A 57671-nucleotide genomic window follows, 5' to 3' on the forward strand; every position below is an offset into this window, starting at 1 on the left:
AAAATCGAGACGACTTTCTCGTTCGAGATATACGGCTGATCCTCGAGGACGGCACAGTGATTAGAGATCCAGATTACTCTGATCCGTTAGAAAATATCGCCGTAGGCGACAGCAGTTCTGCTCTACAATCTGTCGACCTATCATTCAACATTCCGAAAGAAAAGCTAGTAGCCAAAGCTTATTTATGGGACACAACGGCTTTTACAGATGGTGCACACACACTCACTGTGTCTTATGAAGGCCAGGAAAAAGAGCATACAGTATATGTCGATAACACCGCGCCTTTCATCACATCAAGCCTCCGGTCCACCCCTTACAAAGGATCGTTCACAATCGACGCCGAGGTCATCGACGATGGCGCTGGGGTAAAAACAACAACCGTTATGTTGGACGAAGAGCTCATTGACTTGCCTTATGAAACTTCATCAGCCAGACTCTCTCCTGGAGAGCACACACTTACTATTGAAGCAACGGATGACGTCGGTAACCAGCGTCAAGAAACGTTTACCTTTACGACCGTAGATGAGCACCCCAACCAGCCAGACATGATTATGCCAGCGGACGGAGCGACAGATGTTTCTCTAGGAACGCCTCTGCAAGCAAAAGTGACCGATCCGACAAATGATGCACTACAGGTGCGTTTTTTCGAAGGCCGAAAGCACTTTACCGATTCCGGGACGATCACCTTTTCCAAAGGTGCAACCGATACCGAACCACCAATCGTTCTTCATCCAGACGCAGAGGAAATGATGAATGATGCAGAAAAGCAATTAATGGCTGCCATTGATAATGAGATGGTTACGACCACTACGTCAAACGGCACATTCCCTTACCATCGATTTGACATTAATTTAAAGCAGCCGCTCAAACAGCACGAAACAGCTGAAGCCGTTTGGCATGGAAAGACACTACCCGGCCGGAAGGTTACGATGTACGCATGGAACCCTTCCGCAGACCGTTGGGTGTCACTTGTGGAACATATTGGTGAAGACGAGGAATCCTTTGAACTTAAAGCAACGATCGATCGATCTTTTATAGAAAACAAGAAGATTCAGTTACTGGTTCAAGATGAAATTCCTTCTTCCCCAGACGACTACGACTATACGTTTGTCTGGATGACAGATACGCAGTATTATGCCCAATCTTACCCACACATTTTTAAGAGCCAGGTCGAGTGGATTCGTGACCAACAAGAAGAGATGGACATCAAATATGTGTTTCATACAGGCGATATCGTCAACGTCTATAACAATCTCAGACAATGGGAGGTTGCTGACAAACACATGAGTATCCTCGAAGATGCGAATATTCCGTATGGGGTTTTGGCAGGTAATCATGATGTGGAACAACAGACGATTGACTACAATATGTATGAACAGTATTTTGGCGAATACCGTTTTGCAGAACAACATTATTACGGAGAGTCGTATAAAAATAATCGCGGACATTATGACCTCATTTCAGCAGAAGGCAATGATTTCATCATGCTCTATATGGGCTGGGGAGTTAACGAAGAAGGAATTGCATGGATGAACGATGTGCTCGCTCGCTATCCAAATCGCATGGCAATTTTAAACTTTCATGAGTATTTGCTGACATCAGCAAATCGAAGCGACGTCGGCGTCCGTGTCTATGAAAACGTCGTTAAGCCTAATCCTAATGTCATTGCTGTTTTGTCCGGTCACTATTTTGACAGCGAAACACTCATTGACCCTATTGATGACGATGGTGACGGCGAACCAGATCGCCATGTATATCAAATGCTTGCCGACTATCAAGGTGGACCAGAAGGCGGACAAGGATATATGCGCCTCTTTCACGTAGACAAAGACAGCCATCAAATCTATGTCAACACGTACTCTCCTTATATGGATGATTACAACTTTTTTGATACCGATGAATACGGGGAAAAGGATGAATTTATTATCCCGCTTTCTTTAGAACCCCTTGAAAAGCAAATAGCCACCGATGCTTTTGCATTAAACATTTATACAGATAAACCTATTGGTCAAACGCAATCCATTGAAAGTGGTGAAACTGCAACCGTCGAGTGGGCTACAAAGAAAGACAAGATGTACAGCTGGTATATTATAGCCACCGATACCTTCGGAGGGACGACCCGCTCTGACCTTTACACTTTTACGACTCACTCAAGTACTAGAAAAGCCAAAGAGTCATTTTTCCGATAAAAAAACCATTTGCGGTTAGATGTATCGTGTTACAAAATCCTATTGATGCTCATAACTAACAGTTCTAAAGATAAAGCTGCCTTTTGTCACAGAATGACAAAAGACAGCTTTTTTAATGTCCACCTAAATATTTAAAATCGACTTTACGAACAACAAGCAAACGTGGCTTAAAAGCACTGCCTCACTAAATTTGCACACCACGACTAGTACTTCTACTTTTTACGAAAGGTACGAATCAACATCCCATTTAGTGAGCTATTTATAGCCACGATGGCGATAAGTCGCCTTGATATTCTTCGACATTTGCTTCCACTTCTGCTTTTCATCGATTTGCGCTTTTTGATCTTGCTTTCGTTTTTCAAATGCGATTTCCCGCTGGAGCTTTAAATAGCTCTCGTATCTTTCCTCCGTTAACTCACCAGATGCGAGCGCCTCCTTCACACGACAGTCAGGCTCCGTATCGTGCTGACAATCCAGAAAACGGCACTCACGAGTGAACTGCTCCACATCATTAAAGGCGGTATCCATCGCTTGTTCGCCGTCCCACAGCTGGAGCTCACGCATTCCCGGCGTATCAATTAACAACGCACCGCTCGGTAGCTGAAACATTTCCCGATGCGTCGTCGTATGACGCCCTTTATGATCATCAGCTCGGATGTCCTTCGTTTGCTGAACATGTTCACCGAGAAGTGCATTGACTAAAGTCGATTTACCGACACCTGAGGAACCTAATAAGGTCGCTGTGTTTCTCGGCGGCAAATGTGTCATCAGTACCGGAATCCCTTCCCCAGTCACACTGCTGACAGTCACGATGGGCACACCGAACGCCACATCTTCCACTTGCTGAATATAGCTGGCGATGGTCGCTTCGCCACACTCGTCTTTTTTCGTTAACACAATGACCGGTACAGCCCCACTCTCATACGCAAAAATCATATAACGCTCAATGCGGCGCGCGTTAAAATCTGCATTCAGCGAGCTGACGATGAGAATCGTATCTACATTTGCCGCAATCAGCTGTGCTTCTGTTTTCTCCCCCGGCGCCTGCCGCATACATTGACTTTTTCTTGGGAGAATTTCTTGAATCACTGCTTTCTGTTCGTCCATTCGTTTATCAGCAACGACCCAATCTCCGACTGCTGGGAAATCAAGGGATGAAGCAATTTGATGATAAAACTTGCCGCTGACTTGGGCGAGGTACACACACTCTCCATCCGAAATTCGGTAATGATTGCGTTGGACACTAATGACTCTTGCCATTTGCGCTATATCCGCAGACGACGAAATCGAATCGTCCCAACCTAGTTTGTCTAAATGATGCACTTGTTGTATTCCTCCTTAAATTTCGGAGGAAAAGCCCCACAACACCGTTATGCCGACCATTCCTCCATTTTATATGTGATAGACATTTTTACCATGACACTCATCAACATCACTCCTTTAATAAAATGGAAAAACCTTTTGAACCTCTTAGTTATAACTTAATTGTGGATAAGAGTAAAGGGATTGTGAGCCGCCAACTATTCCCGTTGATTCACTTTAGACTGTTGGGACAGCACTTTTACGTAACCTCTGCCGCCATCGATCTGGATCCACTGCCCATCTTGTATGATTTCCGTCGCTTTCGTCACACCGACGACCGCAGGCAAACCATACTCTCTTGCAACAACAGCGCCGTGTGTCATCACCCCACCAACTTCAGTAACTAAACCTGCGATGGAAACAAACAACGGCGTCCAGCTGGGGTCGGTAAAAGTGGTAATGAGAATATCGCCCTCTTGAATATTCGCCTCCTCCATCGAATGAACGACACGGGCTCGCCCTTGCACAACTCCTGCGGAAACCGGAACTCCAGCAATGGCTCCTTCTGGCAGGTCTTTGGAATGTCTCTCTCCATAAAATACTTCTCCTTCTGACGTGAGCACTCGCGGTGGCGTAAGTGTTTGATGATGTGCAAAAGCTTCTTTCCGTTCCCTTAGTGTATCTGTTGAAATTGGCGACTGAGACAAATATCTAAATTCATCAAACGTCAGAAAAAAAGCATCTGCCGACTCTTCTAAAAATCCTTGCTTAACTAGGCGGCTCGCCTCCTTCAGCAATGCCTGTTTATAGACAAAGTATCGTTGGATGAGCATATATTTTGGGTATTCCCGAAATCCAATGCAACTGCGTAACCGCTGAATCATTTTCTTCGTTTTTTTTACCTTTCTTTTTCCCCCAGGTAAACGAGCGAGACGATCGTAAAGTTCCTGCGCCTTTTCGTCCGCTTCTCTCACACCTTCCTCCCATTTTTGCTGATGGGCACCATTCTTAAAGTTTTGGATATGACTGTAGATCAACTTTGCGAGCGCAGCAGGTTGTTCCGACCAGCGAGGCTTTGTTATATCAATCTCACCAGCACAGCGCATACCATATTTCTGTAAATAATCATCTAAATGCTTGCCCACCTTTTCTCCTCCTGGGAGTTGTGCCAAGGTATCCATAAACTCCGGCTCGTTTGCATGACGCAAATAGTCTCTAACTTCAGGATAAGGACGTGCCGTATCCGCAACGTCTAAAAGAGCCATCCCCATATTTGATGTTACATTATTTGGTACTGAACGGGAAAGGATGTCCGACACATTCTCTTCTCCAAGCCACTTTTTCATTTTTCGATTGAGCCAGTTCGCTGCATAAAGACCGACTATGATGACCCCAAGTCCACGAGGATCAAAGACACGCCGCTTCAACTCCGTAAAATCCTTCAAGATAAAGGAAAATAACGCGTCATCAGATCGTAGGGCAATCGATGTTTTTAATGCTTGGAGAGACATGTCATGATTTTTAATGAGCTCTTGAACGGTCGTCCCATCATTTTTCACATACGCACGCAGCCCATGAAGGAGCAAACGCCAAGAGACCTTCTCATTTCCAAAAGCGAGAACGCGTTTTCCACGCGGCAACTGACGTATGAAAGCCTTTCTCTGAAACAAAGCGCTAAGCGCCGCTAACATTAAAGGGTCATTTCTCCCCACTGTCTGCATCGTTAACCACCGTCCGAACGACGTCGCCAAATCATGCGATAAATCTAAGAACAAGCGGCTGCCAGCTTCATGCAGAGGCATTTCAGTAAGATAACGAAAAAAGGAGACGCCAAGTGGCTTCATCGCATCGGTCATCATTTGCTGATGGCCTACACACATATACACGTGAGCTTTTTCATCTTGCCCTTCCGGCAATGGATAAAGTGTCGTAATTGGGCGGCTTTGCAAAAGATAAAGCGTACCGTCAGCGATTCCCCACTCAATATCCTGAGGCTCTTGAAAATAATGCTCCACCCGCCGACCAAGCCGTTCCAGTTGCAACAGCTCTTCATCACGCAGCACAGATTGGTGGTGACGATCGTGCACAACCGTTTGCTTACGCGTTCCACCTTCCGTGCCAAACATAATCGCTTCAGGTTTCTTGGAAATATTTTGCTCCACAACACGAGCATTCTGTATTTTGTAGTGATCTGCGTGAACACGCCCTGAAACGAGTCCTTCACCCAACCCGTAACACGCAGCAATTGCCGTCGTTTGACGATGAAAGGTCACGGGATCCGCCGTAAACAACACACCTGATGACTCTGGTTGAATCATCCGCTGCACAATGACAGCCATTTGCACTTCATCATGGGCATACTGTCTTTTTTGCCGATACGACACCGCGCGGTCGGTAAAAAGTGACGCCCAGCACAGCCGAATGGCTTCTAAAATGTCTTCAACACCAGACACATTCAAATATGTCTCCTGTTGGCCGGCAAACGACGCCCCACGTAAATCCTCTGCCGTCGCACTAGAACGGACAGCAAATGACGCCTCGGCATCGTACCTAGAAAGATGATACTTCATTTCTGACACAACGTCTGCCGCCATCTCATGAGCAGCAATCGTGTGACGAATCTCCTCATTTATCAGAGCCATACGCTTCGTCTCACTTAAAGGCAACGAAGAAAGTTCAGCAAAAAGTGGCTGCAGTATTTCCGCCATTCCTTGAATCGCTTTTTCATATCCGTGCGTCGTCACACAAAATCCACTAGGGATTGCAATGCCGTCTACTCGTGACAGTATCCCGAGATTGACTGCTTTTCCGCCGACTAGACGACGATGAGACTTGTCAATGTCCTGTAATGGTAAGGCGTAGGGCGTCACCTTTTCAGCCTCCTTCTTTGGTAAAAACTGATTATAGATGGCGAACAAAGTTTTCACTACTTTTCTTTATCTTATGATAACGCATCAAAACTCGTATTTTAATCAATTTTTCTAAATTTCCGAATCGTAGATAATGTGGTACATTTATAGTATTTACATGTGAAAGATTCCTAAAAAGGGGGAGAGTGAAGGATGACATACGAAGCAGACGCTATGCGGTATGAAAAAATGAAATATCAGAGAGTCGGCGTGTCTGGGTTACGTTTGCCTGCGATCTCACTTGGTCTATGGCACAATTTCGGCGAAGAAGATTCGTTTGAGAACGGCCGCGCCATTTTGCGAAGAGCCTTTGATATGGGGATTACGCATTTTGATTTAGCAAATAATTATGGACCGCCGCCAGGATCAGCAGAGGAACTCTTCGGTAAGATGATCGTGAACGACTTTGCACCTTATCGTGATGAGATAATTGTTTCAAGCAAAGCAGGTTATTTCATGTGGGACGGGCCTTACGGAGAGTGGGGTTCTAAAAAACACCTTGTGGCAAGTATCAACCAAAGCTTACGAAGAATGCATCTCGATTACGTCGATATCTTCTATTCTCACCGACCAGATCCTCATACACCAATCGAAGAAACGATCCACGCACTTGATTTCATCGTCAAACAAGGCAAAGCGCTATATGTCGGTCTGTCAAATTACACAGCAGAGCAAACCGAAGAGGCGATCAACATTGCCAACAGCATCGGCACACCGCTGATCATCCATCAACCTTCCTACAGCATGGTCAATCGCTGGATTGAGGATGGATTGCAAGACGTGTTACAGCAGCATGGTCTTGGAACAATCGTTTATAGCCCATTGGCACAGGGACTATTGTCTAACAAATATTTACACGGAATTCCTGATCATTCCCGCGCAGCCAATCCGACTGGTTCTTTACAAAAATCAGCAGTGACACCTGAGCTTATAGAGAAGCTGCAAAACTTCATACAATCGCTGCCGAACGCAATCAATCCCTCGCGCAAATGGCGATTGCGTGGGTACTTCGAGGCGAACGTGTCACATCTGCGTTGGTTGGGGCAAGCAGTGTCAGTCAGTTAGAAAATAGCGTCGCCGCCTTAGAGCACCTCAATTTTTCTTCTGAGGAACTGAGCCAAATCGAGCACATTTTACAAAATTAAGGCTATACTGTGAACTACTCACCACTTAGCTTGAAGTGGGAGCTTCTCACTTCCACGACGAAAGCAACCTTTCGTCTCCATGAGCGTTACTTCGGGAAGTTCCTGCCCTAGATGTCCGACGATTCGGAGTTTCTTTTCGTACCTTGGATATTTTACGCATGGAAGGATACGCTTGGTTTTCGCATGATTAGTTTCTCCATGCAACCTCATATGTCCAGTTTTCAAAGAACACTTCATACTTTTATGACAACATACGTTCGGTCAAGTACGTCTTTAGACGTACTTGACCGAAAGCCAATTCATCTGCATCTTATCACTGGGATGTCACCCTTCACATGCTTGAAGATTGAGACTTCTTGGCAAAAAACGTTAAAAAGCACTCCTTAACCTGTTGCAGAGGTTAGTGGAGTGCTTTTATTTCACGCGCCCCAAACACCGATCGCAATAATTCCAGCCGTAATTAACGCTGAATAAGCAACTCTTCGTAAACCTTCTGCTTCCTTCAGCAACCAAACACCGAGAATCGAGCCAACAACCGTACTGATTTCCCGAATGGGCGCTAATTGTGAAACTGGACCAAGCTTCATAGCGAACAAAAACAACAAATACGAGCCTGGCGTAAGCACAGTTCCTAAAATGATTTTCCGCCAGTTTTCCTTCCATTCGCTCTTTGCGTCTTTTAAAACGGACACGTTGCGCCCTAACATGATGATAAAACCGATGTTTGCCAGCTCAAGTAACGATAACGGCGAGATGTAATTGAGTAGCATTTTATCAGTCAACGTATAGCCTGTAATGGATAGGCCAACACCTAAAAGTGGCCAATACGTCACGATACGGCCTTTTGGCATATTCCATATACCGCCGATCGCAAATAAACCGACCACTACAGCAGATACACCTAACCAGCCAATGAAACTCAAATGTTCACCGAACAATGCCACCCCGAGAACGGGAACAAACAAAGCGGCTAACCCCCGCATGACCGGATATGCCTGTGACATATCTGCGCGCTGATACGCCCGGGGGAGGAAGAAAGCATACCCCATTTGAAAAAGACAGCTTAACATCATCAAACCATAGCCAGCAAGTGGAATACCTTCTTGAATGTCATGTATAAAAAATGGCAGAAAGATAAAAAAGCCAAAAAAATGCGTCAGCAATAGAAACATATTTTTGTTACGGCTTGATTTTGTATACATATTCCACACGGCATGCATAATGCCCGAAACAAGAACAAGCGACACAGCCATCGACATCGTAAGCTCCCCCTTGTTTTTCACTGAAAAACAAATAAAACCAATTTTTTGTGTTTTTATATGCTTTTGATTTGTTTATACACTTTACTCCTCATCACTGCGGATGTCAATTGTCATACATCGGTGGATATAAAAAAATCCGAAACATAGACATTGGCTGTCTATATTCCGGATCTATATGACGAGATGCACTTCATGTTGTTCTCACGGGAGCGGCATTAAATTTAAATGGATACAGCGGTTAAGAAGCCTTCTTCTGTAGCATCTATAATCCTTCTCGGTAAGTTCACATCACCAACTGTAGACACATCTGGAAAAGCTTTCTTCATCTCTTCAAGTAATTCATTGTTTGCTTGATAACCTGCAGCAATGACGACATTGTCTACAACAATTTCTTCGTTTTCAAGCAGCACGCGATCTTCTTTGATTTCCAACACTTTAGCATTCGTCTTTTGTGCGACGTTATGCTCTGCTAGGAACTCAAACATATGCCCTACAAATGTCGGTCCTACGTCTTTTCCGATGGCATCAGCCATTTCAATTATCGTGACTTTTTTTCCAGCCTCAGCAAGAAATTTTGCTGTCTCTGTCCCTACAAGACCGCCGCCTACGATGGCTACATTCTCTCCGACTTGTGCGCCGTCTAGAACATCCTCAGCTAAAACGACGTGTCCCATGTTCACCCCAACGATAGGTGGAACTGTTTGGCTTGCACCTGTGGCTATAATCACTTTATCTGGACGATATTTTTCAAGATCTGCTGCACTTGAAATCGTTTCTTCTACAATATCAACGCCTAATTGAGCCATTTGCGTACTCAAATAGTCTTTATAAAGGAGAAAAGAATCTTTTTCCGGCGGTGCAGCAAGGATATCAAACTTGCCTCTTTGGTCTTTTGATTTCTCGATCACCGTGACATCATGACCACTCAATTTAGCGACCCTCGCTGCCTCTAACCCTGCTGGTCCTGCGCCGACAACAACAACCCTTTTCTTTTCCTCTGCTTCTGTAATGTTCCGCTCTGCTTCAAAACCAGCTCTTGCGTTGACTAAACAGGTGATCCCTTTTCCTTGAAAGACATTATCAATACAGCCTTGGTTACAGGCAACACAATAACGAATTTGATCATAATCTTTATGTTTCATTTTAACGACCAATTCTTCATCAGAAATGAGGCCACGTCCGATCGCCAGCATGTCAGCTTCTTCTGTTTCTATAATTCTCTCCATTAAATCAGCGTCGTTCAGACGACCTGCTACGATGACAGGTACATCTAAGATTTCCTTGATTTTTTTGCTATAAGGAACTAAAAATCCTTGCTCAATGAACATTGGTTGAATCGTATAGGCAACAGAATCATAACTGCCTGCCGTTAAACTGATTGCTTGCGCGCCAGCGTTGACAGCTTCTTGGCAAATTTTAAGGACTTCCTCAAATTTCAATCCATCCTCAAGGTATTCGTCAGCACTAATCCGGATCGTGAACGCTACATCTGCATTTGCACACATTTTTGCCAATTCTTTTAACACTTCCATTGGGAAGCGCATTCTGTTTTCCAACGGGCCACCATATTCATCTTCTCTTTTATTACTATGAGGAGACAGGAAGCTGTGTAGTAAATAACCATGAGCTAAATGGAGCTCAATCATATCAAAACCTGCGTCAATAATTCTTCTCGTACCTTGATAAATTTATCCTTTATGTCTACAATATCGTCCTTTGTCATTTCTCGAGGATTGTTTCCTAAAATGGAGCAAGGGATTGCACTTGGGGCAATGGGCTGAATTCCTGTAACTGCTTCGTTCGCTTGTCTACCTGCATGATAGATTTGCGCACCGATGAGTGAACCTTGACGGTGAACAGCATCAGCTAGTGATTTTAAACCAGGAACATACTTATCATCATATACACATAGCTGCGTAGGGAGCCCACACCCTTCTGGAGAAATAGATACAGATCCCGTTAATATAATCCCAACTTCTTGTTTTGCTCTTTCTTCAAAAAAGCGCGTAATGCGCTCATTGACGAGACCGCCTTTTTCTGCCAAGCCATTTTCCATTGGCGCCATCATAAATCGGTTTTTAATCGTTACTGGGCCTATTGTAAGAGGTTTAAAAAGTTTTTGCATTGTTAAAACCCTCCTGATGTCAATGTCATCTTTCTGATATATTTCATTATACTACACCTTGCTCAATATTTCACATACTTCTTTGCTCGTCTATCGACAAATATGTGTCACCTTTGGAACATGACTGGCTTTGGCGAGAATCATTCATTTTATCGATAAAGTTACGTTTGAATCATGAAAAATACGTGCTACACCAGTCCCACGAGAATGCGCGCCAGCTTCTGGAATGATTTTGTATAACGAAGTTGGATATGCTCCACTCTCAAACAACCTCTACCTAATCAAAAAACGTCTCCTTTCATCATTTGTCACAACGGACAAATCACTGAAAAAAGACGCTGATTACACATATTTTCGCTTCAAACCGTTTTAACGGAGTGAACGCTAGTCTAACGATCGCAGACGGCCCCGAGAGGAATCGAACCTCCGACCTGCGGTTTAGGAAACCGTTGCTCTATCCCCTGAGCTACGGGGCCACAAAAATTCACATATCCTTTATTATACAAAATGCGCGTACATCTGCCAACCTGCTACCGTACAAACACACCGGAAGTCGATGCCTCCGGTGTGTGTATGTCGTTACACATGCTCTTTATAGCGTTCTTTCATCAATGCCAAAACGTCGTCTCCTGGCTGGTCCCAAATCGCCTGGTTGATGATCTCAACTTCAATCGGACCTTGATACCCAGCGGCTTCCACTGCGTTTCGCAGCTTGCGAAGCTCGATTACCCCGTCGCCCATCATGCCGCGGCCTTTGAATAAATCAGGCACAGGGACAATCCAATCTGAGACGTGAAATCCGAGGATATGCCCGCTCGCCCGTTGAATCTCTTGGTAAACGTATGGATCCCACCAAACGTGAAACACATCCACGACCACGCCCACTTGATGCGCCTCGTAAACTTCCGCCATATCATTCGCCTGCTGCAATGTGTTGATCACCGAACGGTCGGCGGCATACATTGGATGCAACGGTTCAATTCCAAGCTTCACCCCATGCGACTCTGCAAAAGGGATGAGCTGTTCGATGCCGTCAGCGACCATTTGGCGTGCACCGGCAATGTCTCTGTCAGGGGCTGGACCACAGACGAGGACGAGGACATCCGTGCCAAGTTCCGCCGCTTCCTCGATCGCACGGCGATTGTCGTCTATCCGCTCTTCACGTTCACTCGCCGTCGCCGCAGGAAACATTCCCCCTCGGCAAATGCTCGATACGTGAAGACCCGAATCCGCGATAATCCTCTTACTTTCCTTAAGTCCGACCTCAGCAATTTTATGACGCCAGACCGAAATCCACGGGATCTCTGCGCGCACGCACCCGTCCACCGCTTCTTGCAGACTCCAGCGGTCGGTCGTAATTTGGTTTAAACTCAATCGGTCGAGCGATGGTGCTTGTGTCATCCGCTTCCCCCTTACTCGACGCCTGCTAAGGCCATCGTCTGTTTCATCCGCTGCGCGGCTAGATCAGGATCAATAAACAACCCTGCCTCATCAGCCATCACAAACAAGTCGGACAAATGCTGCGCCGAACGGGCGCCTTCCATGCCGCCAACCATTCGGAAATGGGACTGGTGACCGTTTAAAAATGCTAAGAAAACAACGCCGGTCTTATAGGAAAAAGTCGGCTTTTGGAAAATATGCCTCGATAACGGCACGGTTTTTTCTAACAATGCGTCATAGGTTTGCAAATCACCTTGATCGAGCGCGTGCATGGCAGCCGCGGCGGCAGGAGCAATGGCGTCAAATATGCCTAACAGTGCGTGGCTGTATCCTTCTTCGTCGCCTTTAATCAAATCCGGGTAATTAAAATCGTCTCCTGTATACATCTTCACCCGTCCAGGTAAACGACGGCGCATATCAATTTCGCGCTGATCGTCGAGCAATGATATTTTAATGCCATCGACCTTGGCTTCGTTCTCTTTTATAATTTGCAGGCATGTCGTCATCGCCTCATCAATCAATTCGCTTCCCCAATAGCCTTGTAAAGCAGGATCAAACATCTCCCCAAGCCAATGAAGGATGACCGGCTGCGACACGTGTTGCAAAATGGTGCCATACACATCCGCATAGTCCTCTGGCCCTTTCGCACAGGCCGCCAGCGCACGGCTCGCCATGATAATGACGCGACCGCCCTCACCTTCAACAAATTCAATTTGTTCGCGATACGCATGAACGACGTCTTCAATCGTCACATCCGGCCCCGGTGTCAATTGATCGGTACCGACACCGCTCGCAACCTGACCGCCGACGGTTTTCGCTTCCGCAATGGAACGGCGAATGAGCTCCTTTGCCGTCGACCAATTTAATCCCATGCCGCGCTGTGCGGTATCCATTGCCTCAGCAACAGATAGTCCAAGGGACCATAAATAACGACGATAGGCCATCGTTTGCTCCCAATCAATTTGCGCATCCGACAGCGGGTCATTGCTCGCTAATGGATCACAAACGACATGCGCGGCGGAGTACGCAATGCGCGAATGAAACGGTCCTTCTGGCACGACAATCGCCTGCTGACGTTCAGGCGTATAGCTATACAAACGGCCATCTTGATGAATCAGCTTTACGGTATTTGCCACTTTTTCTCCTCCCTTCTTTACGCTTGAATATCCGGTACATCGACCCAGCGCCGCTCCGCCCATGACTGTAAGCCGAGCTCTGACAATTGGGTTCCTTTCGCGCCTTCAAACAAATCCCACGGAAATGCTGCGTCTTCCACGACGTGCTTCAAAAACAACTCCCACTGTACTTTAAATCCGTTATCAAACACTTGGTTGCCAGGTACGTCATCCCATTGCGCTAAGAAATCGTGGGGATTTTCAATATCCGGATTCCAGACCGCTTTTGGCGTATTGACCCTATGCTGTGCTTTACAATCACGCAAGCCAGCCACCGCGCTTCCTTCCGTCCCATCCACTTGAATCGTCAGCAAATCATCACGGTTCACGCGCACAGCCCAAGAAGAATTTGCTTGCACGATAACGCCATTATCAAGCTCAAACGTCGCATAAGCAGCGTCATCCGCTGTCGCTTGATAGGCATGGCCTTGCTCATCAAACCGCTCATCAATATGCGTGACACCTAAACAAGAGACAGAGCGGACTTCGCCAAACAGGTTGTCAATGACGTAACGCCAATGGGCAAACATATCGACGATAATACCGCCACCGTCTTCTTTCCGGTAATTCCACGACGGTCGCTGTCCTTCTTGCCAATCACCTTCAAACACCCAGTAACCGAACTCCATGCGCACAGACAAAAGCTTGCCGAAGAAGCCAGCATCGACAAGACGCTTCAATTTTAATAGCCCAGGTAAAAACAACTTATCCTGCACGACCCCGTTCTTCACCCCTGCTTCCTGCGCCAACTTTGCCAATTCAACCGATTCTTCAAAACTTGTCGCCGTCGGCTTCTCACAGTAAATATCCTTGCCAGCTGCGATCGCTTGTTTAATACTTTCCGCACGCCGCACCGTCGTTTGCGAATCAAAATAAATTTGGTTGTACTCATCCTGAAGACAAGCATCTAGATCAGTGGACCACCGTTCAATGCCGTGCGCCTCTGCAAGCGCTCTCAATTTATGCTCATTTCGACCAACCAAAATTGGATCGGGCAGGAGCTTTTCCCCATTGGCCAAATTCACGCCACCTTCATTGCGAATCGCAACAATCGAACGGATTAAGTGCTGATTCGTTCCCATACGTCCTGTCACGCCGTTCATAATGATCCCGATATTTTTCGTCATCATTTTCCCCTCTTCTCTGTGTGATATATTAACAGTACCAACAACTTATATTTACGTCTTACTAATGAAAGAAGAAAATTCTCAATTTCAGAAATTATTTACGTTAAGTGATTTTTATGTACGAAAAACGAGACTAAACACGCAAGGGGAACGATACATTTGTAAAACAAACCTCTTGAATCAAAGAAACACTTGAAATAACATGTATACTACATTAAGTTCCTAATAGTTGTGAATTTTCAAACCAAACTAGGAACGACGGAGGCGAACCATTTATGAAGCAGAAAATATCGGTCGTTTTAATCGGGATAAGCGGGTATGGAAATAAGTATGTCAATCTTCTTCTCGACCAATATGAAAACGCATTCATCAAAGGTGTGGTTGACATTCATCCGGAAAGAAGTGAAGCGTTTGACCGCATTCAGGCAGAAGGCATTCCCGTATTTCAGAGCCTTGAAGCTTTTTATAACAAACACACAGCTGATTTAGCCGTCATCTCAACACCAATTCACCTCCATGCCAAACAAGCATGCGAGGCGATGGAGCACGGGAGTCACGTCCTCTGTGAAAAGCCCGCTACAGGTGATATCAATGACCTTGACCACATGAAAAAAGTGCAACATGCGACAGGTAAACGAATTGCCATCGGCTTTAACCTTTCCTATACCGACACCGTCCAAGAACTTAAAAGTGATATCCGGCAAGGTGCATTCGGAAAACCGCTCTGTTTTAAAAATATCGTCCTCTGGCCCCGAACACCGGCGTATTATACCCGTTCTGCTTGGGCTGGGAAGGCTTTCGGCCCAAACGGAGAAAAGATTATGGATAGCGTCGCCAACAATGCTACCTCGCACTTTTTACACCATATGTATTATTTACTAGGACCGGAAGCAGAGGAGAGTGCACGGTTAAAAGATGTCACCGCAGAGCTCTATAAAGCCAATGACATCGAGACGTTCGACACATGCGCCATGCGCGCGCATACGTTAGATGGCGTTGAAATTCTATACTTCGCTTCACACGCCGTTCAACAAGTTGTTCAACCCATCTTTCACTTTAAATTTGAACATGCCACCGTCATCCATGACATGAATCAAGGCGATGGCGCACGCATTGAAGCTCGCTTCGCTGATGGCACGATGAAATCGTACTCGACCCCAAATGAGCATTCTTTTGCCAAGCTTCAAGTATGTTTTGAGGCCATACGCGGAGAGCGAGAGCGTATTTTATGCGGTCTCGATGCAGCGACCCCTCACGTCCAAACGATTGACGCGATGCATCGCTCTGTCCCTGATATTCCTGCCTTTCCACCAGAAATGATTCACGTGGAACAACACGATAAGCTCGTCTGGGTCCCAGAGCTTCAAGAAACGCTTGTACGCTGTTTTAACGAGGAAAAACTCCCAAGCGAATTAAACGTGCCGTGGAGCAAGGCAGGAAAAACAATGACCTTATAAACTTATCATTCCGTCGGAAATACCTCTGAGAGTAACATTACATTAAGGTTAAAAGCCCCTCCATCAGGGGCTTTTCTTCTACTTGACAAGAAGTAGTCAATTACGATACTGCGCTCTTGTCTTCCTTCAATGCCGTCGTCTTCGTTTCTAAAAATACCATTAAACCGAAAAGGCATAACCCCACAAACGTCACACCGCTCAACAAAAGAAATCCCGTCGTTAACTGACTACCTGCCAACGCAGACCCCATCAAACTATTGCTAAGAATACTTGCCAGCGATATCGCACTAAAGTACATCGACGAAGAAAATGCGAGGCGATGACGGAACAGCTGCTGGATAAACAACATTAAGCTCGTAAACAAACAAGCCGTATACACCGCGCCTAAGATTTGATTTAAAAAGAGGACAGGCAACGAGGTGAAGAAGAAAAAAATGCTGAAATAAACAATCCCGACAATCGTTCCATACAATAGCGTTATCCGCAAGCCAAACCGATCTGAAGCCCAGCCAGCAAGGGGAAATGCCAATAATTCAAACAATGGTGAAACAGCAAACACAGCGGCAAGCACCCACGGCGCATAAGACCGATCAATGTGAACAGACAGCAGTGTATCGACAGCAATATTGCCGGAAAACAACAAAATGACGAGCGAAAAGCCCAGTACGACAAACATCCATTGACCTTTCGCAGTCTTCGTCTTCTCCGTGTGTTCAGGCTGTTTTTTAGCGGGTTCTGTCAGCATGACCCTAGACAGGAAAAATAGGATGACGTATAAGAAAGCACTGATAAAGAAAAACATTTGGAAAGAAAACGCCGAAGCGAGAAACACGCCAATGGCCGGACCAATAATGTAGCCTACGGACACGGACATACGCACCGTAGACGTAAGGAGTCCTTCCATATGCCCGTGTTGATGCTTTTGAATACGCTCTTTTAAAATGGCGAAAGTGATGCCGCCATTTGAAATTTGCGTCAAGCTGCTCACGATCAAGAGAACCCATACATTTGGAAAGAAAGCAAAAAGAACGGTACGTAGCACGCCTAATAAAACCGTCAGTTCGACGAGGGCTTTTCGTTGACCTAACCGGTCTGCGAAGTGACCTACAGCCATGTTTAATAACGCCGTCCCAACGCCAATGATCGATAGAAGAAAAAAGACGGTCGTGACAGACGTGTTCATTTCCTCCATGATCCATAATGGATAGATCGGGACGAGCATCGCTGTTTGTAACGCTAAAACCCCATTGATGATAAATAACGACCGATAATCTGATTGCCGAAAGGTAAGGAGCATTGCTTGTAATTTGCTAATCTCTTTTGTCGGCAGGACAATCCCCCCTCGCTTTATATTTACTCAATGGCTTATACCTTCAGCAACGTCGTCACATGCTCATACGCACCTGCCACATCCTCCTGAAAGGCATAAAGATGGGATTGTGCGCGAGTGAGGGGCGTCAGATACAGCAAATAAGGGTTTAAATCGACCGCCTGTAACACCGCATCCAACGCTTTTTCCCTGTGATCAGCCTTTTGATAAGCGATACTTACGTTCATCCACAAATGGGCAAAATGCGCCTCTTCCTCAAGCGCCGTTTCTAGATGGTGAATGGCTTCGTCCACACGATTCAGCTTCATGTAGATCATACCGAGAACGTTATAAAGGGTCGGGTTCCAAAAAGGCTGGGTGGACAGGTTCAAGCCTTTTGTTAACGTCTCAAGCGCTTCTGTATATTGACCAGACCCAAGCTGAAACCGTGCTTTAAACGTCAGAGGAATTTTATTGTCCGGATCGAGGGAAATGGCATGATCGATCGCTTGAAAGGCTTTGGCTCGCTCCCCCGCCACCATATAAGCGAGCGCTGTATACCACCACGTTGCCGCATCATCCGGGGAGCTGCGCAACTCGTCTTGCAGCCGCTGGAAATACGCCTCATTTTTCGTGCGCAAATGCGTTTCTTGTTCCAAATAGCCAAAATGATGAACATAAATATAGGAGATCACTGGCATCATGCCTACGCGGCTTAATGAATAATTGACGGTTTCATGAATGTCCTTCTCATAACGGATATCGTTACGATTTGGGAACAGGCGCGTCACTGGAAAGGACGACCACCGACCATTGGGATAATAATTTTGAATTAAAAAAGCATAGCTTTGCTGACGATTTTTGAGTAAATTCGGCAGGCGTGCCCTACTCTCGTGTGATAGCGCTTCATCTGAATCGAGAAAAAGGATCCAATCCTCCGTCGCATAGTCAATGGCTAAATTCCGCGCTTTCCGAAAACTAAATGCTTCATGAGGATAGTGATACACCTTCGCGCCAAAACGATCAGCTATCCGCTTCGTTGCAAACGAAGACCCGCTGTCAATGAGGATGATTTCATCCGCGACATCAACAACACTGTGTAGGCACCGCACGAGCGACAAACCATCATTTTTCGTCAAAATGCATACACTGACTCCCATAAACAATCTCCTTTCCCCTACTAAATGTAAGCTATCATACCACCTTTTTTATCGTCTATCAATTCCGAAATTTTTAAACATAACATTATTTATGAACCTAGTCACTAAACTCTTATGATACTCGACCTTTCCAAGCCAAAAGGTCTTCCGATTAATATGAAAACCGAATCTGGATCACCTGCACGTCATGCATCCTATTCGTTCCCTTGTTGTTCAATGCGTTTAATCATGGACAAGATTTCTTAAACGATTCATCTCTTAATAAAAACATTGATGACACAAAGAAGGCCCCCTGCATTGAGAGGACCTCACGTTTATGCCTGTACAGCCGCTTTCGCTTCCGTCTGTTTATCACGAAAGCCGACAGTGAAAAACAACAGCGACAGAAGGGCAATCCCGGCTGGAATGAGCCAAAACACTGGCCACTGTCCAAGCGTCATGACGCCGTCAGCACCAGCGAAGACACGGTACAATTGGCCTCCGCTCGTCGCGCCTAAAAATACCCCGAGCCCTTGCGTCGCAAAGACGAGAAGCGTCTGAGCTTGCGCTTTGGCGTGCTTTGGCGATTTTTCCTGCGCGTACATAAAGCCGGTCACAAAACAAAAGTTAAAACAAATCCCGTGCAAGGCAATACCACCGATCAACAGCCATTCCCACCCCATACCGGCACCAACAGCAAAAATAACGTACCGAAGAGACCAGGCAAGAATGCCGATGATAAACATCCATTTAAAGCCTAAGCGTTTGAGAAAAAACGGCACCATGAGCATAAAGATAAATTCCGTCACTTGACCGATGCTCATGACACTGCTGATCGCCTTCATATCGGTCTCCCCTAGAAATGGCGACGTAAACGAATAGTAAAAGCCCATTGGAATGGAGATTAACACAGACGCAATGATAAAGACGAAAAAGTGGCGATCTTTCAGCAGCCCCCATGCGTCCTTAAACAATAAATCGTTCAGCGAAAACGGTTTTCCTTTTGCCGGCGGCGGCGTGTGCGGCAGTGTTAATGCGTAGGCGCTGTAAATGATCGACGCGACCCCTGCCAACACAAAAATACTCGTATCCGAAGACAAACCAGAAAAACCGACGACCATTCCGCCGACGACCCAGCCAAGCGTACCAAAGCTTCGCACAAATGGAAATTTTGCGTCATCGCTCATATTATGAAAGGAAATCGTATTCATCAACGCCTGTCCCGGCATATTTAACAGCATATAAACAAACAACACAACCGCAAACAGCTGGCCAGCCTGCGATTGAATTAAATAAGGAACGATTAATAATAAAACCCCTCCGAGCAAGTGCAACACCGATAGCACCTTTTGCGAAGGAAAAAAGCGATCGACGAGCATTCCTAAAAGGATCGGCGACAGCATCGCTGCCAAGGCACCAAAGGAATACATTGTACCTATCCATTCCCCTAAGCCGTGTGTGGCAAGGACAAGCCCTGCTGTCACATACCATGAGCTCCGGACAAACAGCTCTAAAAACATCATCGTACTCAAACGGAACGTCATCAAACGTGTTTGTAGCAAGGTTATGTCTCCTTTTTAATTTTAACGTGTTTAGCCAAGAAGTCTCCATCTTCAGCGATAAGGTAGAGATGAATTGGCTTTCGGTCAAGTACGTCTTTTTAGACGTACTAATTGACCGAACGTATGTTATCATAAGAGTATGAAGTGTTCTTTGAAAACTGGATATATGAGGTTGCATAGAGAAACTAATCATGCGAAAACCAAGCGAATCCTTCCATGCGTAAAATATCCAAGGTACGAAAGAAACTCCGAATCGTCGGACATCTAGGCAGGAACTTCCCAAAGTAACGCTCATGGAGACGAAAGGTTGCTTTCGTCGTGGAAGTGAGAAGCTCCCACTTCAAGCGAAGGCTAAGTGGTGAGTAGTTCACAATAGTACACCTATCGTACACCATTGCCTCAAAAACACAATAGAAAAAGCACCCTCAAATATGACTTTGAAGATGCTTGGGTTTGTTATGTATGGCGGAGGAAGAGGGATTCGAACCCCCGCGAGCCGTGAAGCCCCTGTCGGTTTTCAAGACCGATCCCTTCAGCCAGACTTGGGTATTCCTCCGTGCCGACAAAGAATAATATATCATTATCGGCCAAGCATGTCAAATACTCTTTAAGAATTTTTTTCGATTTTTTCACGCATGCCCATATACGGTCTGAGGGCCTCTGGGATCATGACGGAACCGTCGGCCTGCTGATAGTTTTCTAAGACCGCTGCCACTGTACGTCCAACCGCTAAACCAGATGCATTTAACGTATGCACATGTTCAGGCTTACCATTTTCTCGGCGCATCCGAATATTCGCCCGGCGTGCTTGGAAATCCTCCGTATTACTGCTAGAAGAAATCTCACGGTACGTATTGTAGCTAGGCAGCCACACTTCGATGTCATACGTTTTTGCAGCAGAGAACCCGAGATCGCCAGTACACAAATTTACGACGCGATAAGGCAATTTGAGCGCTTTTAAAATTTCTTCAGCGTGACCCGTCAGCTCTTCTAACGCTTCATAAGATTTCTCTGGCGGGACAAAACGGACCAATTCGACTTTATTAAATTGGTGCAGACGGATCAGCCCGCGTGTGTCACGTCCGGCAGCGCCAGCCTCAGAGCGGAAGTTCGTGCTGAAGGCGACGAAATCTTTCGGGACGTCTTCCTCTTTTAAAATTTCGTCACGGTACAAGTTTGTCACGGGCACTTCTGCCGTCGGGATCAGAAAGTAATCCTCGTCTTCAATCGCAAAGACGTCCTCAGCGAATTTCGGAAACTGCCCTGTACCTATCAGGCTGTCACGGTTCACTATTTGTGGCGGAATGACTTCCTCATAGCCGTGATGCTCTGCGTGATAATCCATCATGAAATTGAGCAATGCCCGCTCTAGACGGGCACCTAAGCCTTTATAAAAGACAAAGCGGCTTCCAGTCACTTTTGCTGCCCGCTCAAAGTCGAGCAAGTCTAAATCACTAGCGATATCCCAATGCGCCTGTGGCGTAAAGGAAAATTCGCGCGTCTCCCCCCACTGCCGGACTTCCACATTGTCGTCTTCAGTTTCGCCGGTCGGAACGCTTTCGTGCGGCACATTCGGTACGCGCAGCATAACAACCTCAATCTGTGCTTCGACTTCGCGCAGTTCGTCATCGAGCGTCTTAATCTGATCGCCAACTTTCCTCATTTCGACGATCAGCTCATCTGCATTTTCGCCTTTTTTCTTCAACTGAGGGATTTGCTTAGACACTTCATTTCGCCGGCCTTTTAACTCTTCAACAGATTGAATAAGCTCCCTTCGCTTTTCATCAAGCGCTACAGCTTTTTCAAGACCAAAGGTGTCTCCACGCTTTTGAAGCTGTTTAACAATATCATCAAACTCGCTGCGGACGACTTTCATATCTAACATGTGACCCTTCCTCCTTTATCAATGATTTGCTTGAATCGCCTTTAAAAACGAAAAAAAACACCCACCCCTATGAAAAGGGACGAGTGTTGACCCGCGTTGCCACCCCGCTTGAAAGCTGTCTGCTTTCCGCTCTCACCAGATAACGGCTGGCCGCCGGTCCTTCTTTCAAAGGCCGTTCAAGAAGTGGATTCCCCCTGGCTTTTTACCGGTTCACAGCAACCACCGGCTCTCTGGAAAAAAGACATAGGTACTAGCTTCTCTCAATACGTTTATAGCTCTAGTATAACGAGTTGTTTCATCAAAAGCAAACAGACTATGCCGAAAGCGCTGCTTTTGATTGTTGCACAAGCTTTAAAAAATGTTCAGTCATGCGGTGATCCCCGGTAAGCTCAGGGTGAAAAGCGGTCGCCAGCCAATGCTTCTGCTGCACCGCAACGATGCGTTCCCCAAGACGGGCGAGGACGTTCACTTCCGAGCCAACGGACACAATGGACGGCGCACGGATAAACACAGCTTCAAATGCGTCGGCAACCCCTTCGATGTGTAAGGTTTCTTCAAAGCTTTCCCGTTGCCTGCCGAAAGCATTCCTTTCGACGGTCATGTCGATCAGACCAAGATGCACGTGATCACTGTTTTGAATGCGCGCCGCCAGCATGATGAGCCCTGCACATGTGCCAAACACAGGCTTCTCCTCGGCAAAGGATTTCAGCGGCTCAATGAAGCCATATGCATCCATCAGCTTGCGAATTGCTGTGCTTTCCCCACCAGGAATAATTAAGCCGTCAATCGACGCTAATTGATCCGGTGTTTTAACGGTCAGCGCTCGCGCACCCAACGCTTCTACCGCCCGTACGTGCTCTCGAAATGCACCTTGTAAGCTTAATACGCCAATCGTGATGTCCATCGCACCGCACTCCTTTGTTTACTGACTCCGGTCTTGCATCCGGTCTTCTGCGCCCAAACGACCAATCTCTAGTCCTGGCATTGCTGCACCCAAGTCTTTTGACAGCTGAGCAATACGCTCATAATCTTGATAATGCGTCGTTGCTTCAACAATCGCACGCGCATATTTTTCCGGATTAGACGATTTAAAGATCCCTGAACCGACGAAGACACCGTCTGCACCAAGCTCCATCATTAACGCTGCATCGGCAGGCGTCGCAATGCCACCTGCGGCAAAGTTAACAACAGGAAGACGACCATTTTCACGGATCTCCAGCAACAACTCATAAGGTGCACCAAGATTCTTCGCTTCAGTCATCAGCTCGTCCGGTGACATCGACGAAATCTGACGGATTTGCGATTGCACTTTTCGCATATGACGAACCGCTTCGACGATGTTTCCAGTCCCAGGTTCACCCTTTGTCCGCAGCATCGACGAGCCTTCGCCAATTCGACGTGTTGCTTCACCGATGTCACGGCATCCACAAACGAAAGGCACGGTGAAGCCACGCTTATCAATGTGAAATTCCTCATCTGCAGGCGTGAGCACTTCACTCTCATCGATATAGTCGACGCCCATCGATTCCAATACACGTGCTTCTGTAATATGTCCAATACGCGCTTTCGCCATGACAGGCACACTCACCGCGTTTAATACCTCTTCTACAATGGTAGGATCAGCCATACGCGCAACCCCACCTGCAGCGCGAATATCCGAAGGGACACGCTCTAACGCCATGACAGCGACGGCCCCTGCCGCTTCGGCAATTTTCGCTTGTTCTGCATTGACGACGTCCATAATGACGCCACCCTTTTGCATTTCTGCCATTCCTCGTTTCACCCGATCCGTTCCTGTCCGACCCATAGTTGATCCCCTCCATGACTTTCGTAGTAAATGTTGTTTGATGCTTTATTTTAACGCAATGTCGCATGAAAAGCTAGGTCGTCCGGACTCGTTCCTTAAGAAAAGAGACCACTAATGCCTGATACAATCGTTTCCCAAAGGCCAGCAAAGAAGCTGCCAATTGCCCTGAATGTCAAGACAAACCAGTTTGCCTTTTCGACAGGTTCCTGCGTCACGACGTCGACAGAAGCAAACGATTGTTCAGGACCTTGGATAAATCCGTAATCGATGTCACCGCTATATTCAACAGTCATCTGACCAACGACAGCCCCTTCTTCAACAGGCGCAGCAACGTTGTCTTTAGACATTTGATATACAGGCTTAAAGACGTCCTCCACCTTTTCGTCTTTGCTCGTCACGACCGTTAATGGTGCATTGGTCGCGATGCCTACAGCTTCTTCCTTTCCTTGATGAACAGGAAGGCTTTGCTTCTCTTCAGACGTGTACCCTGCAGGATACAGCTCGGTTTTTTCAAACTGATTAAATCCATAATCTAACAATTTCGCTGTTTCTTCAAAACGTTTATCGTTGTCGCTCGTTTTCATGACGACGGAGATGAGACGGACACCATTTCGTTCTGCTGTTCCGGTAAAACAGGCTCCCGCAAGATCGGTATAACCTGTCTTCAGACCATCGACGCCCTCATATTCGTGATTTAGACCTGGAAGCATACGGTTCCAGTTGATCATATCAATCGCATCGCTCGTCCCTTCACGGAACGTCATTCTCGCGATACTTGACGTTTCCAGCACTTCTGGGTATTCCGTAATTAAATGATGTGCTAGAATCGCCGTACTGCGGGCAGATAACATATTGTCGGCATTCGCACTTGTTCCTTCCGGATGCTTTCCGTTTAAGCTGGCATTATTCAGTCCAGTGGTATTGACGAATTGATAGTCTGGCAAGCCGAGCTCGCCTGCCCGCTCATTCATCTTCTTAACAAACGCACCTTCTGTCCCTTCCAGTGCTTCAGCGAGGGCAATGGTCGCACCGTTCGCCGAATAGATTGCCATGGCTTCATAAAGCTCCTTGACGTTATACGTCCCTCCTTGGCGAAGAGGTACGTTGGAAAGACTCCGATTTTGGGAGATCTCATAGGCATAATCTGAAATCGTCGTTTCCTGATCCCACGCCATCCTTCCTTCTTCAATCGCCTCTAAGATCAAAAACTCGCTCATCATTTTTGTCATTGATGCTGGCGGAAGCGTCAAATCTATATTTTTTTCATATAAAATTCGCCCTGTCTCTGCCTCAAAGACAACTGCGGATTCCCCTTCAATCTCTGGACCTGCTGCATATGTACTTGGCATTTGAACGATTTGAATGAGAGAGGCAAAGCTCATGAGAAAAATAAGCTGTATCAGCCCCCAGCGTTTTATCCGTTTCATAGGTTTCCTCCATTTATTTACAAAATAATCATATGTTTTTTTAAGTAACTTTCCCTGTGTCCCCCCTAGGACATACCTATTTAGTGTATCACATCTCATTTTAATCGACGACGATTCTAAAGAATGATTTTTTTACCAAATAAAAAAGAGTGCAGACAAAGTCATATAGACCTTATCCACACTCTGAAATGTAATTGATCAAAGAGAATAATTCGGTGATTCTTTCGTAATTTGAATATCGTGTGGGTGACTCTCACGTAAGCCCGCACCTGTCATACGAATAAATCGAGCGTCTTCACGCAACGAATGAAGACTCGGCGTCCCACAATAGCCCATTCCTGAGCGTAAGCCACCAATCAACTGATGAATTGTGTCGGCTAGCGGACCTTTGTAAGGAACACGTCCTTCGATGCCTTCAGGGACAAGCTTTTGATTATTTTCCTGGAAATAACGATCTTTACTTCCTTGCTCCATGGCGCCAACTGAACCCATACCCCGATAGACTTTAAACTGTCTGCCTTGGAAAATTTCTGATTCTCCTGGGCTTTCAGCCGTTCCAGCAAATAGACTTCCAAGCATGACTGCATTACCGCCAGCAGCCAATGCTTTGACTACATCACCTGAGAATTTCACACCACCGTCAGCAATAATTGTGGCTCCGAGCTTTCTTGCTTCTGTAGCACAATCGTATACAGCTGTAATCTGTGGTACACCCACACCAGCAATAACACGGGTTGTACAAATAGAGCCTGGACCAATGCCGACTTTTACAATGTTGGCGCCTGCTTCAACGAGTGCGCGCGTACCTTCTGCAGTAGCAACATTTCCAGCAATAATATCCAAATCAGGATGAAGGCTACGAATTTCCTTTACTTTTTCCAATACTCCTTTGGAATGACCATGAGCAGTATCGATGACGACAACGTCAACGCCAGCTTTAACGAGCTTCTCAACACGCTGCACTGCATCCTTTGTCACACCGACGGCTGCTCCGACAAGCAATCGACCATATGGATCCTTAGCCGAAGAAGGAAATTCAATCACTTTTTCGATGTCTTTAATGGTAATTAACCCTTTAAGAATTTTGTTATCATCGACGAGCGGCAGTTTTTCAATTTTATGCTGTTGCAAAATACGCTCAGCTTCTTCAAGCGTCGTTCCCACTGACGCAGTGACTAAATTTTCTTTCGTCATCACATCATTAATGCGGATGGAATAGTCCTGGATAAAACGTAAATCACGATTCGTTAAAATCCCAACAAGCTGCTGCTCATTTTCATTGTTTACGATAGGTACACCAGAGATGCGGTATTTTCCCATAAGGTGCTCAGCGTCTGCCACTTGATGATCAGGAGTCAGAAAAAACGGATCAGTAATGACACCACTTTCAGAACGCTTTACCTTGTCCACTTCTTCAGCCTGCTGATCTTGGGACATATTTTTATGAATAATCCCAATACCTCCCTGTCTTGCCAGAGAGATGGCTAGGGCGGATTCGGTGACCGTATCCATGCCTGCACTCAAAATAGGGATGTTTAAACGAAGCCTCTCAGAAAGCGCCGTCGAAACATCCACCTGATTAGGCAAAACTTCCGATTTTGCGGGCATTAACAACACATCATCAAACGTGAGTCCTTCTTTTGTAAATTTTTCTTCCCACATGTCACTCCATCCTCCCTGCACTTTCGTCCTAAATATTATTAGTAGCTTAACAATTGGTTAAACTACTGTCAAGAAGCCGTCTCATGTTTAATTATTCTGTCAACCCTGCGCAATCAAGGAGTGATTTTTATCCGATTCTTTACAGCATTATGGCAGGATGCGGTAAGATATCAGTCCGCAGCCCATGCTCAAAAATACCTTTCCCACCAATACTCAAAGAAAGGCTTTGACAACCCTCAAGCGCAAAGCTATACAAATTGCTATCCATTCATGCACTACTTAGAGCTTGGTCGTACCTATTACGAACAAGCTGCACTTGCACCAATGGCGATCCAGCCCAATCTTTTGTTTTATGGCATGAGCCAGATTTTAAAAGCATGCCTACTCACCGTAGACCCTGCTTTTCCTGGTTCTACCTCGGTGATGGCGCACGGGTTATCTACACGCCGGCGCAAGAAACAGCATTATGAATTTATCGACGACGAAGTGAAAGTCCAAAAAAACGGCCTGTTCCCTCATTTTTGCTATCATTTATTTCAAATGAAACGGATGGAAGGCCATAAATTTTCAATGCTTTATCTTTTGCAACGAATCCCAGAGCTTCAACCTCTGTTTTCAACGATGAAGGGTGAAAGTGCGCAAATGGCGGTGGAAACTATAGACGAAGGGGCAGTGTTGCGGCACCACTCCTCCTTGCTGGATGAACTGCATATGACCTCTGGGCATTATGCTCGTTTTTTAAGCTCTTGCTTCAAACAGAATATTGTCGTTGAGGAGCATTCGCGAGACAGGGCGGTCGACATCAAAGGTTACACGATACAACACCCATATTACGCGGCACCTCTTCAGTTTGATATTCGCCATGAGCAATGGTATTTACCTAAGCTGCGCACTCATTTTACACAGCTACCTGAAGTCGCCGTCCATTACATGCTGCTGTACAACCTCAGTATGATTGCTCGCTATGAAACAAGCTGGTGGATGGACGTTTTACACACACATGCAGGCGAAGATTTTCCGTACATTAGTGAATTTCTGTACGTGACTTCTGTGAAAATGCCGATATACGTTTTATCGTTTCTAAAAGAAGGCGAGCCATCAGCTTAACGATTGAATCGTCAACCCGTCTTTCTGATTTAAAGGAAAAATTTTGTCAGTCTCCACCATTCGCACAAGCGGGGTTAGGAGCGTCTTTTCATCAACGTATATGATTTCTGCCAGTGATCCGTCTGATAAACGAACGCGCGTTCCGATTGAATAATCCATTAAGCTCTGCAAAAGAATTTGAATGGTTTTCGTGTCCAATGCACCATATTTCTGGCGCAGCATTCCTCCGACTGCATGGTAAGGTGTAAGTCCTCGTCTGTAATTTCGATCTGCTGTGAGTGCTAAATAAACATCCGCTACAGCGATAATCTTACCATAAGGATGTAGCTGGCTATCCGCAAGCTGCAAAGGATATCCCGATCCATCAAGACGCTCATGATGTTGAAACGTCGCTAAACGGATATCCTCCGAAAAACTTGCGTCTTTCCGAAGCACCTGATAGCTAATGAGCGGATGCTGTTGAATCAGTTGACGCTCTGACGGCAAAAGAGAAGTATTTTTCTTCAAAAGGTAATCTGGAACCTTAGCCATGCCGAAATCACCGAACAAGCCAGCATAACCAATTTCTTTACATTTAACAGTATCATAGCCTAACTTATGCGCCAGATACGAAGACAGCATGGCGACGGCCACTGCATGTGCAGGAACATAGCTTTTAGGCTGATCTAAATGACAGCCAATAAAGAAAATCTCCTTCGGTTGACGTACAGCTTCTTTTAGACAACGGTCAACCAAAGGCCGAAGCACGTGCAAGTCTGGCTCTCCCCCGTTTTTAAAATCGTAAAAAATGTGATCATACCGATCAATTGTTTGGCAAAATAGCTTTTGAAACAGAGAGGACGTCTGGTTGTTCGTAAACTTTTTTTTAGGCTGCTCGACCATAGGCGTAAACGATGTACCGTCATCTTTCAACCGATGCACTTCGACCTCAGGAACGAGAAACGTTTGTAAAAATTCAATGTCATCATTGGTCAACACTGTGTTTTCCTTTATAAGCGGATCCAAGGTCTTTAAATAAACATCGCGTGCGACAACACAGCCTTCCTGCAATTGCGAAACAGGTACTTTCATAAAATGCTCCTTTATGTCCAGGCGAGTGACTTTTTACTTATTATTTTATGACGAAATCTCGAATTTTCCAAGACTAAGGGCGCATAAATATTTTATTATAAATAAGTTTACAGATAAAACAAGGGATGCCTACTGAAAAGCCTCTGCCAAAAAAATGGGCAGAGGCTTGCAATTCCTTATTAAAGTGGGTCACTCATCGTTGTCATGACTGTCCTCTGAAGATTCATGGGCTTCACCTTCTACAATTTCACCCTGATCTGCTTCTTCATCATCCGTCGGCTCTTCTTCCTCGACAGTCGCAACGGTCGCGACCTTTTCATCTTCACCTAGACGAATCAGCCGTACCCCCTGCGTGTTTCTTCCCATCGATGAAATGCCGTCAACGGCCATACGAATCAAGACACCGCTCGCCGTAATGAGCATTAAATCTTCTTGTCCAGACACCGTTTTCGTTGCCACGACTGAACCATTTTTTTCTGTCACGTTACACGTTAAAATACCTTTTCCGCCACGGCTTTGCAGGCGGTATTCTTCTGCAGGCGTCCGTTTGCCGTAACCTTTTTCAGTCACAATTAATACATCGTCGTCTGCTTCAAGAATCTCCATCCCAATCACTTGGTCTTCTGATGACAGGGAGATGGCACGCACACCGGTCGCTGTTCGTCCCATGGAACGAACGTCTGCTTCTTGGAAACGAATCATCATCCCATGGCTTGTCCCGACAACGATATCTTTGTTCCCATCGGTCAATTGAACATTGATGAGTTCATCATCTTCACGTAACGACAGGGCGATTAAGCCACCTTTACGAATGTTTGAAAACGCAGAAAGTGGTGATCTCTTCGCAATCCCGCGCTTTGTCGCAAAGAATAAAAACCAGTCATCGACATAATCATCGACCGCGATCATCGCGTTAACCCATTCTTCCTTTTCAATATCAAGCAGATTGATTAACGGCAAGCCTTTCGCCGTCCGGCTGAACTCAGGAATTTCGTAGCCCTTCGCCTTGTACACTTTGCCTCGATTTGTAAAGAAAAGCAACGTCGAGTGGGTGGAGGTCGTTAATAAATGCTGAACAAAGTCATTCTCATTTGTGTTCATTCCTTGAATGCCTCTTCCGCCACGCTTCTGATTTTTATACGTAGACAACGGCAGACGTTTGATATACCCATTATGCGTCAATGTCACGACAATCTGACTGCGAGGGATTAAATCCTCATCCTCAATCATATCGTAGCCAGCTGCTGCAATTTCCGTACGGCGTTCGTCTCCGTATCGTTGCTTGACTTCCAAAAGCTCTTCACGAATGATCTCTAAAACCTTTTCTTCATCTGCAAGAATCGCTTTTAATTCAGCGATGAGTTCAATAAGCTCTTTATATTCTTGCTCGATCTTCTCGCGCTCTAATCCGGTTAAACGTTGGAGCCTCATATCTAAAATGGCCTGAGCCTGCTTTTCTGAGAGGCCGAATTGCTCCATAAGTCCGTTGCGAGCGATATCGGTCGTACGTGAAGCGCGGATCAAAGCAATCACTTCATCTAGGTGGTCAAGTGCAATGCGTAGACCTTCTAAAATGTGAGCACGTGCCTCTGCTTTCCGAAGTTCATACGCAGTACGGCGCCGAATGACATCTTTTTGATGTTCAAGATAATAATAAAGACACTGTTTTAACGTTAATACTTTTGGATAGCCATCGACGAGCGCGAGCATATTAATTCCATAATTTGTTTGAAGTGACGTATGCTTATATAAATTATTTAATAGCACATTGGCATTCGCATCTTTTCGGAGCTCAATGACAACCCGCATGCCTTCCCGATCCGATTCATCTCTTAAATCGGTAATTCCATCAATGCGTTTTTCTCGAACGAGCTCGGCAATTTTTTCAACAAGCTTTGCTTTATTTACTTGAAACGGAAGCTCCGTTACGACAATCATAGATTTGCCGTTCGGCTGCTCAATAATTTCTGTTTTTGCTCGGATCGTAATTGATCCTCGTCCCGTTTCATAAGCTTTTCGAATGCCAGAGCGACCAAGAATGATCCCTGCTGTTGGAAAATCCGGACCTGGTATGAGCTCCATCAATTCAGCGATCGTAATGTCAGGATCCTTACTTAAAGCGAGTACACCGTCAACGAGTTCACCCAAATGATGCGGAGGAATATTCGTTGCCATACCGACAGCAATACCAGCAGCGCCATTTAACAGTAAATGCGGTATACGTGCCGGCAGTACGACTGGCTCCTTTTCAGAACCGTCGTAGTTGTCTCGATAATCAATGGTGTCTTTATTGATATCTCGTATCATTTCCATAGAGATTTTCGACATTCGTGCCTCAGTATAACGCATCGCTGCTGCCATATCGCCGTCGACAGATCCGAAGTTGCCATGACCGTCGACAAGCATATATCGATAGTTAAAGTCTTGCGCCATTCGAACCATCGTATCATACACCGCTGAGTCACCGTGAGGATGGTATTTACCGATCACGTCACCGACGATCCGTGCTGACTTTTTGTGGGGCTTGTCCGCCGTCATACCTGAATCATTCATTGAGTATAGAATGCGGCGGTGGACAGGCTTCATGCCATCTCGGACGTCTGGCAAAGCTCGTGAGACGATAACACTCATGGCGTAATCCATAAAGGACGTACGCATTTCTTTGCTTATATTAATTTCTTGCACTTTAGGTCGTTCTTGATCGGCCATAGTGGACTAGACCTCCTCCTGCATTAAACATCCAGATTTTTAACGTACTGGGCGTTTTCCTGGATGAAAAGCCTTCTCGGTTCAACTTTGTCACCCATGAGAACGTCAAAAATCTCATCGGCTTCGATCGCATCCTGTAAACTTACCTGGAGCATTGTCCGTGATTCGGGATTCATCGTCGTCTCCCAAAGCTGCCCTGCGTTCATTTCACCAAGCCCTTTATAGCGTTGCAAACTCGGTTTTGGCGAAGCATTCAACTCGGCAAGGGTTTGTTCCATTTCCCGATCATTGTATGCATATTGCACATGCTTGCCTTGGGTAATTTGGTATAGTGGCGGCTGGGCGATATACACGTAGCCATGCTCTAAAAGCGGGCGCATATACCGATAGAAAAACGTCAAAAGAAGCGTGCGGATATGAGCACCGTCGACATCGGCATCTGTCATAATGACGATTTTATGATATCTTGCTTTTTCAATTGTAAAATCTTCCCCTATGCCTGTACCAAGCGCTGTAATAATCATTCGTACTTCATTGTTGGACAAAATTTTATCTAACCGGGCTTTTTCAACGTTCAAGATTTTTCCGCGCAATGGCAAAATCGCCTGGAAATGACGATCCCGACCTTGCTTTGCCGAGCCTCCCGCAGAGTCACCCTCTACGATGTACAGCTCAGAAATTTGCGGATCCCTCGAAGCACAGTCAGCCAGCTTACCAGGCAAATTGCTAATTTCAAGGGCACTTTTACGATGCGCTAAATCACGTGCTTTTTTAGCGGCAATCCGCGCTCTTGAAGCGAGAAGGCCTTTCTCGACAATTTGTTTGCCTACCGTCGGATTCTCAAATAAAAAGGATTCAAAGGCGGCGGAAAACACGTTATCTGTAATCGTCCGTACCTCGCTATTACCTAGCTTCGTCTTCGTTTGCCCTTCAAATTGAGGATCAGGGTGCTTCACGGAAACAATCGCAGTCAACCCTTCACGAACATCATCCCCAGTTAAGTTAGGGTCATTTTCCTTGAACATGTTTTTCTTACGCGCGTAGTCATTAATGACGCGTGTTAATGCGGTTTAAAACCGAATTCATGCGTCCCGCCCTCAAAGGTATGAATGTTGTTTGCAAAGGAATAAATATTACTTGTAAAGTCGTCATTGTATTGGAGAGCTACCTCAACCTGAATACCGTCTTTCTCACCTTCCACATAAACAGGTTCTTCATGAACGACTGTTTTTGTACGGTTCAAATGCTCTACGTAAGAAGAAATACCACCTTCGTAATGGTACGTGTTACTCGTTTCTTCTTCCGTTCGCTTATCGGTAATAACGAGCGTCAGGCCTCGGTTCAAGAAGGCTAATTCGCGTGTGCGATTTCGCAACGTTTCAAAATTGAACTCTATTGTTTCTGTAAAGATCGACGTATCCGGTGTAAAGTGGATACGAGTTCCTGTCACATCAGTTGTTCCAATCGCCTTTAAATCTTCATCAGGAACCCCTTTTTTATATGATTGAAAATAGATCTCTCCGTCTCTGTGGACATATACCTCTAGCGAAGAACTGAGGGCGTTGACTACGGAAGCTCCCACGCCATGCAGACCCCCGGATACTTTGTAGCCACCGCCGCCAAATTTTCCTCCGGCGTGCAGGACTGTCATGATGACTTCAACAGCAGGGCGCCCCATTTTTTCTTGTATACCGACTGGGATGCCACGGCCATTATCAATGACAGTAATGCTATTGTCCTTTTCAATGACCACTTCAATCTTTGAACAATATCCGGCAAGCGCTTCGTCAATGCTGTTGTCGACAATTTCCCACACTAGATGGTGAAGCCCTCGTTCATTAGTCGCCCCAATGTACATCCCTGGTCGTTTTCGAACGGCCTCTAGCCCTTCTAGTACTTGGATTTGACTTTCATCATAGGTGGCTTGTTCAGCTGCATTATGTTCACTCGTCAATTCAATCACCCGCATTCCCTTTACATTTCACTACTCTTAAGCAGCACTCTCGCCGTTCAAAATGATCGGTCTTAACCATCTCCCTCCAGCTCTTGAACATTGTCTAAATCATGTATCATTTGTGATCGCTTTTTCAGCGTAGCCGACGAGAGTGGAGAGTAAAAGACAGCATCTTTCGTAACAACAATCGATTTTGGTGACCCTTCAGAAATTTCGTGTACAAGTCCGCATTTTTGGTTTTCTGCGATAAACTCCTGTGTCATTTCAGACGATTCTAGGAGACTATTGTCCAAAATTGCAATGACATCTTGAGTCCGAACGACTGTGTCTTCTCCTAGGTGAATAAACATGACCGCTCACCTCATTTTCATAATGGTTCCTTGATGCACCGCAAACATCGATGCTCGTTGAATCGTCTCGTGATCAATCCCTTCCACACTGGTCGTCGTTACAAAGGTTTGTACTTTCCCTTGAATCGTGTTTAATAAATGGGATTGTCGCGAATCGTCCAATTCGGATAAGACATCATCAAGTAAGAGAATTGGATATTCTCCTACTTCCTGCCGAATCAACTCTAACTCCGCTAGTTTTACAGACAATGCAGCCGTTCTTTGCTGTCCTTGAGAGCCGTAAGTTTGAACTTCTTTCTCATTGACATAAAAAAGCAAATCGTCACGGTGCGGTCCAATTAACGTGGTACCGCGCTCGATTTCCTTTTCTCGCATCGCTTCAAATCTTTCCATATACTCTTTTTCTAGTGTCGCCAATTCTTCATGCTCTGATACCTTTAAAGAAGGGGCGTACGTAACGGTAAGCGACTCACGCTGTTCTGTGATTCCGGCATGCACAGGTGCCGCCAATTCTTGCAGTAAGCGGACAAAGGCAAATCGTTTCTCCGTTAAGTGCGCCGCCGCTTTCGAAAGCTGTTCAGTGAGTACATCTAAGGTCAACATGTCCCCATTTGACCGCTGCAACTTTTTCAAAAGCTGGTTTCGTTGCTTAAGAATTTTCACGTAGGTCGATAGATGATGCATGTATATCGGGCTTACCTGTCCGATCTCCATATCTAAAAATCGTCGACGAACTTGAGGACTGCCTTTTACAAGATTCAAATCTTCAGGTGCAAACATCACTACGTTTAAAGCCCCGAGGTAAGTACTTAGCTTCTTTTGCTCGAGTTGATTCAAACGAGCTTTCTTGCCTTGCTCCGATATAACAAGCTTCATTGATATATTGCCGTTCTTTTTCTGGATGTCCCCTTCTATTTTAGCATAACTTTCATCCCATTTGATTAATTCTTTATCTCTTGGCGTTCGATGAGATTTAGCCATTCCAAGAACATATGCAGCTTCCATGAAATTTGTTTTTCCTTGAGCATTTTCTCCAATAAACACATTTACTTCGGGGTCAAAAGCAATCTCTGCAGTAGAAATATTACGATAGTTCGTCAAAGCCAGCTGTTCAATATACACAAAGTACGCCCTCCCTAACGGACGTTGATCAGGCAAGATTTTCCTGATGGGAAGCTCACCTGATCTCCGGGATAAAGCTTTCGCCCCCGCCGGGATTCTAGCTCTCCATTGACTTCCACCGCATGTTCAGAAAGATAAATTTTAGCCATTCCCCCAGTACTAATTTCACCTACCAGTTGAAGAGCCTGCTGCAGTGTAATATACGGCGTTTCAATCCAAAGTGTTTCTTGTCTCATCCGATCGCTCACTTTCTTTCGCCTTTCCTCTGTGTAAAACCAATAAATTCAAGACGAATCAGTCCCTCTATTGTACTAAAGATTGAGTAAAGAGAAAAGAAACCAGTACGGCTCATCAGCCACACTGGTCAAAAAGATACGGACAGCGCTCATAAATTAAATTTGCTATTCCTGCATTAATGAGTTCGTACTGGAACGATCATGTACAAATTGCGCACATCATCGATACCTCGAATAACGAAAGGTCGCATCGCACCAGTAAAGTCAATCCGAATATCCGCACTATTAATGACTCTCAAGGCGTCCATCATAAATTTTGCTGAAAACGAAATCGTCAACGTATCCCCCTCACACACTTGGGCAGATACGGTTTCAATGACTTTACCAATCTCAGGTGAATTCGATGAAATTTTCACCTCATGTTCACCTTCAGAAATCGTTAATTTAACGACATTGTTTCGATCTTCTTTTGCGATGAGTGACGCCCGATCAATCGCCTGTAAAAATTCTTTTGTATTGACTTCAATGCTCGTTTTATTTGATTCGGGGATGAGCTTAGATGTATCTGGATAATTTCCTTCGAGCAACCGTGAAAAAAACAACAATTTTGGCGTCCGGAATAAAATTTGCCGCTCCGTCATGACAATATCGATGTTACGATCTGTATCACCTAAAATCTTACTTAGTTCAGTCAAACTCTTTCCTGGTATAACAACATTATGGCGTTCCCCGTCCCCGTCGTCAATCTTCGCTTGCCTTAACGCTAAACGATGGCTATCTGTTGCAGTACAGACGAGGTCGTTTCCATCAATTGCCCAGTTTACACCTGTCAAGATTGGTCGTGATTCCGACGTTGAAATTGAAAACGCGGTTTGCTTGATCATCGTTTTTAATAAATCGATTGGCATTCGATGAACTTGATCTTCCTCGATAGCCGGCAGTAAAGGATATTCATCAGCATCCATGCCATTCAGATTAAATTTTGCATTCCCAGATGAAATTTGCGTGTTCAAATGGGTCATGACTTCTATCGTTACGGTAGATGCAGGCAATTTTTTAACAATTTCTCCAAAATAACGAGCTTGAAGGACAATACTTCCAGCTTCAACGAGTTCGACTAAGGTTTCATCTTCCTCCTCCAGAGGGACAGTCGCTTCAATGGTTACGTCTGAATCACTACCTGTAAAAGTTACACCCTCACTAGTCGCTGTTATTTTAATTCCTGTCAATACAGGTATCGTCGTCCGAGGTGAGACGGCTTTTAATACATCTTGTACGGCTTCAATCAATTTATCTCTTTGGATTGAAAAGTGCATGTCGCATCCTCCTGGCATTGTTTCACAGACAAAAGGCTGCCTGCTGACATATATATTTATTTTAAAGAATAAAAGTAGTAGTACTCGTAGTAGGCGCTGTGGAATTGTGGATAAGATATAAAAACGTAACTGTACCAAGTTATCAACATGTGGACAAGGTGTGAATAAGAGCGACTCTTTTATCCACACTAATCACAAGCTTAAAAGCCTATAGTTGTTTTAAACTGGCGTGGATACCTTCGATTTTAGACTGTAGCTCTGCATCCTGTTTTAACAGGTGAGAGATTTTTTCATGGGCGTGAATGACAGTTGTATGATCTCGTCCGCCGAATTCTTCGCCAATCTTTGGCAAGGAGAAGTCCGTTAACTCTCTTGACAAATACATCGCAATTTGGCGAGGGAAGGCAATCGATTTTGTACGTTTTTTTGCTTTGAAATCCTCAAGTTTAATATTGAATTCCTGACCAACCGTTTGCTGGATATCATGAATTGTAATCGTTTTTGCTTTCTGATTTGGAATAATGCTTTTGAGCGCTTCCGCAGCTAAGTTAGCGTTAATGTCAGAATTAATTAACGAAGAATACGCCACGACACGAATTAACGCACCTTCAAGCTCGCGAATATTTGTATCAATTTGATTCGCGATGTACAGCATCACTTCATTCGGAATATCAAGCCCTTCAGCTTTCGCTTTTTTGCGCAAGATGGCGATCCGTGTTTCTAAATCAGGTGGCGTAATGTCTGTAATCAGTCCCCATTCGAAACGAGATCGAAGTCGGTCTTCCAGCGTAGGTATTTCTTTAGGTGGACGGTCGCTAGAAATGACGATTTGCTTACTTTCTTCGTGAAGAGCATTAAAGGTATGGAAAAACTCTTCTTGCGTTTGTTCTTTGCCGGCGAGAAATTGAATATCATCAATAAGCAGAACATCAACATTTCGATATTTATTACGAAAATCGACGCCGCGATTATCTCGGATTGCATTAATAAATTCGTTTGTGAATTTTTCCGTCGACAAATAGACAACCTTTGCTTGGGGATTATGATCTTGTACATAATGGCCGATCGCATGCATTAAGTGCGTTTTTCCAAGACCGACCCCGCCGTAGACAAACAATGGGTTGTAGGCGTTTGCAGGAGCTTCAGCTACAGCAAGTGAGGCTGCGTGGGCAAAGCGGTTACCAGAACCAATAACAAATGTATCGAACGTGTACTTCATATTCAGCATGTTTTGTGGTGGTTCATCCGTCGAAATGGCAGAAGGTTTTTCAGGAATTGGCTTTGGCTCAATTGTTTCTTCTTCTCGATCCTGAGGGATAATAAATTTTATCTCTAACGCATCACCAGTAATTTCCTCAATCGTAGCAGCGACCAAATCGGTATATTTATCTTCCAGCCAATCTCTGGCAAACTCATTCGGCACGGAAACGGTTAATAAAGAACGATCTAGATCATACGCTTTTGTTGATTTTAACCATGTATCATAGCTGGGTTTACTCACTTTTGTTTTTATTTTTTCAAGTGTTCTTTCCCAGAACTCTGTGAGGTCCTGCACCTAAACCCCTCCTTCTCAATCAATATCAATCCCTTGGCGGAGCATTATGTAACGAAGCCGAAAAACACCACATTGACAACACGTGGATATGGATGCATAACTATACATCCATAGAAATGAAGCAATCATAGATTATTATGGCAGAAAAATATAAATCCACGACAAATATCCGACTGTGGATGGTTTAAGCACAGTGATATGGATAAAAAAGAAATCTTAATCCACAAGGTGTGGAGAATAAAATGTCCAAAAGGGGTTAAACACAAATATGATACCAAAAGAAGAGCTTGTTTGCAATGAAATATAGCATGTTATCCACAGAGCGAAAAAGAGGTGAATATCTTTTATCCACAAGCTGAGAAGATGTGAATGGGTTGTGAGCAAACTGTGGATAGATTTTGGTGGAGTATCATCATTCACAGTTGCCATCAATGACTCTTGTGGATAATTTATAAAGAGAGGAAAGAATTTGATAGTGATGAATAACGAAACTTTGTTGACGCACTTATTCCTTTTCTTTATAATAGTTAAGACTGTCTGTAAGATGGAAAGTATCGAGCTGGAGGTGTAGTCATTGAAACGCACATTTCAACCAAATCGTCGTAAACGGAGTAAAGTTCATGGCTTTCGTAGCCGTATGAGCACAAGTAATGGTCGGAAAATACTCGCGCGACGTCGTCGTAAGGGAAGAAAAGTATTGTCTGCATAGGCCACTGATGACGTCAGTGGTCTTTTTTTCCATGTATCTATTTTATTGAAGGAAGAATGGAACGGGTTGGTGAATGTAGTTTGGAGAGTAAGCACCGTTTGAAAAAAAATAAAGACTTTCAACACGTCTTTCAGGAAGGTCAGTCGACAGCAAATCGCCAGCTCGTTGTCTATGTAAAAAAACAAAATGATCTTGGACATTTTAGAGTCGGTTTTTCTGTCTCAAAAAAGATGGGCAGTGCCGTTAAACGAAATTACATTAAACGTTGTTTAAGACAAGCATTTCAAAACATCGATCTGGAATTGGGACCGGTAGACATCATTGTCATTGCTAGAAAACCGGCAGCCTCACTCGGATGTGCCGACATTCATACAAGTCTTCGCCATGTTTTAAAAAAAGCAGGACTAGCCCGAGGGAGTAGATGACCAATCCCTTCATATAAATGAAAAGACAAGAATGAATTAAATGAAGTAGTGAAAACCTGTTTTATAGCAACCCTACATAGAGTTAGGAGGATCCATTGTTGAAAAGACATCACCGCTGGGCTTCATGGGTTGTGCTGGCAAGTGCTGTATTGCTTTTGTCTGGCTGTACAGAAATTAACCAGCCAATTACCGAAGAAAGCACAGGGATATGGAATGAATTTTTCGTATACCCGCTGTCGTGGTTGATTATACAAATTGCTGGTATGTTTAGTGAAAGCTATGGACTAGCGATTGTTATTGTCACGCTTATGATCCGACTCGTTTTGCTTCCATTGTTTATCAAACAAACGAGGAGTTCCAAAGCGATGCAAGAAATTCAACCTGAACTTCAGGCTTTAAGGGAAAAATATTCATCGAAAGACCAAAAAACACAGCAGCAGTTACAGCAGGAAACGATGCAATTGTTCCAGGAGAGGAAAGTCAATCCACTGGCTGGTTGTTTGCCGATTTTTGTTCAGATGCCGATCCTGCTGGCATTCTATCATGCGATTATGCGAACAGGCGAAATAGGAAACCATACGTTCCTCTGGTTCGATCTTGGTGAATCCGATCCTTACTTTATTTTGCCGATTGTCGCTGGTATTACAACATTTTTGCAGCAGCGTATTATGATGGCAGGCAATGCGCAACAAAATCCACAGATGATGATGCTTATGTATATTATGCCGGTAATGATCATTGTATTTGCGGCTTATTTCCCTGCAGCACTCGCTTTATACTGGGTGACAGGAAACATTTTTATGATCATCCAAGCGTTGATCGTGAAGGGACCATCACCTAATAAAAATGGAGCACCGGCAAAGGCGGAGGGAACGAAAAAGTGAGATTAGAGGTCACCGCTGAAGGTAAAACGGTTGATGAGGCTATTTCTTCGGCACTACAACAGCTTGAGACAACGCGTGAAAACGTGCAAATTGAAGTTGTTCAGGAACCTAGAAAAGGCTGGTTTGGGCTGTTTGCACGACCAGCTTTGGTCAATGCGCGAATGATTGAATCGGAGCCATCCTTCACACCTGAAAAGAGTGAGGAATTCAAGCCGTCTGAAACGGAAGCGGTGGCTGAAAACACGCTGAACATTGAAGATGAAACGAAACAGTATATCCAGAATATGCTTAATGCGATGGACTTAAAAGCAGAGGTCGTTTTCATTTCATCGAAAGAACGAGAAGCGTGGTTTGATATTCGCGGTGAGGATATTGCGCAAGTGATAGGTAAACGAGGTCAAACCTTAAACGCATTCCAACAGCTTGCCCAAGCGTTTATAAATCACCATGACACGAAATTTAGACTCGTCATGCTAGATGCTGAAGGATATCGTGGACGTAGGAAAGAAACGTTAGAGCAACTAGCTGTTCGTATGGCCTATAAAGCTAAAACTGAACATGTAACTGTACAGCTTGATCCAATGCCCTCATTTGAACGAAAGATCATTCATCATGTTCTGCAAAAATATGAAGGCGTTGTAACAGAATCAGCAGGCCAAGAGCCTAATCGATTTATAAGGATCCGACCGACTGAAGTGTCATAAGGTCGAAAAAGTATAGAAGGTCATTCGTGACCTTGTCTATACTTTTTTTATTGGACAATTTTAACGCAGTTTCTATATGAAGATTGAAAGATGAAGCGTAATGTTGAGCAAAACGAGAAAATAAACACGAGAATGATTGTTAACAAGCTGAAAAATAGAAGAGTTGCAAAGCGAGCGCTAAAAAATAGACACAGTCTTAGCTAGATTCTTTCTACTCTTCTACTTTTATTATTTTAAGTCTTGATTGAAAGCGTTATCAAAAAAGGTGCGAAGACTTAAATAGACCCTCAGTTCTTAGGAGGACAAGTGAGCCAAGCAACAACGAATGAAATCATTTATCGACAGAATGAACCGTTCCTTTGAGGAGAGAACGGTTATTATATTTCTTTTAGCACTTAACAGTCTTTTAATTTACGTATTCAACGATGTCATACTTGATAGGGGGTTGTGGATAAGTTAAAATGGCGTTATAATATACTGCTATGTGTTATCCACTGTGGATAAACGTAAGTAGACTTCATAGTGAAAGCATCAGGAGGTGAATCAATTGGAGATGGATACGATTGCTGCGATATCAACCCCTGCTGGTGAAGGGGCGATTGGTATCGTTAGGTTGAGTGGACCGCAAGCGATTCAGTTGACGGACACGATTTATCAAGGGAAAAAATCTTTGCGTGAGGTCGACAGCCACACGATTGTTTATGGCAAGATCGTAGATAATGATTCTAAAGATCATCTAGAAGAAGTCATGGTATCTGTCATGCGTGCGCCAAAAACGTTTACAAGAGAAGATGTAGTCGAAATCAATTGCCACGGAGGAGTCGTGTCTATCCAGCGGATTCTTCAACTGGTGCTTCGACAGGGAGCAAGACTTGCAGAACCCGGAGAGTTTACGAAACGTGCCTTTTTAAATGGTCGAATTGATTTGTCACAAGCTGAAGCGGTCATGGATCTTATTCGAGCAAAAACGGACCAGGCGATGACGAGTGCGGTGCATCAAGTTGAAGGTCGGCTCGGACGGCAGATTCAACAGCTTAGACAGACCATTTTGGAAGCTCTTGCTCAAGTAGAAGTGAATATCGACTATCCAGAGTATGACGATGTTGAAGAGATGACGCAGCAAACGCTTCGTCAGCATGCTGATCAAGTACAGGCAGCGATCGGAGAACTGCTTTCTACTGCAGCACAAGGAAAAATCCTTCGTGAAGGTTTAAAGACAGCGATTATTGGGCGCCCTAACGTCGGAAAGTCTTCTCTTCTCAACAGCCTTGCGCAAGACACACGTGCCATTGTAACAGATGTCCCAGGCACGACAAGAGATGTGATTGAAGAGTATGTAAACGTACGCGGCGTTCCACTAAAGCTGATTGATACAGCCGGCATTCGTGAGACCGAAGATTTAGTCGAAAAAATCGGTGTTGAACGGTCACGACAAATGCTAAAAGAGGCAGAATTGATTTTGTTAGTACTAAATAACAACGAGCCGCTCAGTCAGGAAGACGAGTTGCTTTTCGAAGCCGTTGCGGATCTTGAAGTGATCATTATTTTAAATAAAACAGACTTGCCTACGAAGACAGACCGTGAGAAAATCAACCTATTGGCCTCTGGACGGCCAGTCATCACAACGTCATTGTTGCAAGATGAAGGACTTGATGAGCTTGAAGCTGCAATTGCTGCTTTGTTTTTTGAACAAGGTGTAGAGCGTGCGGATTCTAGCTATGTATCGAATACGCGTCATATAGCACTTTTAGAGCAAGCGTTGCAGTCGATTCATAGTGCGATCGAAGGTATTGATACAGGCATGCCTGTAGATATCGTTCAAATCGATATGCAAAAGGCATGGGAGCTGCTCGGTGAGATTACAGGTGATACTGTTGGGGAAACCCTTATAGATCAGTTGTTTTCACAATTTTGTCTCGGAAAATAAACAGTTGGTGTTCTATTGTAGAGTGTTGACAAAGTCTAAAGTGACTTTGTCCGCACTTTTTTAAGAGAGAATACCGATTCTATTCGTCAGCCGGATTGACAAAGGCACTTCAAATGAAGGCGAGATGAACAAAACGTCGAGATTTGTCAACAGGCTGGATGTTAACATAAAAAATATAAAAGGAGGCATGTCCTATGGCTTATGAGGCCGGACATTATGATGTGATTGTCATCGGCGCGGGTCATGCAGGGGTTGAAGCTGGGTTGGCTGCAGCTCGAATGGGCGCAAAAACACTCATGCTGACGCTAAACCTCGACATGGTTGCATTTATGCCATGCAACCCTTCCATTGGCGGTCCTGCAAAAGGCATCGTCGTCCGTGAAATAGACGCCCTCGGCGGTGAAATGGCAAGAACTATAGACAAAACGTATATTCAAATGCGCATGCTAAATACACGTAAAGGTCCTGCTGTTCGTGCCTTGCGTGCACAAGCAGACAAATTTATGTATCAGCATGAAATGAAGAGGACGCTAGAAAATGAGCGAAATTTGACGTTGCGTCAAGGGCACGTAGAGAAGCTCATCATTGAAGACGACCAATGCAAAGGAGTCATCACGCAAGCAGGGGCAATATATACGGCCGCGACGACCGTCATTACAACTGGCACCTTTTTGCGTGGAGAAATCATCCTTGGCGAGCTTAAGTATTCAAGCGGTCCGAACAATCAACAACCCTCAATTCGTCTATCTGAGCATCTTGAAGAGCTTGGGTTCGAGCTCGTCCGCTTTAAAACAGGTACCCCTCCCCGAGTCAACGGTCATTCAATTGATTATTCAAAAACAGAAGAGCAACCGGGCGATGAAAACGATCGTGCTTTTTCATATGAAACGGTCGATTTTATTACAAATCAGATTCCTTGTTGGCTCACTTACACTTCAGAAAAAACACATCAAATCATTGACGAAAACTTACATCTTTCGCCAATGTATTCTGGTATGATTAAAGGGACTGGCCCAAGGTACTGTCCTTCAATCGAAGACAAAGTCGTCCGCTTTAATGATAAACCGCGTCATCAGATTTTCCTTGAGCCCGAAGGTAGAAACACAGAGGAAGTATATGTGCAAGGGCTATCGACGAGTCTGCCTGAGCACGTACAGCATGCCATGCTTCGATCCATTAGCGGCTTGGAAAATGTGGAAATGATGCGGCCAGGTTATGCAATTGAATACGATGCGCTTGTACCAACGCAGCTCTGGCCGACATTGGAGACGAAAAAAATCAGCCACTTGTTTACAGCTGGTCAAATCAATGGAACGTCTGGTTATGAAGAGGCTGCTGGACAAGGGATTATGGCAGGCATTAACGCTTGTCAAAAAGCGTTTGATCGAGAACCCGTCATTTTAGATCGTTCGCAAGCCTACATTGGCGTGCTAATTGACGACCTTGTCACAAAGGGTACGAATGAACCATACCGTCTTTTGACTTCACGAGCGGAATATCGTTTGTTGCTTCGCCACGACAATGCTGATTTGCGTTTAACAGAATTAGGTCACGACCTTGGGATGATTTCTGAAGAGCGTTACCGTACATTTACGGCCAAGCGCGAGGCGATTGAAAATGAAAAAAACCGCTTAGAAGGCATGATTCTTAAACCAAACGAAGAGCTGCAGGCAATGGTTAAGGAGCTTGGCGGTAGTCCATTGAAGGATGGTGTGCGCGCCTCGGACTTTTTAAAGCGGCCTGAAGTAAACTATAGTCACATTGCTCAAGTAGCCTCAAGTGACGCGCCACTTTCACCTGATGTTGTCGAGCAAGTCGAAATACAAGTAAAATACGAAGGCTATATCGAAAAATCGTTACAGCAAGTTGAAAAAATGAAAAAGATGGATGAGAAAAAAATTCCTGTTGATTTAGATTTCAAAGCCATTAATGGATTAGCTCATGAAGCTAGACAAAAGCTTGAGGAAGTCCGTCCGCTTTCTGTCGGACAGGCGTCGCGAATTTCAGGAGTGAATCCTTCCGATATATCGATTCTTCTTGTATATTTGGAGCAAGGGCGGATCCAGAAAGTATCAAACGAGTAGGAAAGGGACTTTGAATGAGTGAAAGAACAATAGATCAGCTGGTGGGAGAATTAGGTCTTTCCTTGACCTCTCATCAGCTCCAACAATTTCAAACGTATCAGTCTGTTCTTTTGGAATGGAATAAAAAGATGAATTTGACCTCCATAACAGAGGAGGAAGAGATTGCGGAAAAGCACTTTTATGATTCGCTTACACCGTCGAGATACATTGATTTTTCGTCCATCGACTCCCTTTGTGATGTGGGTTCTGGAGCGGGATTTCCAGGTGTGCCGTTAAAGATTTGCTATCCTGATCTCCAATTAACCATAGTTGACTCGTTACAAAAGCGGATTACGTTTTTAAATCATGTTTGCACAGAACTAGGCCTGCAAAATGTTGCACTTTTTCATGATCGAGCTGAAAACTTTGGCAAAAAAGCAGGATTTCGGGAAAGCTTTGATGTGGTCACTTCAAGAGCAGTCGCCCGCATGTCTGTTCTGTCTGAATTTTGTTTGCCACTTGTTAAAAAAGGTGGTTGTTTCGTTGCACTTAAAGGTGCTCGAGGTAACGAAGAGCTTGAAGAAAGTCAGGCAGCAATTTCGATGCTAGGGGGCGACGAGGCAGTTGTGCATGAATTGCTGCTGCCAGTAGAAAAGAGCACTCGAACGATCGTCACTGTGGCAAAGAAACGTGTGACACCTAAAAAATATCCCAGAAAAGCAGGGGTCCCTAGTCGCTCTCCGTTGGAGTAAACGTTTCACGTGAAACGTCGATGATAACAGAGGAACAGATTAGGGAGTCTTTACAGGGGGGTAGTGGAAGTGAAGCATCCGTTTTCCCGATTGTTTGGATTAGGAGATAAGGCATCTGATGACGTTGAGATGGAGGAACCATCACAGGAAGAGGTGAGGCAGCTTTCTGTTGAGAACATTGTGCCTAACCGCTTTCAGCCACGAACGGTTTTCGTGGATGAACGTATTGAAGAGCTTTCGCAAACGATCCATACACATGGAATTATCCAACCGATTGTCGTTCGGGAGTATGAACAAAACCAATACGAGATTATTGCTGGTGAACGTAGATTTCGTGCAGTTAAAAAACTCGGATGGTCTGAAATTCCTGCAATCATTAAAAACTTCGATGATAAACAGACGGCTTCGGTCGCTCTCATTGAAAATTTACAAAGAGAAGAGCTATCTTCGATTGAAGAAGCGAATGCGTATCAACGTCTCTTAGATTTGCATGACCTGACACAAGAGGCACTCGCCCAGCGACTTGGTAAAGGTCAATCGACAATTGCAAACAAGCTCCGGTTGCTAAAGCTGCCTGAACCAGTGCAAAACGCTATTCTTCACAAAAAGATTTCAGAGCGCCACGCGAGAGCCATGATTGCTTTGAAAGACGAAGAGTTGCAGCTTCAACTGCTTCAAGAAATTATTGAAAAACAGCTGAATGTTAAACAGACGGAGGAATGGATCCAAAAGCGTCAGGAAGGCGAGAAAAAGAAAGCTCCTAAACCGAGAAAAAAAGCATACAGCCGTGATATGCGTATTGCCATGAACACGATACGGGAATCCCTAGATATGGTGTCAAAAAACGGCTTAGACATTGATACGAATGAAGAGGAATTTGATGAATACTATCAGTTTGTAATCAAGATTCCCAAAAATGATGTAGGCCCATCCTTTCAGTCACTCTGAAAAAGGATGGGTTTTTTGATGTCAGCTTTTCATTTTTTTTGCTCGCGTTAAGAAAAAGTAAGTAGACAAGTAAAAAATAGCTCGATTTGTTCGGCATTTATAAACATCTCCTATTAGAACAAGGGGCGGTCATGGTAGAATAAAGATAGATTGAGGAACAGTACGATGGGGAATCGTAGATTCATAAAGAGGCCGATGCTCTATTTTGCAGTTAAATAAAGCTTTGTAGTTCGTGAAGGTAGGTGACCATACGCTTTGGCAAAAATTATGGCAGTCGCCAATCAAAAGGGCGGCGTTGGCAAGACGACAACGTCCGTAAATTTAAGCGCATCACTGGCTTATGCCGGAAAGAAAGTGCTTCTCGTTGATATTGATCCACAAGGAAATGCAACTAGTGGAGCAGGCGTGGAAAAGGCGGATGTTGATCAATGCATCTACGACGTTCTAGCAGATGATGTAGATACTCAAGAAGTGATACGCACCTCAAATGTAGATAACTTGGATGTCATTCCTGCGACGATTCAACTGGCAGGTGCAGAAATTGAGCTCGTTCCTACGATTTCTCGGGAAGTTCGTTTGAAGCGGGCGCTTGATCAAATACGGGATAACTATGATTACATCATTATTGATTGTCCGCCATCTTTAGGGCTTTTAACGATTAATGCGTTGACAGCTTCTGAGTCGGTCATCATCCCGGTACAATGTGAATACTACGCTTTAGAGGGTTTGAGCCAGCTATTGAATACAGTGCGCCTCGTCCAAAAGCACTTAAATAAAAACTTAATGATCGAAGGCGTCTTATTAACAATGCTTGATGCGCGAACCAATCTTGGCATTCAGGTTATTGAAGAAGTTAAAAAGTATTTTCAAGAAAAAGTTTATCAGACAGTGATTCCGAGAAACGTCCGACTTGGGGAAGCCCCGAGTCATGGGAAGCCCATCATCATTTATGATCCTAAATCTAGAGGGGCGGATGTATACTTAGACTTTGCGAAGGAAGTGATGGCGAATGGCTAAAGGTTTAGGTAAAGGCATTAACGCGTTTTTTCCCGAAGTGGAGGCAGGCGAGGAAGATACGGTTCACCAGTTGTCGCTGAAAAGCATTCGTCCAAACCCATATCAACCTCGAAAGCACTTTGATAAACAAGCCCTTCATGAGCTCGCTGAATCGATTAAGACGCATGGCGTACTACAGCCTGTTATTGTTCGACAAAGCATTAAAGGTTATGACCTTGTTGCTGGTGAGCGCAGATTCAGAGCATCTAGGGAAGCAGGGTTGCAGGAAATTCCGGCTGTCATAAAAACGATGACTGATCAGCAAATGATGGAGCTGGCGTTGCTTGAAAACCTGCAAAGAGAGGATTTATCCCCAATTGAAGAAGCGAGCGCATACCAAAAATTAATGGAAGAGCTCTCGCTGACTCAGGAGCAGCTAGCGGCCCGGCTGGGGAAAAGTCGTCCCCACATTGCCAATCATGTGCGACTTCTCACGCTGCCAGCCTATATCCAAGATCTTATTTCAAATAAAAAGTTGAGTATGGGGCATGGGCGTGCTTTGCTTGGTTTAAAAAATAAAAATCAGCTCAAATCTTTAATGAGTAAACTCGAAAAAGAACAGATGAGTGTTCGTCAGCTTGAGCAATGGATTCAAAAATTAAATCAGGCGCCAGAGCGTAACAAGAAAAAAGCACCAGAAAAAAACGTTTTTCTTCGTGAAAGAGAAGGTTATTTGCGAGAGCGCTTTGGTACGGCTGTGCATATTTCACAAAAAAGAAATAAGGGAAAAATTGAAATTGAATTTTACTCAGAAGATGACTTACAGCGAATTCTTGACATGCTTCATGAAAAAGAATAAGGATGGCTCACTGTTTTTAAGAGGTTATGATCAAGAAATCATAATGTCTGAAATGCAAGAGAGTGGCGAATGCTTAAAAAATGAGCTGGTACATCCGAATATGATTGAATCGATCGTTGTTTCCAATCCAAAATAGCCGGATGGTTTTTTACAAGAGCCTTCCGGTTTTGTTATGGGTTGAAAAAGACAAAAGGTGGTGAATTGGGAAGGATGAGTATATTTCGCTCGTCGTTTCCCTTGCTCAATGATTTATCTTGACTACGCAGCAACTTCTTTTCCGAAACCAAAAGCTGTGGTTGAGGCGGTTTCGCAAACCCTTTCTACAGCTTCAGCAAATCCTGGACGCGGAAGCTATCGTTTAGCGCGGCAAGCAGAGAGTATCATTCATGAAGCGAGAATGACGATCAAACAGTTTTTCCATCTGCCGCCTGAAGGTCAAGTGATTTTTTTTCCACACGCAACGGCTGCGTTGAATCAGGTAATTAAAGGTTTCCCATTTGAACTAGGGGATCACATTATCACAACGATGATGGAGCATAATGCCGTTCGTCGTCCTCTCGGGTATTTAGCAACGCGTGGTGAAGTGTCGGTGTCCACCATTTCCTGGCATGAAAAAACAGAAGATATCCTGCGTGAAGCGGAGGACGCTCTTCGACTTCATACTAAAATGTTAGTCATTACACATGGTTCAAACGTAACGGGAGATCTATGGCCACTCGAGGAGCTTAGCGATTTTGCGAAGGCACATGGATTATGTTTTGTTGTTGATGCTTCGCAAACGGCTGGTGCTGTACCAATCCATATGGAAGCCAACAGTATTGATTTTCTCGTTGCGCCAGGACATAAAGGGTTGCTGGGGCCTCAAGGGACAGGCGTTTTATTAGCGAAAAACAAGGACATTCCACTTGAGCCTCAGTGGCATGGTGGAACAGGCCATGCATCGTCTTTATTACAGCAGCCGGACGATTGGCCTGGGCGCTTTGAAAGCGGTACTTTAAATGTCGCTGGAATTGCAGGTGTTCATGCAGGAATTCAATGGATTGAAGAGCAGGGCTTGGAAACATTAATGGAGCAGGAGAGGAACCATACAGCCCATTGTGTTGCCGGATTACGTAGCCTCCCGCACGTAACGGTGTATGGACATCGTCAGAGCCAAAGCACGTTGCCAGTCGTATTGTTTTCGATCGACGGCGTCGATGCACAGGAAGCAGCAATCATTCTTGATCAATCCTATAATATTGCTGTTCGAGCTGGTTTACACTGTGCACCGGGTGCTCACGAATGGATGAACACACCTAAAGGTGGAGCCATTCGCGCAAGCTTCGGCTGGGCAACATGTACTTCTGATATTGAAGCGCTCATTGATGCCGTGGCTGCGATTGTTCAAGCGTATCATGGCGAATGACGGAGCGAATCACTCATCGACTTTTGAATGAATGTTGCAATCAGGTGGGCTTGCAACGTTCCGCATATTTAACGTTTGCAATTTCCGCCCTGGTGATCCTTTCGTAATGCCTCGGTCCCAAAGCACAATGCCTGAAGCGATACATCTGGAGAGCTGCATCACCGTGAAGAGACGGGTGTTTTGCAGGACAAAAAATTCCATGAACCCGCTCACGTTGACGATGCCGTTGATGTGAGCATGACCGACCTCAGGAAGCGTTTTTTGAACGCCTGCCCCCGGTCTTATTGGTCCGAGTCCAACCGATGCGTGCCCAACCGACGCTTGTCGACCAAGACAGGCATCTACCGCCACAATCCATGGATTGTCATGGGTGGTGTGAATCTGATCGAGGGATGATTCTAAGTTGACAGCGTGTACAGGTTTTTCAAGTGTGCCATAGACGTGAAGATGTCGTGGAGATTTTTCAACGAGTAGTGATCCCGTAATCGGGCCGAGTGAATCCCCAGTGGAGCGATCGGTGCCGATACATAACACCACTACATCTTTGTGTGCTTCTGCATTACATAAAGCTTTGAGCGCTGCTGCGATCTTTTGCGCACCGCGCTCTTCTTCATAATGGATGTAGGTCTGTTTTGGTGTTTTGTCAAAAAATTTCCTTCGTAGATTCATAGAAATTCCCCCTGCAAAATAATAGTAACAGTATACGGCTGAGATTAGGTTTCTATACGTTGGACAAGCCGTGAGTTCAATTTGCCAAGGAGGAACCCAGATGTGGCGGTCGGGCTTGAAGTGGATCTACTTGATTTTGGCACCATTATCGGAGCAGGATATGCATCAGGAAGAGAAATTTGGCAATTTTTTGGTGAGGGGAGTACGGCAGCAATTGCATTGTTTACGGTCATGTTTGGGATTTGCTGTGGCATTATTATGACAATCAGCCGTCAGCTAAAAACCGAGCATTATCTTCCGGTGTTAAAGGCACTCATGGGTACAAAGCTGGCGCGTATTTATGACGTCATTATCATTTTTTATTTGTTTATGACGACGTTTATCATGCTCGCAGGAGGCGGTGCAACGTTACAATCCTTTGATATCCCCTATGCCGTAGGCGTTGCTTTCATTTGCTTGGCGATCGTCATTGTGTTTATTTGGGGAACAGAAGGAATGCTTTCAGCCAATGGATTTATTTTGCCCCTGTTGGTGACAGGTCTCATTACCATTTTGCTTGTATTTTTAATGCAATCTGCCGAACCTATACAATTTGATGTAATGGAGCAACACAATTGGACATCAGGGCTTGTGTTTACAGCATTAAATTTATTGTCTTTAACGGCTGTCCTTTCTGCGGTTGGCCATCAGATTAAATCGAAAGGTGAAATTATTATAGCAAGTGCGGGAAGTGCAATAATTCTGGGAGGATTAACGCTCCTCTATAATACGTCCCTTTCAAAAGTCGCTCATGAACTCGTTTTTTATGAGATCCCCTTGTTTGCGATTCTAAAGGAATATCCCTTCGTTATGATCATTATGATGACCTGTCTACTGTGGCTGGCCATTTATACGACATCAATTGCAGGAATGTTTGGGTTAATTACTCGGTTAAAAGAATATATCCACTTGCCGATGTGGAAGATGGCTCTGTTGCTTAGCATCTTGATGATCCCTTTCACCGTCTTCGGCTTCGGTCCGTTAATTGACGTGCTTTATCCTTTATATGGCCTCATTAACCTCTATTTGTTTTCTGCACTACTGTTGTACCCAATTACCCGTAAAATGACATGATCAATCGTCATTCGTTTTCTGAAAAAGAATCTCCATGTTGCTTTCAATTTAAAGCATCTGTCAGAAAGTCCTAAGTAGCGAAGGTTTTGATAAAGCACCGGTTCATGACAGGACAGTGTAAATGCATTTTGTATGTCATAAGCAATCGTCAATGATCAGACCTTGCCTCATCCCCCTCATTTGCCATATGATACGAGTATAGAATATGGCTTAATTTTGGGAAAGGAAGGAGCAGCTCATGGAAACAAAAATGTTTGATATCAATGACATTGTGGAAATGAAGAAGCCTCATCCTTGCGGGGAAAATCGATGGCAGATTATTCGCATGGGCATGGACATTAGGGTAAAGTGTGTCGGTTGTGGACAAAGTGTCATGTTTCCGCGAAAGGAATTTTCAAAAAAGCTCAAAAAAGTGCTAGAAAAGCGCGGTGCTACGGAAGAATAACCTTCCAGGCACAAGCGCTTTTTTGTCGTGGAGGCTATTCTCTCAACGGGCAAGCCTTTTCCGATGGACATGCATTCTGCTATACTTGGAAAAGATGCGCTTTTTTAGCGTTGTACCGTAAAGAGGAGTGAGTGTCATGGCTTTAACGACAGGGATTGTTGGTCTGCCCAACGTTGGTAAATCGACCCTTTTTAATGCAATTACACAGGCAGGGGCTGAATCAGCCAATTACCCGTTTTGTACAATAGATCCAAACGTCGGTATCGTGGAGGTGCCTGACCACCGCTTGGCGAAGTTAACCGAGTTGGTCAAGCCTAAAAAGACTGTTCCGACGGCTTTTGAATTTACCGATATTGCTGGGATTGTAAAAGGTGCGAGTAAAGGGGAAGGGTTAGGAAACCAATTTCTTTCTCATATTCGCCAAGTCGACGCGATTTCGCACGTTGTCCGTTGTTTTGAGGACGATAACATCACCCACGTTTCTGGAACAGTGGATCCGATCAGTGATATTGAAACCATTAATCTCGAATTGATTTTGGCAGATATGGAAACGGTGGAAAAACGATTGACACGTGTTGCGAAGCTGGTCAAGCAAAAGGACAAGGACGCTGTCATTGAGCACGACGTTCTCGTCAAATTAAAAGAGGCTTTCGAAAATGATAGGCCTGCACGTTCCGTCGAGTTTTCTAAAGAAGAGGCGCCTTTGGTTAAAGGGCTTCATTTGCTGACGAATAAGCCTGTTCTTTATGTAGCAAACGTGAGCGAAGAAGAAGTCGCAGATGCATCCAGCAATGAGCTCGTTCAACGAGTTCGCTCTTTTGCCGCCCAAGAAAATGCCGAGGTCATCGTCGTTTGTGCCAAGGTTGAATCGGAAATTGCTGAATTAGAAGGCGAAGAAAAAGCGATGTTCTTAGAAGAGCTAGGAATTGAAGAATCTGGGCTCGATCAGCTCATTCGTGCTGCTTACGATTTGCTCGGTTTAGGGACGTATTTTACTGCTGGGGAACAAGAAGTGCGTGCATGGACATTTCGCCAAGGGATTAAAGCACCGCAAGCGGCCGGCATTATTCATACAGACTTTGAGCGTGGCTTTATTCGGGCGGAGACGGTTTCCTATGATGACCTCGTTGCTGCCGGATCAATGGCAGTAGCCCGGGAGCGAGGCCAAGTCCGTCTTGAAGGCAAAGATTATATCGTCCAAGATGGTGACGTCATTCATTTCCGATTCAATGTTTAAACGTCTTGTAAACAGCCAATGACTTTGCTATAATTATAAGCTGTGAGTAATGAATGTTGCTCCTTGCTCCTGTCATTTTAACAGGAGCCGCTTAGTCCAAAGGGAGGTGAATTTTATATGCGCAATTACGAAATTATGTACATCCTTCGTCCGGATCTAGACGAGGATACGCAAAAGAATACGAACACGTATTTTGAAGAGGTTTTGACGAACAACGGTGCCACGTTAAATGAAACGAAGGTATGGGGAAAACGCCGCCTTGCGTTCGAAATCGATGATTACCGTGAAGGTGTTTACATGATCCTAAAGGTCAATGCTGACACTGAAGCTGTCAACGAATTTGACCGTCTCGCAAAAATTAACGAAAACATTCTTCGTCACATCGCTATACGTGAAGAAGAATAAAAACAAGGAGTGGTCTGAATGTTGAACCGCGTCGTGCTTGTCGGCCGATTGACACGGGATCCGGAGCTCAGATACACACCTAGCGGTCAGGCTGTTGCTAATTTCACGCTAGCGGTCGATCGGCCATTTACCAACCAGCAAGGAAACCGCGAGGCGGATTTCTTAAACTGCGTGGTATGGCGCCGTCAAGCTGAAAATGTAGCGAATTTCCTTAAAAAAGGAAGCCTTGCCGGAGTGGATGGAAGAATTCAGTCAAGAAGCTATGAAAATCAGGAAGGTCGTCGCGTATACGTCACTGAAGTGGTCGCTGAAAGCGTTCAGTTCCTTGAGCCGAAAAGCTCACGTACCGGTGGTGAAAGTGGTGGCGGTTATGGTCAAAGCGATCCTTATTATGCTTCTCAAGGTGGCAACCAAGGTGGGGGCTACGACGGAGGCGGATACGGACGTCAAAATGATCGTAACGCACCAGCAGCCGATCCTTTTGCTGATGAAGGACAGCCTATTGACATTTCAGACGATGATTTACCATTCTAATTTAAAATAGGAAGGTGGGGACATCATGGCAAGACGTGGACGCGCAAAGCGCAGAAAGGTATGTTATTTCACATCGAATGGCATTAAGCATATCGACTACAAAGAAGTCGATCTATTGAAGCGATTCGTATCAGAACGTGGAAAAATCTTGCCTCGCCGTGTCACAGGTACATCTGCAAAGTACCAACGTAAATTGACAAGAGCGATTAAACGAGCTCGTCAAATGGCACTATTGCCATATGTGAGCGAATAACATATGAAGTAATATTAGAGTGTAGACAACATTTTTGTCTGCACTTTATTTATTGAGATCGCAGGTCACTTGGAAAATATGCGGTGGTTATGGCTTAGAAATATATGTGAGCCGTCAATGGATGACCTTCAAAGCGTAATAGATATGAAGGAAAACGCTTCTTGTAACATTCAAGCACATTTTTTGTTTAACGAAAGCGCGAATGAGCAAAAAAAGGTAGACCTCAGTCGTGACTTGATTTCCTAAATCGATAAAAGGTATAAAAACCCAATTCTTCATAAAATGAACGCGATAAATTCAATTTTTGTTTTCATATCTATATGTTGTACATAGCGGAAGAAATGCTGTTCCTCACCTAGGACAAAAACAGACTTTTCTCTTCAATGTGGGGATGTCAAATGTTCACAATGACGGCATGCAAACATCCAATATTTGAAATGAACTGAGCGCACGACCGAGCAGTTTTAGCAAAAATGAAGAAGTATTGTATGATCAATGCTATAAGAATAAAAGCTAAGATAAAGCACAAAATTTGGTCATTCGGCAAACAGGCTAAAACACAGCTGAGGAAGCTGTGTTTTTTCGTTAGGAACCATTTAAGAGTACGAATGGTTGAAACGCAGGTCATTTGCTCATAAAATATAATCATAAATCTCTCTGTTGAAAATGTTTAGAGGTGACAAATTGAATGCATCGAATCAGTTGTTTGGGATAAAACAAGTACTATTCTTTTTGATATTATTAGCGGGAGCTATGCTCTTCCCCACATTTTTCTTTATCATCGCCCTCATCATGCCACTACCTTTTGCATTGTATACCGCTCGGTACGGTGTGAGGGCTGGGGTTGTCTTAGGCGTCATTATGCTGCTCGTAAGCACCATACTTTCGGGACTTGGACCGCTTATTGTCTTACCGGCAGCTCTAGCGGGAGTAGGAATTGCTTATTTCGTTTCGAAAAAAAAATCGCCCTTTGCGATCTGGAGCTATAGCTCGCTCGTCTATTTAGCCACCTTCCTTGGCGGGCTCGTCATGCTCTATACGGTCTTTCAGTTTGATATGGATGCTTTTTATGAAGAAAGCCTGCAAGAAGCGTTAGCGATGTCACAGACGGTGTTTCAATCGTTTGGTGAGGATTATATCGAGGAGCAGGCAGCCGTGATACGCTCAAGTATGGCACAGCTGCGCGCTTTAATGCCGACGTTTTTAGTTGGTCTAAGCGTCCTCGCAGGTTTAATCACAACTTGGATCACCTTACGAGCGATGAAAAAAGGCGGCGACCTCATCCCAGAACCGTGGAAGCCTTTTAGGCAATGGCAAGTGCCTAAAAGTTACGCCATTTTTTATTTGCTTTTGTCTATTGTTATGATGTTTACTAGCGCGGAAAGTGCTATGGCGGTTGTGTTTTTGAATGTTTTCTCAGTGTTGCTCATATTGATGACGGTACAGGGCTTCACTTTTATTTTCTACTTCTGTCATCATAAGAAGTACGCAACGATTGTCCCCGTGCTCGTAACAATCGTATCTCTCGTCATCCCGTTTATTGCGCTATTCCTTGTTCGCTTCCTCGGGGTGTTTGATTTGGTTTTTCAATTGCGCAGCCGAATGGAAGCAGGCAAGTAATGATGAAGGGAGGGACTAAGCATGCCGAATGTACCGTCTGTAAAAAAAGTTCCACTGCAACTGATCGTGCTTCTAACCAGTGGGTTGATTGCAGGACTGTTATTACTTGTTTTTGAACTGTATGCAGGAATTATCTATCTCATCCTTTGGCTTGGAGCTTCAATTTACGCGGTTTTGGCGGAAATACAGCGACAAAGAACATGGAACTTTTACATCTCTAAATTATCTCATCGTGTGAAAAAAGTGGGCGCTGATGTTGTTCACGAACTGCCTATAGGCATTCTTCTCTTCAATGAACGCTATGAAATTGAATGGGTGAACCAACATTTCTCTAAGGCTTTTCCTGAGGATATACTGCTTGGTCAATCGTTAGATGACCTTTCTGCGGCTCTTATCCCTCTGATTAAAGAAGAAGCAACAGAAGAAGTTGTTACTTTAAATGAACGTAATTTTCGCGTTTACTTTAAATTAGACGAGCGGCGCCTCTATTTTTTAGATGTGACAGACCATTACCAATTAGAAATTGAACACCGTGATAAAAAAGTCGTGTTCGGTTTAATTTATCTCGACAATTATGATGAAGTGACGCAAGGCATGGACGACCAAATGAAAAGCAGCATCAATAGTCAGGTTACTTCCGCATTAAATCGCTGGGCACTTGAAAATGGGATCTATTTAAAAAAGATTGCTGCTGATCGGTTTTTCGCCGTTATGAACCGGCAAATACTTCGTGAGCTTGAGCACGAAAAGTTTCAAATCCTGGATGATATTCGTGAAATGACTTCGAGTCAAAATATCCCTTTAACGCTTTCAATTGCAATAGGAAGTGGTGACGTGCCATATCCAGAGCTAGGTCACATGGCACAATCGAGTCTTGATCTCGCGCTTGGGCGCGGAGGCGATCAAGTGGCAATTAAGCAGGCGAATGGCAAGGTTCGTTTTTACGGGGGGAAAACCAACCCAATCGAAAAGCGAACACGTGTCAGAGCACGCGTCATTTCACATGCTTTACGTGAGTTAGTTCTTACAAGTGATCAAGTTTATATTATGGGGCATCGATATCCCGATATGGACTCAATTGGAGGGGCGCTCGGCGTACTCAAAATTGCGCAGGCGAATCAGAAAAAAGGGCGCATTATTATTAATCAGAATGAGCTGGACGTCGGGGTCAGCCGTTTAATGGGGGAAATGCAGCGGCATGAGTCACTTTGGCAGCATTTTATCACTCCTGATCAAGCGCTGGAAAAAGTCACACAAAAGACGTTACTGATCATTGTAGACACACATAAGCCTTCAATGGTCATTGATGAACGGTTAATGAATAAAACTGATCATGTCGTGGTCATTGATCATCATCGCCGGGGAGAGGACTTTGTAGATG

The 57671-nt window shown here is 44.7% G+C and carries 46 protein-coding genes, 2 tRNA genes, 2 pseudogenes and 1 other annotated feature (1 of these 51 running past the window's edge); of the genes and pseudogenes, 23 read left to right on the plus strand and 27 right to left on the minus strand.

The window, feature by feature from the left end; translation table 11 throughout:
* On the plus strand, positions 1-2189 hold a 2189-nt coding region (locus tag G4V62_RS09450; protein WP_212508726.1), incomplete at its 5' end, for a metallophosphoesterase.
* A 255-nt stretch (positions 2190-2444) separates the two neighbouring features.
* Here G4V62_RS09450 and rsgA read toward each other — a convergent pair.
* Together rsgA and rph are read right to left on the minus strand one after the other, a co-directional pair.
* Positions 2445-3512 carry a ribosome small subunit-dependent GTPase A gene (rsgA, locus tag G4V62_RS09455; RefSeq protein ID WP_312855473.1) on the minus strand — a complete coding sequence of 356 codons (1068 nt, stop codon included), beginning with the start codon at positions 3510-3512 and terminating at the stop codon, positions 2445-2447.
* Between the two features lie 197 nt (positions 3513-3709).
* On the minus strand, positions 3710-6361 hold the full coding sequence (gene rph / locus G4V62_RS09460) for a rifamycin-inactivating phosphotransferase (protein ID WP_165201560.1): 2652 nt from the start codon (positions 6359-6361) through the stop codon (positions 3710-3712).
* Positions 6362-6553: 192 nt separating this feature from the next.
* Between rph and G4V62_RS09465 the strand changes: the two are divergent.
* Positions 6554-7545 (plus strand): annotated as a pseudogene (locus G4V62_RS09465) (aldo/keto reductase).
* 419 nt (positions 7546-7964) lie between these two features.
* Here G4V62_RS09465 and G4V62_RS09470 read toward each other — a convergent pair.
* From G4V62_RS09470 to G4V62_RS09500, 7 genes are all read right to left on the minus strand, one after another.
* Positions 7965-8804, minus strand: a complete 840-nt coding sequence (locus G4V62_RS09470; protein ID WP_165201562.1) for an SMR family transporter — start codon at positions 8802-8804, stop codon at positions 7965-7967.
* Between the two features lie 224 nt (positions 8805-9028).
* Positions 9029-10453: an FAD-dependent oxidoreductase gene (locus G4V62_RS20300; RefSeq protein ID WP_165201564.1), complete on the minus strand. Its 1425-nt coding sequence runs from the start codon at positions 10451-10453 to the stop codon at positions 9029-9031.
* Positions 10450-10932: an oxidoreductase gene (locus G4V62_RS20305; protein WP_165201566.1), complete on the minus strand. Its 483-nt coding sequence runs from the start codon at positions 10930-10932 to the stop codon at positions 10450-10452. The genes G4V62_RS20300 and G4V62_RS20305 overlap by 4 nt, the downstream gene beginning before the upstream one ends.
* A 403-nt stretch (positions 10933-11335) precedes the next feature.
* Positions 11336-11408, minus strand: a tRNA-Arg gene (locus tag G4V62_RS09485).
* A gap of 103 nt (positions 11409-11511) precedes the next feature.
* The gene (locus tag G4V62_RS09490; protein WP_165201568.1) at positions 11512-12333 is read right to left on the minus strand and encodes a sugar phosphate isomerase/epimerase family protein; all 822 of its coding nucleotides are present in this window, start codon (positions 12331-12333) and stop codon (positions 11512-11514) included.
* Between the two features lie 11 nt (positions 12334-12344).
* Positions 12345-13508 (minus strand): dihydrodipicolinate synthase family protein, encoded by a 1164-nt coding sequence (locus G4V62_RS09495; RefSeq protein WP_165201570.1) that lies wholly within the window; start codon positions 13506-13508, stop codon positions 12345-12347.
* A 17-nt stretch (positions 13509-13525) separates the two neighbouring features.
* Positions 13526-14677 (minus strand): Gfo/Idh/MocA family protein, encoded by a 1152-nt coding sequence (locus G4V62_RS09500; protein ID WP_165201572.1) that lies wholly within the window; start codon positions 14675-14677, stop codon positions 13526-13528.
* Positions 14678-14949: 272 nt separating this feature from the next.
* On the opposite strand from G4V62_RS09500, the gene G4V62_RS09505 reads away from it, so the two are divergent.
* Positions 14950-16131 (plus strand): Gfo/Idh/MocA family protein, encoded by a 1182-nt coding sequence (locus G4V62_RS09505; RefSeq protein WP_165201574.1) that lies wholly within the window; start codon positions 14950-14952, stop codon positions 16129-16131.
* Between the two features lie 100 nt (positions 16132-16231).
* Here G4V62_RS09505 and G4V62_RS09510 read toward each other — a convergent pair whose 3' ends face one another.
* From G4V62_RS09510 to guaB, 9 genes are all read right to left on the minus strand, one after another.
* Positions 16232-17428, minus strand: a complete 1197-nt coding sequence (locus G4V62_RS09510; RefSeq protein WP_165201576.1) for an MFS transporter — start codon at positions 17426-17428, stop codon at positions 16232-16234.
* A gap of 68 nt (positions 17429-17496) precedes the next feature.
* On the minus strand, positions 17497-18600 hold the full coding sequence (locus tag G4V62_RS09515; protein WP_165201578.1) for a glycosyltransferase family 2 protein: 1104 nt from the start codon (positions 18598-18600) through the stop codon (positions 17497-17499).
* A gap of 314 nt (positions 18601-18914) precedes the next feature.
* On the minus strand, positions 18915-20141 hold the full coding sequence (locus tag G4V62_RS09520; protein WP_165201580.1) for an MFS transporter: 1227 nt from the start codon (positions 20139-20141) through the stop codon (positions 18915-18917).
* Between the two features lie 463 nt (positions 20142-20604).
* A tRNA-Ser gene (locus G4V62_RS09525) sits at positions 20605-20697 on the minus strand.
* 51 nt (positions 20698-20748) lie between these two features.
* Entirely contained in the window at positions 20749-22026 is a 1278-nt protein-coding gene (gene serS, locus G4V62_RS09530; protein WP_165201582.1) for a serine--tRNA ligase, read from the minus strand.
* Between the two features lie 72 nt (positions 22027-22098).
* Positions 22099-22299, minus strand: a binding site (T-box leader).
* Between the two features lie 40 nt (positions 22300-22339).
* A complete protein-coding gene (gene pdxT, locus G4V62_RS09535; protein WP_165201584.1) occupies positions 22340-22930 on the minus strand; it encodes a pyridoxal 5'-phosphate synthase glutaminase subunit PdxT in 591 nt (196 codons plus the stop codon).
* An 18-nt stretch (positions 22931-22948) separates the two neighbouring features.
* Complete coding sequence (gene pdxS, locus G4V62_RS09540; RefSeq protein WP_165201586.1) at positions 22949-23833, minus strand: pyridoxal 5'-phosphate synthase lyase subunit PdxS; 885 nt, start codon at positions 23831-23833, stop codon at positions 22949-22951.
* 95 nt (positions 23834-23928) lie between these two features.
* Complete coding sequence (locus tag G4V62_RS09545) at positions 23929-25260, minus strand: serine hydrolase (protein WP_165201588.1); 1332 nt, start codon at positions 25258-25260, stop codon at positions 23929-23931.
* A 198-nt stretch (positions 25261-25458) separates the two neighbouring features.
* A complete protein-coding gene (guaB, locus tag G4V62_RS09550) occupies positions 25459-26922 on the minus strand; it encodes an IMP dehydrogenase (protein ID WP_165201590.1) in 1464 nt (487 codons plus the stop codon).
* A gap of 120 nt (positions 26923-27042) precedes the next feature.
* Here guaB and G4V62_RS09555 point away from each other — a divergent pair, with 120 nt between their 5' ends.
* Complete coding sequence (locus tag G4V62_RS09555; protein ID WP_165201592.1) at positions 27043-28029, plus strand: YaaC family protein; 987 nt, start codon at positions 27043-27045, stop codon at positions 28027-28029.
* On the opposite strand, the gene G4V62_RS09560 is transcribed toward G4V62_RS09555, so the two are convergent.
* The 8 genes and pseudogenes from G4V62_RS09560 to dnaA all read right to left on the minus strand — a co-directional run bounded on the left by G4V62_RS09560 (position 28021) and on the right by dnaA (position 38342).
* Positions 28021-29100: an HD-GYP domain-containing protein gene (locus G4V62_RS09560; RefSeq protein ID WP_165201594.1), complete on the minus strand. Its 1080-nt coding sequence runs from the start codon at positions 29098-29100 to the stop codon at positions 28021-28023. The two genes, G4V62_RS09555 and G4V62_RS09560, sit on opposite strands and share 9 nt — an antisense overlap.
* Positions 29101-29289: 189 nt before the next feature.
* Positions 29290-31809, minus strand: coding sequence for a DNA gyrase subunit A (gyrA, locus tag G4V62_RS09565; protein WP_165201596.1), 2520 nt, complete (start codon positions 31807-31809; stop codon positions 29290-29292).
* Positions 31810-31832: 23 nt separating this feature from the next.
* A pseudogene (gene gyrB / locus G4V62_RS09570) lies at positions 31833-33778 on the minus strand (DNA topoisomerase (ATP-hydrolyzing) subunit B).
* A 56-nt stretch (positions 33779-33834) separates the two neighbouring features.
* Positions 33835-34113 (minus strand): extracellular matrix regulator RemB, encoded by a 279-nt coding sequence (gene remB / locus G4V62_RS09575; protein ID WP_165201598.1) that lies wholly within the window; start codon positions 34111-34113, stop codon positions 33835-33837.
* A gap of 6 nt (positions 34114-34119) precedes the next feature.
* Positions 34120-35235: a DNA replication/repair protein RecF gene (gene recF, locus G4V62_RS09580; protein ID WP_165201600.1), complete on the minus strand. Its 1116-nt coding sequence runs from the start codon at positions 35233-35235 to the stop codon at positions 34120-34122.
* A 14-nt stretch (positions 35236-35249) separates the two neighbouring features.
* A complete protein-coding gene (locus G4V62_RS09585) occupies positions 35250-35471 on the minus strand; it encodes an RNA-binding S4 domain-containing protein (RefSeq protein ID WP_165201602.1) in 222 nt (73 codons plus the stop codon).
* 176 nt (positions 35472-35647) lie between these two features.
* Positions 35648-36787, minus strand: coding sequence for a DNA polymerase III subunit beta (dnaN, locus tag G4V62_RS09590; protein WP_165201604.1), 1140 nt, complete (start codon positions 36785-36787; stop codon positions 35648-35650).
* Positions 36788-36995: 208 nt separating this feature from the next.
* Positions 36996-38342 (minus strand): chromosomal replication initiator protein DnaA, encoded by a 1347-nt coding sequence (dnaA, locus tag G4V62_RS09595; protein WP_165201606.1) that lies wholly within the window; start codon positions 38340-38342, stop codon positions 36996-36998.
* 574 nt (positions 38343-38916) lie between these two features.
* Here dnaA and rpmH point away from each other — a divergent pair.
* The 11 genes from rpmH (at position 38917) to G4V62_RS09650 (ending at position 50014) form a co-directional block, all read left to right on the plus strand.
* Positions 38917-39051 carry a 50S ribosomal protein L34 gene (gene rpmH, locus G4V62_RS09600; protein ID WP_165201608.1) on the plus strand — a complete coding sequence of 45 codons (135 nt, stop codon included), beginning with the start codon at positions 38917-38919 and terminating at the stop codon, positions 39049-39051.
* Positions 39052-39107: 56 nt separating this feature from the next.
* Positions 39108-39476 carry a ribonuclease P protein component gene (rnpA, locus tag G4V62_RS09605; RefSeq protein WP_312855474.1) on the plus strand — a complete coding sequence of 123 codons (369 nt, stop codon included), beginning with the start codon at positions 39108-39110 and terminating at the stop codon, positions 39474-39476.
* Between the two features lie 98 nt (positions 39477-39574).
* Positions 39575-40360 (plus strand): YidC family membrane integrase SpoIIIJ, encoded by a 786-nt coding sequence (spoIIIJ, locus tag G4V62_RS09610; RefSeq protein WP_165201612.1) that lies wholly within the window; start codon positions 39575-39577, stop codon positions 40358-40360.
* Entirely contained in the window at positions 40357-41064 is a 708-nt protein-coding gene (gene jag / locus G4V62_RS20310) for an RNA-binding cell elongation regulator Jag/EloR (protein WP_165201614.1), read from the plus strand. The genes spoIIIJ and jag overlap by 4 nt, the downstream gene beginning before the upstream one ends.
* Positions 41065-41617: 553 nt before the next feature.
* Positions 41618-42991 (plus strand): tRNA uridine-5-carboxymethylaminomethyl(34) synthesis GTPase MnmE, encoded by a 1374-nt coding sequence (gene mnmE, locus G4V62_RS09620; RefSeq protein ID WP_281358047.1) that lies wholly within the window; start codon positions 41618-41620, stop codon positions 42989-42991.
* A 194-nt stretch (positions 42992-43185) separates the two neighbouring features.
* Positions 43186-45075 (plus strand): tRNA uridine-5-carboxymethylaminomethyl(34) synthesis enzyme MnmG, encoded by a 1890-nt coding sequence (mnmG, locus tag G4V62_RS09625; RefSeq protein ID WP_165201618.1) that lies wholly within the window; start codon positions 43186-43188, stop codon positions 45073-45075.
* 14 nt (positions 45076-45089) lie between these two features.
* A complete protein-coding gene (rsmG, locus tag G4V62_RS09630) occupies positions 45090-45806 on the plus strand; it encodes a 16S rRNA (guanine(527)-N(7))-methyltransferase RsmG (protein WP_165201620.1) in 717 nt (238 codons plus the stop codon).
* A gap of 69 nt (positions 45807-45875) precedes the next feature.
* Positions 45876-46754 carry a nucleoid occlusion protein gene (gene noc / locus G4V62_RS09635; RefSeq protein ID WP_165201622.1) on the plus strand — a complete coding sequence of 293 codons (879 nt, stop codon included), beginning with the start codon at positions 45876-45878 and terminating at the stop codon, positions 46752-46754.
* 255 nt (positions 46755-47009) lie between these two features.
* Positions 47010-47771 (plus strand): ParA family protein, encoded by a 762-nt coding sequence (locus tag G4V62_RS09640; protein WP_165201624.1) that lies wholly within the window; start codon positions 47010-47012, stop codon positions 47769-47771.
* Complete coding sequence (locus G4V62_RS09645) at positions 47764-48609, plus strand: ParB/RepB/Spo0J family partition protein (protein WP_165201626.1); 846 nt, start codon at positions 47764-47766, stop codon at positions 48607-48609. Before G4V62_RS09640 ends, G4V62_RS09645 begins: the two co-directional genes overlap by 8 nt.
* 244 nt (positions 48610-48853) lie before the next feature.
* The gene (locus G4V62_RS09650) at positions 48854-50014 is read left to right on the plus strand and encodes an aminotransferase class V-fold PLP-dependent enzyme (RefSeq protein ID WP_165201628.1); all 1161 of its coding nucleotides are present in this window, start codon (positions 48854-48856) and stop codon (positions 50012-50014) included.
* Positions 50015-50023: 9 nt separating this feature from the next.
* On the opposite strand, the gene yyaC is transcribed toward G4V62_RS09650, so the two are convergent.
* Positions 50024-50683, minus strand: a complete 660-nt coding sequence (gene yyaC, locus G4V62_RS09655; protein WP_165201630.1) for a spore protease YyaC — start codon at positions 50681-50683, stop codon at positions 50024-50026.
* 102 nt (positions 50684-50785) lie between these two features.
* Between yyaC and G4V62_RS09660 the strand changes: the two genes are divergently transcribed.
* From G4V62_RS09660 to G4V62_RS09695, 8 genes are all read left to right on the plus strand, one after another.
* The gene (locus G4V62_RS09660; RefSeq protein WP_312855475.1) at positions 50786-51796 is read left to right on the plus strand and encodes a YkvI family membrane protein; all 1011 of its coding nucleotides are present in this window, start codon (positions 50786-50788) and stop codon (positions 51794-51796) included.
* A gap of 238 nt (positions 51797-52034) precedes the next feature.
* Positions 52035-52241, plus strand: coding sequence for a DUF951 domain-containing protein (locus G4V62_RS09665; RefSeq protein ID WP_165201632.1), 207 nt, complete (start codon positions 52035-52037; stop codon positions 52239-52241).
* Positions 52242-52377: 136 nt separating this feature from the next.
* Positions 52378-53478 (plus strand): redox-regulated ATPase YchF, encoded by a 1101-nt coding sequence (gene ychF / locus G4V62_RS09670; RefSeq protein WP_165201634.1) that lies wholly within the window; start codon positions 52378-52380, stop codon positions 53476-53478.
* Positions 53479-53595: 117 nt separating this feature from the next.
* Positions 53596-53883, plus strand: coding sequence for a 30S ribosomal protein S6 (gene rpsF, locus G4V62_RS09675; RefSeq protein WP_165201636.1), 288 nt, complete (start codon positions 53596-53598; stop codon positions 53881-53883).
* Positions 53884-53901: 18 nt separating this feature from the next.
* The gene (gene ssb / locus G4V62_RS09680; RefSeq protein ID WP_165201638.1) at positions 53902-54417 is read left to right on the plus strand and encodes a single-stranded DNA-binding protein; all 516 of its coding nucleotides are present in this window, start codon (positions 53902-53904) and stop codon (positions 54415-54417) included.
* Between the two features lie 22 nt (positions 54418-54439).
* Positions 54440-54670: a 30S ribosomal protein S18 gene (gene rpsR, locus G4V62_RS09685; protein ID WP_165201674.1), complete on the plus strand. Its 231-nt coding sequence runs from the start codon at positions 54440-54442 to the stop codon at positions 54668-54670.
* 684 nt (positions 54671-55354) lie between these two features.
* Positions 55355-56290, plus strand: coding sequence for a YybS family protein (locus tag G4V62_RS09690; RefSeq protein ID WP_165201640.1), 936 nt, complete (start codon positions 55355-55357; stop codon positions 56288-56290).
* Positions 56291-56311: 21 nt separating this feature from the next.
* On the plus strand, positions 56312-57671 hold the 5' portion of the coding sequence (locus G4V62_RS09695) for a DHH family phosphoesterase (protein ID WP_165201642.1). 611 nt of this gene lie beyond the right edge of the window; 1360 of the gene's 1971 nt are visible here — the first part of the coding sequence; it begins with the start codon at positions 56312-56314; its stop codon lies off the right edge, out of view.

It is taken from the genome of Litoribacterium kuwaitense (assembly GCF_011058155.1).
GTDB lineage: Bacteria > Bacillota > Bacilli > Bacillales > DSM-28697 > Litoribacterium > Litoribacterium kuwaitense.

Bases quoted from the DNA above. Each gene is read 5' to 3' on its own strand.
- G4V62_RS09470 (WP_165201562.1), bottom strand. From the start codon at position 8,804: ATGTCGATGGCTGTGTCGCTTGTTCTTGTTTCGGGCATTATGCATGCC.
- G4V62_RS20300 (WP_165201564.1), bottom strand. From the start codon at position 10,453: ATGATTGAGCTCCATTTAGCTCATGGTTATTTACTACACAGCTTCCTG.
- G4V62_RS20305 (WP_165201566.1), bottom strand. From the start codon at position 10,932: ATGCAAAAACTTTTTAAACCTCTTACAATAGGCCCAGTAACGATTAAA.
- G4V62_RS09490 (WP_165201568.1), bottom strand. From the start codon at position 12,333: ATGACACAAGCACCATCGCTCGACCGATTGAGTTTAAACCAAATTACG.
- G4V62_RS09500 (WP_165201572.1), bottom strand. From the start codon at position 14,677: ATGATGACGAAAAATATCGGGATCATTATGAACGGCGTGACAGGACGT.
- G4V62_RS09505 (WP_165201574.1), top strand. From the start codon at position 14,950: ATGAAGCAGAAAATATCGGTCGTTTTAATCGGGATAAGCGGGTATGGA.
- G4V62_RS09510 (WP_165201576.1), bottom strand. From the start codon at position 17,428: ATGCTCCTTACCTTTCGGCAATCAGATTATCGGTCGTTATTTATCATC.
- G4V62_RS09515 (WP_165201578.1), bottom strand. From the start codon at position 18,600: ATGGGAGTCAGTGTATGCATTTTGACGAAAAATGATGGTTTGTCGCTC.
- serS (WP_165201582.1), bottom strand. From the start codon at position 22,026: ATGTTAGATATGAAAGTCGTCCGCAGCGAGTTTGATGATATTGTTAAA.
- pdxT (WP_165201584.1), bottom strand. From the start codon at position 22,930: ATGGACATCACGATTGGCGTATTAAGCTTACAAGGTGCATTTCGAGAG.
- pdxS (WP_165201586.1), bottom strand. From the start codon at position 23,833: ATGGGTCGGACAGGAACGGATCGGGTGAAACGAGGAATGGCAGAAATG.
- G4V62_RS09545 (WP_165201588.1), bottom strand. From the start codon at position 25,260: ATGAAACGGATAAAACGCTGGGGGCTGATACAGCTTATTTTTCTCATG.
- guaB (WP_165201590.1), bottom strand. From the start codon at position 26,922: ATGTGGGAAGAAAAATTTACAAAAGAAGGACTCACGTTTGATGATGTG.
- G4V62_RS09560 (WP_165201594.1), bottom strand. From the start codon at position 29,100: ATGAAAGTACCTGTTTCGCAATTGCAGGAAGGCTGTGTTGTCGCACGC.
- gyrA (WP_165201596.1), bottom strand. From the start codon at position 31,809: ATGGCCGATCAAGAACGACCTAAAGTGCAAGAAATTAATATAAGCAAA.
- remB (WP_165201598.1), bottom strand. From the start codon at position 34,113: ATGTTTATTCACCTAGGAGAAGACACAGTCGTTCGGACTCAAGATGTC.
- G4V62_RS09585 (WP_165201602.1), bottom strand. From the start codon at position 35,471: ATGAGACAAGAAACACTTTGGATTGAAACGCCGTATATTACACTGCAG.
- dnaN (WP_165201604.1), bottom strand. From the start codon at position 36,787: ATGCACTTTTCAATCCAAAGAGATAAATTGATTGAAGCCGTACAAGAT.
- rnpA (WP_312855474.1), top strand. From the start codon at position 39,108: ATGGAACGGGTTGGTGAATGTAGTTTGGAGAGTAAGCACCGTTTGAAA.
- mnmE (WP_281358047.1), top strand. From the start codon at position 41,618: ATGGATACGATTGCTGCGATATCAACCCCTGCTGGTGAAGGGGCGATT.
- mnmG (WP_165201618.1), top strand. From the start codon at position 43,186: ATGGCTTATGAGGCCGGACATTATGATGTGATTGTCATCGGCGCGGGT.
- rsmG (WP_165201620.1), top strand. From the start codon at position 45,090: ATGAGTGAAAGAACAATAGATCAGCTGGTGGGAGAATTAGGTCTTTCC.
- G4V62_RS09645 (WP_165201626.1), top strand. From the start codon at position 47,764: ATGGCTAAAGGTTTAGGTAAAGGCATTAACGCGTTTTTTCCCGAAGTG.
- G4V62_RS09650 (WP_165201628.1), top strand. From the start codon at position 48,854: ATGATTTATCTTGACTACGCAGCAACTTCTTTTCCGAAACCAAAAGCT.
- yyaC (WP_165201630.1), bottom strand. From the start codon at position 50,683: ATGAATCTACGAAGGAAATTTTTTGACAAAACACCAAAACAGACCTAC.
- G4V62_RS09665 (WP_165201632.1), top strand. From the start codon at position 52,035: ATGGAAACAAAAATGTTTGATATCAATGACATTGTGGAAATGAAGAAG.
- ychF (WP_165201634.1), top strand. From the start codon at position 52,378: ATGGCTTTAACGACAGGGATTGTTGGTCTGCCCAACGTTGGTAAATCG.
- rpsF (WP_165201636.1), top strand. From the start codon at position 53,596: ATGCGCAATTACGAAATTATGTACATCCTTCGTCCGGATCTAGACGAG.
- ssb (WP_165201638.1), top strand. From the start codon at position 53,902: ATGTTGAACCGCGTCGTGCTTGTCGGCCGATTGACACGGGATCCGGAG.